Genomic DNA, 57671 nt, shown 5'->3' with positions numbered 1-57671 from the left:
CCGCCCGCAGCAGCCAGTCCCGCCACGCCGCCGCCTCGTCGACGTAACCCGTCGCGAGCAGCGCGTCCAGCGTGAGCGTGGAGTCACGCAGCCAGCAGAACCGGTAGTCCCAATTCCGTACGCCGCCGAGGTCCTCCGGCAGGGAGGTGGTGGGCGCGGCGACGATGCCGCCCGTGGGGGCGTACGTCAGCGCCTTGAGGGTGATCAGCGAGCGCAGCACGGCCTCGCGGTGCGGCCCCTCGTACCGGCACTTCCCTGACCACTCCCGCCAGTCCTCCACGCTCTGCTCCAGCGCCCGGAACGGGTCGATGAGCTTCGGCCGCGGCTGGGTCGAGGGGTGCCAGGTGAGGACGAACGCCACCCTGTCGCCCTCGCCGACCGTGAACGACGAGCGCGTGCTGAGCTCCTGACCCCAGGTCTTGACCGGCACGGACTCCGCATGCTCGATGCGCAGCCATACGGAGTCGGGCCCGGCGACCGCCACCCGGTGCCCGTCGGCCCTGCGCACCCACGGCACGACCGCCCCGTAGTCGAAGCGCAGCCGCAGTGTCGCGAGCATCTCGACGCTGCCGCCGACGCCCTCCACGATCCGTACGACATCGGGGGCGACGTCGCGCTGCGGCATGAAGTCGATGACCTTGACCGTGCCGGTTCTGGTCTCCCAGACGGACTCGAGGACGAGCGTGCCCGGCACGTAGCCGCGGCTGGTGCAGTTGCCGGCGCCCTTCGGAGCGAGCCGCCAGTGGCCGTTGTTCTCGTCGCCGAGCAGCGCGGCGAAGCAGGCCCCCGAATCGAAGCGCGGCAGACAGAGCCAGTCGAGGGAACCGTCCCTGCCGACCAGGCCCGCCGTCTGCAGATCGCCGATAAGGGCGTAGTCCTCGATGCGTTGGGTCACGGTGTGGCGCCTTCCCGCGGTACCGCTTCCCTAAGCAGGAGCGAGGTCGGAGCGCGCAGCGCCCGCGCCCTCCGGCCGGGGCCCCTGTACGAGCGCAAGCCGACGCACTCCCTCGCCCTCACTCAGCGGTGGACCTTCCGCTTCACCTCTTCGCCGGCGTTGTTGTAGGTGATCCACTCGCCGGTCTTCCTGCCGTGGTCGTACGTCCCTTCGTCCAACAGGTTGCCGTTGTCGCGCCACCGACGCCATGGCCCGTGCTGCTGACCGTCCGCGAAGGCTCCCTGCTGCAGGAGGCCGCCGCCCTGGCGGCGCCAGATCCGCTCACCGTCGAGCTGCCCTGCCTTGTATGCGCCCTGTGCCTTCACCGTGCCGTTCTTGAAGTAGAACGTCCACGGTCCGTGCCGCTCGCCGTCCCGGTAATCGCCCTCCCCCGAAAGCGATCCGTCCTTGAAGTGCTCTTGTGCCATGGGAACAGCTTAGGAACGACCAGCCCGACAACCCGTCTGCTCATCCACGTCCTGCGAGGCCGTATCCAAACTCGCGGGGACAGCCCCGCCGGACGTCGTCCCGGTGAGGTACTACCTCCATTCCGCTTGCGGTGGCGATGCGGCAACTCGCCGCCGCAGCTGGTATACCGCGAGGCCGAGAGCGGCCGCGGTGTGGCCGCAGAGCACGGCAAACCCTGCCCACCCCGGCAACGGGAAGTAGCCCGCGGAGGGCACGTAGTGGGCGACCACCTGCGGATACTCCCGGACGGTCTGCAGGATCGCGAATCCCGCGGCCGGGGAGAGCCGCAACAGCCACTCCGCGACGCCGTCCGGCAACAGCGGCAGGCCCCCCAGCAGATACGGGAGGACCACTGCTCCCAGGGCGACGAGGAGTGCGGCCCAAGTGCGCCGCAGCAGTGCGCCGAGCGCGAGCGCGAAGACGGCCGCCGTCGCGACCAGTGCGGCGGCGCCGACGACGACCCGCAGCTCGGTGAGCGTACTCACCGGAAGGACGGTCATGCCGTTGGCACGCACGATCGCCGTACCGACCGGCAGGACGACCCCCGCGGCGAGCAAGCCGGCCACGAGCGTGACCGCACCGACCACGATGGCCTTCGCCGCCAGGACCCGGCCGCTGAACGCCGCATCAGCGACCCGGCCGGGGCGGTACTCGGCGGTCGCGAACCGGACCGCCACCACGATCAGCACGATCAGCCCGGCAACCAGGCCGACGAGGGTGTCCTCCACGTCCCGGCCGCCCTCCGTACCGATCGGCCCGATGTCTCCGGATCCGGTGACGGTGAGCGTGCCGTCGGCCTCGACGAGCCCGGCGGCCCGGTGGTACTTCTCCCAGTCGGTATGGCCCAGCTCCCCCACGGCATCGCGGCTCCACCCACCGGCCGAGGCGCCCCCCACGCTGACGTGGTCGAACACTCCGGTGGCCTGGGTGAAGCGCGATTCGCCGATGCTCGCGCCGAGGCCGGTGGGCCGCAGGGTCAGATCCCCCGGGGAGGTGGCGAAGAGCCCGACCTGCGCGGTGGCGGGAAGCCCGGCGAGGCGGGCCGTTGCCACCTTCGTCCACTGCTCGCCGTCGGTCGACTCGTAGCCCGTGACGGTGGCGCCCGAGCGCGTCAGGCGCAGCCACCGTGGCGACCGGGCGGAGACGCCGCCCGCCCGGCCGGCGGTGTCGTGGGTGTAGTTGTCCTGCATCCGCACACCGTGGCTGCCCGTCATCATCAGCGCCGCGTAGGCGGAGCCGCGTCCGATGCCGTCCTTGACAATGATCCCGGCCTTCGCCCAGGGCACGAGCCCCGGGACGATCTTGTCGTGGTTCGGCGGCGGGTAGGTGACGATGCCCGTCATCGAGGTCATACGGACGGTGATGCTGCCGTTCTCGCCCAACGTCCGGTGCGCGAAGAAGAACTGGTCGCTCACCACCCGGCCGTCCGGTCCCACGGGGTCGACGGGGCAGGCGACCTCGACCGAGCCCTGGCTGCAGGAGGCGTGGTTGCTGATCGCTGAGAGCAGCCCGAGCAGGATGGTGACCAGCGTCGCGGCCGTCAGGGCCAGTATCCGGCCGCGGCTCCCGCGGAACTTCTTCCACTCCGCCCTCAACTGCGCGGTCATGCCACCGGTCGTGGCTTCGTTGATCGTATGCATGCCCTGGTTCTACGGATCCGGACATAACGGGGCCCGAACCGCTGCTGTCATCTCCTTGTTAGGTCCGATGCCGCATCCTGGGGGATCGTCACGGCACGGGCAGAGGGATCGGAGAGCACCGGATGGGGAAGCTGCAACGCCTGGCGCTGCCGGGCAGCACGGTGGGACTGCGGTTCACCCTCCTGTACGCCGCGGTGTTCGTGGCGTCCGGGACTGCTCTGCTGGCGCTGACCAACCTGCTGGCCGCAGGCAAGGTCACCCAGGTCGCACCCGGCCAGAACCCGTCCGCCCGGCAGCCCACCCCCGCCGCCGCTCAAGAACACATCCGGGCACTGGAGGCCCAACTGGCCGACGTGGAGGCGGCCCAGTCTCGCCGGCTCCTGATGGGCTCGCTGATCGCGCTGGCGGTGATGGCGGCGGTCTCGGTGCTGCTCGGCAAGATCATCGCCCGGCGGGTGCTCCGTCCGCTGCGGACGATCACCGCGGCGACCCGGCGCATCTCCGCCGAGAACCTGCACGAACGGCTGCGCGTGCCCGGCCCCGCCGACGAGGTGAAACACCTCGCGGACACCATCGACGACCTGCTGGAGCGCCTGGAGGTCGCCTTCGCCGCACAGCGCCGGTTCGTCGCCAACGCCTCGCACGAGCTGCGTACTCCGCTCACGACGATGCGGGCGTCGCTCGACGTCGCCATGGCCAAGCCGGGTCCGGTACCGCGGCAGACGGCTGCGCTGGCCGACCGGCTCCAGCCCGAACTGGACCGGATCGACGGCCTGTTGGAGGGCTTTCTCGTCCTCGCCCGCGCGCAGCACGGCGCGATCGCCGGCCGTGCTCCGGTTTCGCTCGGCCGCCTTGCCGGCGAGGCCCTGACCGCGCGCGCCGCCGACATCGCGGCGAAGCACCTGACGCTCGACGACAGCGGAATCCAGGACACCGTCTGGACCCGCGGCAGCCCGGCGCTGCTGGCCCGCCTGGCACAGAACCTGATCGACAACGCCGTCGTCCACAACCACGACGGCGGCTGGATCCGGGCCTCGGCCACAGCCGACGACGCGGGGACGCGGCTGATCGTGGAGTCGGGTGGACACGTTCTCGACCACGAGCAGGTCGCCCGGCTCGCCCAGCCCTTCCAGCGGCTCGGCGCCGACCGGACCGGCTCCGACGACGGCTCGGGCCTCGGGCTGTCGATCGTCGCGGCCATCGCCTCCGCACACGGCGGCCGCCTCGACCTCCGGGCCCGCCCCGAAGGCGGCCTGTGCGTCATCGTCTCGCTGCCGCCGGCGGTCGCACCGGAAGGCATCGCGGCGTGAGGATCCTGGTCGTCGAAGACGCGCGCTCCCTCGCGACCGTCGTGGCCGAGGGCCTGCGGGATCAGGGCATGGCCGTCGACGTCGCGCACGACGGGCTGGCCGCCGCCGCGAAGCTCGACCTCAACGCCTACGACGTGGTCGTCCTCGACCGCGACCTGCCAGGCATCCACGGCGACACGCTCTGCACGATGATCACCGAGCGCGACGGCCGCCCCATGGTGCTCATGCTCACCGCGGCCCGCTCGCCCGGCGACCGGGTCAGCGGCCTGACCCTGGGCGCCGATGACTACCTCGCCAAACCCTTCCACTTCCCCGAACTGGTCCTGCGCGTCCGGGCCCTGGCCCGCCGCCGGCCCTCGGCACGCGCCCGCACGCTGCGTGCGGCCGGCATCGAGCTCGACCCGGCATCGCGCACGGCGAACCTCGAAGGCCGGCAACTCGACCTCTCGCTGAAGGAGTTCGCGCTCCTCGAAGCACTGCTTCGCGCCAGTCCTGCCTTCCTCAGCACCGAGGACCTGCTCGAGCAGGTCTGGGACGAGAACGCCGACCCGTTCACCAACACCGTCACCGTGACCATCGGGCGCCTGCGCCGCAAGCTGGGGCGCCCGTCGATCATCACCACCACGCCTGGGGTGGGTTACCGCATCACGGGTCCGGCCGACTAGTGCTTCGCCTGCGGCCGGTTGACGAGGGCCGTGCCCAGCCGGCGCAACCCTTCGGCGATCTCTTCCGGCGTCTGCGTCACAAAGCAGAGCCGGACGGTCGCCGGATCGGGGGTGCCCGCGTAGAAGGGTGCCCCGGGGACGTACGCCACGTCGTGGGCAACCGCTGCGGGCAGCAGCGCCGTGGTGTCGCAGCCGTCCGGCAGGCGGGCCCACAGGAACATGCCGCCTTCCGGCCTGTTCCAGGTGGAGCCCTCCGGCAGCGCGGCGGGCAGCCCTTCGAGCATGGCGTCGCGGCGCTCACGGTAGGCGGCGGCGACCCTCGTCACATGCGCGTCGAGGTCACGGTCGGCCAAGTAGCGTGCCGCGGCGAGCTGGTTGACGGTCGGCGTGTGCAGGTCCGCGGCCTGTTTGGCGACGGCGCAGGCCCTCAGCAGGGCGGCCGGTGCGCGCAGCCAGCCGAGGCGCATACCGGGGGCCATGATCTTGGAAAAGCTGCCGAGGAGGACAGCGCGGTCCGCGGCGCCGGGGTGGGCGGCGATCCAGGGCACCCGGGAACCTTCGAAGCGCAGCTCTCCGTACGGGTCGTCCTCGACGATCCACAGCCCACGCTGGGCGGCGACCTCGGCGACGGCCGCGCGGCGATCGGCGGGGAGGGTACGGCCGGTGGGGTTCTGGAAGGTCGCCACGGTGTACAGCAGCTTGGGCCGCTCCCGCGCCACCAGCTCGTCGAGGGCGGCCGGGTCGAGGCCGTCGGCGTCGCAGGGGACGGGCACGACGCGCGCACCGGCGAAGGCGAAGGCCTGAAGTGCCGCGAGGTAGCAGGGGTCCTCGACGAGCACGGTGTCGCCGGGCTCGATCAGCGCCGTGGCGAGCAGGGACAGGGCCTGCTGCGATCCCGTGGTGACGATCAGGCCGTCGGGGCCGGTGGCCAGTCCGCGCGCGGTGATGCGTCCGGCGATGGCGGTACGGAGGACGGGCTCGCCCTCCGTGGTGGAGTACTGCAAGGCCCGCTGGGCCTGGTCGCGGAGCACCGCGGCGTAGGCGTCGGCTATGCCCGCGGAGTCGAAGAGCTCGGGCGCGGGCAGCCCACCCGCGAAGTTGATCACCTCCGGGCGTGCGGTGACCGCGAGGATGTCGCGTACCGGCGAACCGCCGATCGCGGCGGCCCGCGCGGCGAGCGGGGGCGTGGGCGCGGCGGTGGCGGACACGGTGACGGTCACGAGGGGGGCTCCTTCGGCTGCGTACGGGACTGCGGAGAGGGCGTTCGGCTCCCTCCCGCACCCTAAGCAGCCACGTGCCGCCACCAACCGCCTTTCCGGCATCCGGACGGCCCGCCCGGCCCGGACCGGCCCGCACCTCCGCGGACATCCGCAACGGGTTCCGCCGGCTGCACGAGGTACAGGCGATGACCACTCACGCCTACGTCAGCTCCACCACCGCCCGCTTCGGCCAGGAACTCGGCTCGCCGTCCTCACCACCGCCGAATTCCCCAAGGCCCTGCCCGAGGCCGCGACCTGAGTGGGTTATGCGGGCGCGGGGATGCCCAGCAGGGCCGCCGCTTCCTGAAGCGGGGTGAGGACACGCGCGGGCGAGGCTTCGGGGACGGTACGGCACGTGAAGCCGAGACGGGTCATGGCTCGGGTGACTTCGCCTGCGGTGAAGTCGCGACGGTCCTGGCGGGTGATGACTTCGCCCACTTGCTTCACGGGGTACTGACGGCGGCCGATGATCACGGACTCACCGGTGACCGGCTCGGGCTTGACGCCCTTCATCGAAGCCAGCACTCCGCTCTTGGACAGGTCGAACGGGAAACGGGCGATGACGCAGCGCATGGTGCCTCGCAGGGGGGAGGGAGAAGGTCTGACCGGGGAAGGCGGAGGGCGGCAGGCGGAAGGCGGTTCAGCTCGAGAGGGTGAGAACGCCCACGGCACAGCCGTGCTCGTCGACGACGGGCACGGCCCCGAGCCGCCGGTACCGCATCGCGTGCTCCGCTTCGAGCATCGTGGTCGCGGGCGAGGTGAACAGGCCGGCGTCGCCGACGATGTCCCGCAGCCGGACCCGATCCGTGTAGGCGGAGCCGTCGCGGACGACGGTGAGCTGGGCCTCGGTGATCACACCCGTGCACCGCCCGTCCTCGTCACAGACGAGCAGGTGCCCGGAACGGGCACTGGCCATGACGGACAGGGCCACCTCTACGGTCATGTCGTCCCAGACCTGCGGTCCGGGCTTGTCCATGGCGTCGGCCACGGTCCTGGTGGCGGAATCCGCCGGGCGCGGCTGCGTCTGATGCGTCCGGTGCGTCTGATGCGTCTGATGCGTCTGAACCAGCGTCAAAAGTGCCTCCTGCAGAAGTGGGGTCGGCGTCCTGATCACAAAAGTTCTAGGCCGCCGAGGCGACGGCGGACTGCCCCTGAGCCGTGCGGCGCGCCGCCTGGCCGGGCCGGCGGTTCTTGGCGGTACGGCTGCGCCGACCGCGCGAGGCCGGGGCGCCGCGCTTGGCGCTCTGCGCCACCGGTGCCGTGATGACGACCGGGATGCCCGAAGGGGCTTGCGCGCCGGTGATGCGGCTCAGTTCGGCCTCGCCCGAGCGGACCTGGGTGTTCTGAGGGCTGATCCCGGCGTCCGACATGAGACGGACCATGTTGCGGCGCTGGTCGGGCGTGACCAGGGTGACGACGAGGCCGGACTCACCGGCGCGGGCCGTGCGGCCTCCCCGGTGGAGGTAGTCCTTGTGGTCGCTGGGCGGGTCCACGTTGACCACCAGGTCGAGGTTGTCGACGTGGATCCCGCGCGCCGCGACGTTGGTCGCCACCAGCACCGTCACATGCCCCGTCTTGAAGTGGGCCAGGGTCCGGGTGCGCTGCGGCTGCGACTTTCCGCCATGCAGTGCGGCGGCCCGTACACCGCTGTTCAGCAGGTGGCGGGTGAGCTGGTCGACGGCATGCTTCGTGTCCAGGAACATGATCACCCGGCCCTCGCGCGCCGCGATCTCGGTCGTCGCCCGGTGCTTGTCCGCGCCGTGCACATGGAGCACGTGGTGCTCCATCGTGGTGACCGCACCCGCGGACGGGTCGACGGAGTGGACCACGGGGTCGGTCAGGTACCGGCGGACCAGAAGGTCGACGTTGCGGTCCAGGGTGGCCGAGAACAGCATCCGCTGCCCGTCGGGACGCACCTGATCCAGCAGCGCCGTGACCTGCGGCATGAAGCCCATGTCGGCCATCTGGTCGGCCTCGTCCAGGACCGTGATGCCGACCTGGTCCAGACGGCAGTCACCCCGCTCGATGAGGTCCTTCAGCCGGCCCGGCGTCGCGACGACGACCTCCGCACCACCGCGCAGCGCACCGGCCTGCCTGCCGATCGACATCCCGCCCACCACTGTGGCCAGCCGCAGCTGCAGGGAGCGGGCGTACGGAGTGAGCGCATCGGTGACCTGCTGTGCCAGCTCCCGGGTGGGTACCAGCACCAGGGCCAGAGGCTGCCGGGGCTCGGCTCGCCGGCCGGCCGTGCGGGCCAGCAGCGCCAGGCCGAAGGCGAGGGTCTTGCCGGATCCGGTCCGCCCGCGGCCGAGTACGTCACGACCCGCGAGGGAGTTCGGCAGGGTCGCCGCCTGGATCGGGAACGGTACGGTCACTCCGTCGGCGACGAGCGCGGCCAGCAGCTGCGCGGGCATGTCGAGATCGGCGAACGCCTCGACTGCGGGAAGCCCGGGAGTGATCGTTTGCGGCACGGCGAACTCCCCCTGCGGTGCAGCGGGGCGGCGCCCGTAGCCACCGGAACGGCTCGGATTACCGGAGCGGTTGAAGCCCGCGGCGCCCGAGCGGCTGCCGCGCTGCCCCTGGCCGGAGCGGGAACTGCCGGTGCGGGTGCGGGTGAAACGGTCATTCGTACGTGTGCGGTTCATGCAGAACCTTCCTCGAAGCGGCACGTATCAAGGAATTCCCGCGGCAATGAGCAGCACAGAGAATCGCAAGAACGGACCAGAAAAATGCGAAAGCGGATCCGACCGGCGGATAATCTCACGGGTCGAGGCGCTGAAAATGGGTGGCGCGATCCGGGCCCGAGAGGCCCGGGCGTCCGGTGCGGGTAGCTCTGACGGCTTTTCGTCCGGAGCCCTGAGTGGAGCACCTGAGTGGGACATCCGCCACACGGTGGGATTGCGGAGCCGACGGAATCACACGGCCGGGCGAAATCGCCACGGCATGACGGTGGGGCCGCGCCCCGGAGTGCAACGAGCTGGGGCCCGCACCCCAAGGTGCGGGCCCCAGCTGCGAAGTACGCGCGCGAACTGCGCGGGTCAGTGTCAGGCGGGAACGATGTTCTCGGCCGTCGGGCCCTTCTGGCCCTGGGCGATGTCGAAGCTCACCTTCTGGCCTTCCTGCAGCTCGCGGAAGCCCTGGGCGGCAATGTTCGAGTAGTGGGCGAACACGTCAGCGCCGCCACCGTCCTGCTCGATGAAGCCGAAACCCTTTTCCGCGTTGAACCACTTCACGGTGCCAGTAGCCATGTGTCAAATCTCCTTCGGGGCAGTGCTCCGAACTCCGCACTGTGCGGGATTCGTATAGCCGCGATGATTGCCCCGACCGGAAATGATTGGGAACCACAACTGCAACTGGGTCCACCGTAGCACGGCGCGATCCGATGTGCACGGAAAATAGCCATGTTCCGCCTGCTGCCACAGAAAAATTCATCGCGCGTAGGGCTGATTTTCCGACTTCCCGACCACAGATTTCGGTAGGCCCGGACGCAGCGTCCGGGCGCTGGGGGCCGCGTCGGGGAAGCGATGCGGTCGGCGAGATCGCCAGGGCAGCCTGGGACAGCCGGACGACGGGAAACGCTCCCGGCCGGCGACTGCAGGACGAGTCCGCCACGTGGCCCTGTGCCACCACCCCGCAGGCGACGCCCCTCGGTGGACCCCCACAAAGCGCGCATGTTGGACGTTGAGCCCCGGGCGGCATGGCACGTCCCGCCCTCGGAGCATGCCGAACCATGCATGCGAGACTATGGTCACACTCGCTAAATCATTGAAATTGGTAAATCACCTAGTACATTCAAGCTCACAGACGCCTCGGCGTCGGTCGCCGGGGAGAAAGCCCGGCGACCGCCAGGCAGGCGTGCGACGGAACGGAAAGCCGCGGGCCGCGCACCGGGGAGGTGCCGGTACGGCCGGGCTCACGGACACCTGCACCGAGTCAGGGGCTGACGGTGCAGGGGGCCGCACACAACGGCGTGGTCGCGGCCACCGGATACGGCCGTCGCCGTGTCCGACGGGGCGGTATCCCCCGGCGCCATGGGGAGCGCAGGGAGCGGATACCGCCCCCAATCCGCGCCCATGCCGCCCTGACCTCGATACACGCGGCAACCTGGTCCTGGTCCCCGGCGCACAGCGCGACCTGCCGCGCGTGCCCGCATCAGTCGATCACGGCAACCCGTGCCCGCGCCTCCCGCACGGCAGCCTTGAGCCCGACGATGTCGTAGGCGCCGTGGTACCTGCGGCCGTTGACGAAAAACGTCGGCGTCCCGGACACCCCGCTGAGGTCCGCCGACTCGACGTCCTCCGCGACACGCGCGGCGGCCCGGTGATCGCGCAGGTCCCGACGGAACCGTCCGGTGTCCAGGTCGAGTTCCGCCGCGTATCGGAGGAGGTCGGAGGTCCGCAGGGCGCCCTGGTGGTCGAGCAGGAGGTCGTGCATCTCCCAGAAGCGGTTCTGCGCGGCAGCCGCCTCGGCGGCCTCCGCGGCGAACTGCGCATGGGGGTGGACATCGGTGAGCGGCAGATGACGCCATACGTAGCGGAGGTCCCCGTCGCCGGCGAGCAGCTCGCGGACGACCGGCTCGGCCTTCCCGCAATAGGGACATTCGAAGTCGCCGTACTCGACGACGGTGACCGGGGCGTCCCGGGGTCCTCGCACATGGTCGCGCTCCGGATCGACGGGCGCCGCGAGATCGATGATGGTCTCGGCACGGCCCAGGAGCGCCCTCAGACGCAGTTGCCGCGGAAGGGCCGTGATGAGCAGGGTCAGCAGCCGGCTGAGCACGAACGAGCAGACGATCGCACTGAGCACGCCGATCTTCGCCTCGGCCAGCCGCGGACCGTCGAAGGCGAGCGCCGCGATCAGCAGGGACACCGTGAAGGCCGCACCTCCGACCGTGCCCCCGACTGCAACGGCGCCCCAGCCCACGGGCGGCCGCAGCCGTCCCCCGCTGAGCAACGTCATCAACGACGACGCTGCCAGGATGCCTACGGGCTTGCCGAGCACGAAGCCGACCAGAATCCCGAGTGTGACCGGGGAGGTGGACGCCCGTGAGAGCTGGTCACCACTGAGTTCGATGCCGGCATTGGCGAACGCGAACAGTGGCGCGACCACAAAGCTGGTCCAGGGGTGGTACAGCCGCTGCAGACGTTCGTTGGCGGAGATCGCCGACGCAAGTCGGCGCCGTACGTGCCGCTCGAGATCGGGCGTGGGCTGCTCACGGAAGAAGCGGAACAGGTCGCTCACCCGCTCGAGTTCGCTGCGTGGCGCCGGGTACGCGCTGGTGATCAGCCCCAAGGCGAGCCCGGTGACGACCGGGTCGATTCCCGATTCCAGCAAGGCGATCCAGAGCGCCAGCGCGAGCAGCGCGTACACCGCTCCCTGCCGTACTCCGGCCGCGCGCACCAGCAGGACCACGGCGAACACGGCGGCTGCGCAGAGCAGGGCGGGCACCGAGAGGTGACTGCTGTACACGAAGGCGACGACGGCCAGGGCCACGAAGTCGTCGACGACGGACAGGGTCAGGGTGAACACGCGCAGGCCCGGCGGCATGCGTCTACCGATCAAGGCGAGCATGCCGAGCGCGATCGCGGTGTCGGTGGACATGGCGGCCCCCCAGCCGTGCGCCGAGGGCTCTCCCGCGTTGACGGCGAGGTAGAGGGCGACGGGCACGAGCATGCCGCTGAGCCCGGCGAGCAACGGCAGCGTTACGCGTTTGAGCTCGCGAAGCTCACCCATGTCGAACTCACGGCGCGCCTCGAGTCCGACCACGAAGAAGAACAGTGCCATCAGGCCGCTGTTGATCCACTCCCGCAGCCCGAGGGCGACGACGTACCCCCCGACCCGCACGGACAGCTCCGTGCGCCACAGCGCTTCGTACGCCGCGGGTGCCGCGTTCGCCCAGACGAGCGCGGCCAGCGCCGCGGCCATGAGCACAGCGACGCTGCCGGTCTCCGTACGCAGGAAGTCCCGCAGCGGTGACCGCGAGTCGCCGCTCCTCACGGTCCGGCCGGAGAAGCCCTGGGGCGTCGAGCCTTCGCTCACCACGCCATCGTCCTGAATCCCCTGCGATTCGGCCTCCCCACGCCTGTGTGCCGCGGGAGTCCAACGGCTGTGGCCAGGGACTCCGGCAGCAGATCCATGAGCCGCACCAGGGCGGCGAATGCGATCACCACTGCGGCGGGGGACGCTGTTCTCGGATCGCGCGTCCCGCGGCCCGTCCCTGCTCATGCGCATCCGCGCGCACCAGCGCGGTACGGGACGGTCCGGTCCGGCACGCATTCCTGAGCGTCCCTCACGGTCAGCAGCCATCGCGAAATTCCAAGGAGATCGCCATGACCGTCCAGTCCGCCGGCAGCCTCGTCCTGGAGCCTGCCTCGCAGCAGATCGCCGAGGCCACCTCGAAGCCGCCGTTCCTGTACGAACTGGGTCCGGAGAAGGCCCGTAAGGTGCTCGACGACATCCAGGCGGAGCCGATCGACAAGCTTGCCGTCGACTCGGAGTGGATCACGTTCGCGCAGAGGTCGGTGACGTCCGCGTCCGCATCGTCCGGCCGCAGGGTGCCGCATCACCCCTCCCGGTCGTGCTCTACATGCACGGGGGCGGCTGGGTTCTCGGCAACGCCGACACCCACGACCGGCTGGTGCGTGAACTGGCGGACGGGACTCAGGCGGCGGTTGTGTTCGTCGAGTACGCCCGCTCGCCCGAGGCGCACTACCCCGTGGCGATCGAGCAGGGCTACGCCACTGCCCGCTGGATCATGAGCGAAGGGGCGGCGAACGGCCTCGATCCGGACCGTATGGCGGTGGCGGGCGATTCGGTCGGCGGGAACATGGCGGCTGCTCTGGCCCTGATGGCCAAGGAGCGAGGCGACGTCCGCTTCGTCCAGCAGTCCCTGTACTACCCGGTCACCGACGCCGGCATGGACACCAAGTCCTATGCCGACTTCGCCACCGGCTACTTCCTCACCGCCAAGTCCATGGAGTGGTTCTGGGAGGCCTACTTGCCGGACCATTCACGCCGCAACGAGATCACCGCCTCTCCCCTGAAGGCCGAGCTCGACCAGCTCGCCGACCTGCCGCCGGCCTTCGTCATCGTCGACGAGGCCGACGTGCTGCGCGACGAGGGCGAGGCCTACGCGGCCAAGCTCCGCGCCGCGGGCGTCGGCGTGACCACGGTCCGCTACGACGGGATCACGCACGACTTCATGATGCTCAACCCGCTCAGCGACACGCACGCCACCCGTGCGGCCGTCGCCCAGGCCATCGCGGTGCTGAGCGAGGCCTTGGGGACGAACGCGGAAACGGCGAAGCAGGCGAAGTAGACGCGAAGCCGAAACCGGCGGCCGGGAGACGGGTTGCCCGGCCGCCGGAGCCGCGCCCAGCCGCCGCCATCCAGGTCATTCGCGCCGACTGCCGGCACCCGCGGACGGCCGATGCGACACCCCACGGACAGCCAACCTCATCGAGGCGGTCATCGTGGAAGACATGCGTGACGGGCTACGAGCCGTCCGCGTTCATTACTCGGAGCAGGCGGACTCGCCAGGAGACGTGCGAACCCGGGCCAGGAGAGTGCGCAGCGCCGCAATCTCCTCGGGAGCCAGGTCGGCGAACAGTTCCTGCTCCACATCGGACACGGCCTCCTGAGTCTTGGCCAGGATGCTGCTGCCCTCGTCCGTGATGGCGACGATGTGGCGACGCCGGTCGGACGGGTCGCGGCGACGTTCCACGAGATGAGCGGATTCCAGCTCGTTCAGAATCCCGACCATGATGCTGGGGTCCACCTCGAGCGCCGCCGCGAGGGCCTGCTGGGCCATGTGTCCGGACTTGCCCAGGAGCATCAGCGTCGTGCCCTGCCTGGGCCCCAGTCCGCAGGACACGAAGGCGTGATGGACGCGGTTGTTCGCGATGGCCCCATGCCGGGCCAGCAGGAATCCCAGCCGGTCCAAGGGGTCGCTCTCCACGACACCGGCCACGCTCTCATCAGCTACCACGGCCGCATGGTATCAGGGAGATAACCATCACCCGACGATGATCCTTGAGTAGTACGCATGGTCCACTGCGCTCAACCGCTATGCGGCTCCCGGCGCCGTGGACGACGTAGTAACGGCGCGTGGCACCACGCGAGGACGAGATCGAGATCCATCCCACCACCAGGGGAGCGCGGTTCAGGAGGTCAGTTCCGTTTGGGCAGCCGCCGTGGAGACGGGGTCGTGGCGGATGTACCACTCAGTGGACAACAGTCTCTCCTGGTCGGTCGGCGGGAGGCCGGCAATCCGGCCCGGTAGGGCTCCCCGCTCCACTTCGGTGCGGTGGGCCAGCACAGCGCCGACCTTCTTCTCGAGCCATGGGGCGACATCCACAGTCGCGGTGATCCACTCGTCCGGGACGCTGTACATCGCGCTGCCTTCCCGGACCAGGAGTCCGCCCAGTACCCGAGCAGCCGATTCCGGATGCGTGGCCAGGTAGAGGGAGCTCGGCTGCCAGGGGGCGCCGGCATCCGGGTAGAGCTGGTCCAACCCGGCGGCCTGGACTGCGAGCATGGTCACCCTGTGGGCGTGGACATGGTCCGGATGGCCGGTCAGCCCGCCGTAGGCGTCATGGGTGACGACGATGTCCGGGCGGAACTCCCGGATGTGCATGACCAGCCGCCCCACCGACTCATCGAGCGACGCATCGCAGAACCGGACACTGCCCGGGGCCGACTGTGGTGCACGAGCATCGGCGTAGCCGAGCATCCGCGGCTTGCCGGCGCCGAGGATGTGGAGCGCCTCGGCCAGCTCTGCCGCGCGCTGACTGTCCTCTGCCCATGTCGCCGTGACGACCGCGGTTCGAGCTCCTGCGGCCGCGTGGCGTGCGAGTACCCCGCCCGCCGACAGGGACTCGTCGTCCGGGTGTGCGAAAACCGCGAGGAGGCTCGGTAGGGGCATTGCCGGGTCACCTTCCAGTGCAGGGAAGCCGGATCATGGGCCGGTGCAGGCTACTCCTCGTCATCGACGCCCTCGGAGCGCCCGGGTCGCAACCGGGACTCCCTGTACCTCACCTACTCACACCCGTTGACAGGCCATGGCAGTCCCCGCACGCTCGGAGCCCTGAAATTCCCCACCCCCTGCTCGTGGTTTCCCGAGACTCGCTCACCACCACGCGCCGCCCCGGGGCTACCGCACAGCGAAGCCCACCACTGGCGCAGTGGCGGGGTCCCGGGCCACGGCTCACCTGGCGGGTGTCAGGCCTCGCTTGGCGGCGGAGGCTACGTGGTGGCGGGTCACCCGGGCGCACTCATGCCAGAACGGTATGGCCGTCAGGTACGCGCCGAGTGCGGAGAGGATGCCGAGGGAGACATCCACGCTGAGGCGCCCTTGCTTGGCCCAGTAGACGTCTTGCAGATCGAGGAGCAGGGCGAATTCGTCGGCGATGAGGGCGGTTCCTGCGCCGTAGGCGGTGGCGACGCCGGGGTGGCCGACGGCGCGTTCGTCGCCGCGTACGGCGATGAGCCCGATGCCGGCGAGGGTGCCGATACCGATGTTGTAGTGGTGCAGGTGCTTGCCGCCGGCGGAGATGTTCCCCCAGGGCAGCCATCCACCGCGAATGCCGTGGGTGATGATCCGCACGGTTCCCCACGTGACGCCGAAGGCGATCCACGTCACGATCAGTGATCTTTTCGTGGGGGTGAGGTGCTGGTCCGCCGACTCCCGCAAGCGTGCGATGAGGCGCGACCGGGGCCGCTTCACCTGCTGGAAGGTGTCACTCACCATGGGAATGACCACCCGGGTTCGGCGCCACGATGTCAGTGTTCTGCTCCACGGCCCCGCCGATCGGAGTGAGTGAATCCGTTGCGGCCGGAGAAGGGTGAACGGCCTTGGCGAGGGCGTCCATGCAGCCGCGGCAGTAGTCCTCGCGATCGCACGAACCGTCTGGGGCCGGCGCTGCCTTGTCGCTCAGTATCCGAGCGCACAAGGCGTTGCCGTCGCGGTCAAGGGCATGCCACAGGAGTCCGCTGCCGGCCTCCGTCGCTACGTGTTCGGCGCACATGTTGTACATCGGCCACCTCCACTCGAACGCCGTTACGGTCCAGCTCAAAGCGAAGCCCACGTCGTTCAAGACGGCCACTCAAACGCTCCGAACGGGTGATTTACGAGGCCGAGGAGGTCCGGGCCTCCTACTGCGAGGCGACTTCACCCCAGCGGTGGCCCAGTCGTCACCCTCACGGCGGATGGTGCGGTGTGTCCTGTGACCACGAGTCCTGGTTCCTGGTCCTCCAGCGAAGCGCAGCCGATTCCTCGAACGGGCACCGGCCCGCACGACTGCGCAGGCCGCCTCCGCGCCCGGCGTATCGACGCCTGGTCTGCCGCCTCCGGTACCGAGCCCCGGACATGGCACGGCGTTCCCAAGTCTCCACTGGGACCAGTCGTCACGTTCGGCATGACGGCGGGTGTGCCGGGCGCCGGTTCGACGACCGGACCTAGGTCCGGTCCTAGGCCTTCAGCCTGTTACGCCGCCGTGGCGCCTCGCCTACCGTCCTCGCCATGGATACGACGGGCATTCTCGACGAGGCGCTCCAGCGACTGCACAGTTCAGGCCCGGAGCGGCTTGGACGGCTCACCAATCACGCACCGATGGCCGTCGAGGCCCTCGCCGCGCGTGGTCAGGCCAACTCGGTGCACCGGTGGCTCGACCGGTATGCACGCAAGCTCGAGGAGTTCCCGTCCGGGGTGGAGCCGGTCACGGAGGCCAACTGGCGTTTCGCTCTTGGCGATTCGCGCCGCGCTGCGGACTGGATCGGCTACTTCGGCCGCGAGATCGCCGAGCGCCCCTGGCGCGACGTGCTCACCGAGTGGTGGCCCCGTCTCCTGCCCGGCATGTACGGCGGCTCGACGCACCCGGTGATCCGGGTGGGCCACGCCGTGCGCACTCTTCTGGTCAGCGAGAGCACCGAGCCGCGTCTGGACGAACTCGCCCACGGCCTCGGCTACTGGGCCGCCCGCTACCACCCCGTCACGGACCTCGCGCCGCTGCCCGGCGCCGACAGCGCAGCCGCCGCCCTCGACGCGGTGACGCCGATCCCCGAACGGGACGGCGGCTTCGCCGCCCGGCTCGGCCGCGTCACGGGCCTGCCGGTGTGGGCCGACGCGATCACGGACCCCGACGAGGCGCACCACTGCCTCACCGAACTGGTGCGGGCCGCCACCCACCGATACGCCACTCACGGCCACGGCGAGGAGACGATGCTGGTCCACGCGGCCACGGCCCCCAATGCCGTGCTGCGCACCCTGCCCGCGCTTCCGCATGCCCTGTGGGTACCGAGCCTGCGGGCCGCCTGGACGGCATCTGCGGCGGTGACCGCGATGTACGCACCCGACGCCCTGGTGACGTACACCCCACCGGGAACCTTCACCCCCGAAGAGGTCTTCGAACGGGCCCTGGCGCATGGCGACGAACACGTCATCAAGCTGACCGACACGGCCCTCGACATCGGCGACGAACGTGCACTGGCGGCGGCTCTGCGCTCCGTCGAGCTGAGCGAACCGCTGTTCTAGCCACGGGCATGCAATGTCACGCCCGCGACTTGTGGCGATGCGAGGGTGACGGCTGCCTGGTAGAAGACGGCGGTCTTCTCACTCGCACGATTCATGGCGGCATATCACCCAACCACGTTGAGGGAGGCGAGCGCGGTGGCGGCCGCGTCGAGCCCCTCGAGGGCGAGGTTCACCCAGCCGGCGTCGTAGTCCGACAGCGCGTCCCCGACCACGAGGAGCCGCTCGTCCGGCTGCCACAGCCCCAGGTGCCCGGGCATGTGCCCGGGCGTGCGGACGACCTCCCACTCGGCGTCCCCGAGCCGGAGGACCTGCCCGTCGTCGAGCGGCGTGTCGACCGTGTACGGGGCGGCCGGCTGATCCAGGTTCTCGGCCGCGCAGCTGCCGGGGTCCCGGCGGATGATGGCCTCGGCTTCCGGGGCTCCGGCCGCGACGGCAGCGCCGCTCCCCTGGAGGATGGCGTTGCCGCCGACGTGGTCGGAGTGCCAGTGGGTGTTCACGACCAGCCCGATCTCACCGGCGTGCGCGCGGGCCCAGGCGGACGTCTCCTCGGTGTGGCCGACGAACCCGCTGTCGACCGGGGCCGCCGACGGCCGTGCAACAGGAGCGAGTTGGCGTCCGGGAAGGGCCGCTGCCACCATGTCGTCCAGGACGGCAGCGACGGCGCATGGGGCTGCGGGCTCACTGCTCGGGCCGGTTCACTCGGATCAGCGTCTGCTGCCCGTTGGCGACGAGCTTCCGATCGCCGTCGTCCTGGACGCCGAACACCTCCAGCTGGCACACGGTCAACGTGCGGCTGGACTTCAGAACGGTCCCGACCGCCGCGATGTGGTCACCAGTGGCCGGCGCGAGGAGGTTGATCTTGTACTCGACGGTAAGCACATCTGCACCCTCGGGGAACAGCGTGTAGGCGGCGTAGCCGCCGGCGCTGTCCGCGATGGCGCTGGTGGCGCCGGCGTGGAAGTAGCCGTGCTGCTGGGTCACTTCGGGCCGGCTCGGGAGCACGATGTGCACGCGGCCGGGCCCGATGTGGGTTATCCGTGCACCGAGGTGGGCCATCAGCCCCTGGCGGTCGAAGCTCGCCTGGATGCGCTTCTGAACCTCGGGGCTCGCCTGCTCCTGCTGCGTGTGGTCTTCCACGTGCTCTCCTTCGACGGACATCACGGTCTGTGAACGGGGTGGGGCGGATTCGTCAGCCGGCCAGGCGTTCCACCAGCAGGAACCCGCCGATGACGATCATCATGGCACCGGAGACGCGGGGGACGGCCCGGGCCGCCGAGGGCCGGGTCTTCAGGACGGTGCGGGCGAGAACGCCGACGGCGAGGTAGACGAGGGCGCAGGCCGTCATGTGGAGCGTGCCGAGCAGCCCGGTCTGCGCGGCATCGGGCCGGCCGCCCGCGGGATCGATGAACTGCGGGAACAGCGAGATACACAGCCAGACCGTTTCATGCCCCACGAAGAAGATCGAGCCCGGACCGAAGCTGCCCCCGCGCTTGACGAAAGACATAGAGGCCCCCCGCCAACCGGCTGATCTCCCGGCGGGTCGAGGAGTCGTCCTCCGGGCCGCTGGGACGATGCCTCTATGACACGCAGGTCAGGCTCTCCTGAGGGTTCGGCATCGGCGCGACTCGTCCTGCCGACACTCGCAGCCGGGCAGTTCCTGATGGCGCTCGACAGCTCGGTCATGAACGTCTCGATCGCAACGGTCGCCGACGACGTGGGCACATCGGTGACGGGGATCCAGGGCGCGATCACGGCATACACCCTCGTGATGGCGATGTTCATGATCCCTGGCGGCAAGGTCGGCGCGATGATCGGCCGCAAGCGCGCGTTCATGATCGGCTGTGGCATCTACGGCTGCGGATCCCTGACGACTGCGCTCGCCCCGAACCTGCCTGTGCTCCTGCTCGGCTGGTCGTTCCTCGAGGGGATCGGGGCGGCGCTCATCCTGCCCGCGATCGTGTCGCTCGTCGCCGGCAACTTCGCCACGGAACGCCGTCCTGCCGCGTACGGACTCGTTGCGGCCGCAGGGGCCGTGGCGATCGCGGTCGGGCCGCTCGTCGGGGGTATCGCGACGACGTACTTCTCCTGGCGCTGGGTGTTCGCCGGTGAGGTCGTGATCGTGCTCGGCATTCTGGTGCTGGCTCGGCGCGTCGCCGGTGCGCCGAGCCACGAACGCCCGCGCATCGACCTCCTCGGCGCCGTGCTCTCCGCCCTCGGACTCGGGATCTTCGTCTACGGCGTACTGCGCTCGGACGAATGGGGCTGGTTCCATCCGAAGCCCGAAGCACCCTCCTGGCTCGGGATCTCCCTGGTCGTCTGGCTGATGCTGGCGGGGCTGCTCCTGATCTGGCTCTTCCTCCGCTGGGAGGCCCGACTCGTGGAGCAGCGCAGGGAACCGCTCGTGGACCCGGCGATGCTGCAGAACAAGCAGCTCACCGGCGGCCTGACGATGTTCTTCTTCCAGTACCTCGTGCAGATGGGCGTGTTCTTCGTCGTACCGCTGTACCTGTCGGTCGCCCTCGGTCTGTCGGCGCTCGCGACCGGTGCCCGCCTCCTGCCGCTCTCGCTGACACTGCTGGCGGCCGCGATCCTGATCCCGCGGTTCTTCCCGGACGTCTCGCCGCGGCGTGTGGTGCGGCTGGGGGTCCTGGCGTTGCTCGCGGGCGCGGTGGCCCTGATGGCCGCGCTCGATGCAGGTGCGGGCGCGGAAATCGTCACCGTCCCCCTCCTGCTGATCGGCCTCGGCATGGGCGCGCTGGCGTCCCAGCTCGGGTCGGTCACCGTGTCGGCGGTGGCGGAAGAACAGAGCGCGGAAGTCGGCGGCGTCCAGAACGCCGTCACCAACCTCGGCGCCTCGATCGGAACGGCACTCGCCGGTTCGATCCTGATCGCCGCACTCACGTCGTCGTTCCTGACCAGCGTCGAGGAGAACCCGGCGATCCCGGCCACCGTCAAGAGCCAGGCGACCGTCCAACTCCAGAGCGGCGTGCCCTTCCTGTCGGACGCGCAGCTCACGTCGGCTCTCGACGAAGCGGGCACGAGCACGGAGGTGACTCGGGCCGCGCTCGACGCGAACGCCGAAGCACGGCTCGACGGCCTGCGCGCCTCACTCGCGATCCTCGCTCTCACCGCGCTTCTCGCGATGTTCTTCACCCATCGGATCCCGACGGTCCAGCCCAGCTCGACGAAGTCCTAGCGGCGGACGGCTTTGCTGTCGGGCGGCGGATCCGATACGGATCACACCCGCATCGCCGCACCGGGGAGCAGCCAGGAGTGCCGGCGATGCCCTTACGACCGTGGAGTGGGTGCGGGGCACCTCGGCGACAGGACAAGGGACGTGGTGGATCACTCGCCTGCGTCACCGGGCCCAGGCGGTGTCCGACGGTGGCGAGGCGGCCGACGGCAACAAGCCCTGCCCGGGCCGGGGCCACCGGCGGGCGATGGGCGGGCGGCCCCCTGCTGCACGCGATCGAGGCACGCAGAGCGCTGTTGATCCAGGCGCGGCCCGTCAGCGCCGCGCCGTCCCTCGGTCCTGGGCGTGCTGTGGAGAAGGTCAGTGCAGGAGATGGAGCGTCAGAACGCCGCCTGACTGAGCAATGCGGCCGATGTGAGCGTAGCCGCGGACAGTGGCGTACGCACCGGTGCCTCCGGTGATGGCGACGTCGAAGTCGCTGGGCGGGGTGCCAACAGCAGTGGTCTTCAGGTGCTGCCAGGTCAGCTGCCCTCGGGGAAGGCTGAACGTGCCCGTGCAATGGGTGGTTTGTGCCGCCACGCGGGTGCACACCGCACCCTCGGTTCCATAGCTGGCTCCCCTGCGAGCGAGGTTCGCCGTGACGATGATCTGATCGCCGATCCCGACTCCGGGCGTCCCATTGTCGACCAATGTGGTTCCCGTGCCCGTCGACGTCAGTCGAACGACTTCGGTGCGCTCTCTGATCTCGTCCCAGTCCAGGGAGTACGAGTCATGGGAGGCAGAGGCAGAGCCCGCGAGAGCTGCCAGCGAGGCCACCGTAGCTGCCACCACACCCCACTTTGAAACGGAAAGCATGTTTCCTCACCTAATAACGATGGTTTCTCAGGGTGCGCGCCAGAATTATCAACATGTGACGCTATGTCAAACATCCCACGCATCAAAACCTTCCGCATTCATCCATCCGGCAGCCTCTCGCCCCCGGGATCGCGGTTCGCCGCCGCGCGTGCAGTCGGTCTCGAAGGGCGCCTGGGCCTCTGCGACCGCCGCTTCCAGCCGGTCGGCCGCCCTGGCCGGTAGACACACCGTGACCGTCATCCCCACCTTGGGGCCATCGCATCACTCGCGCCATCACCAACGAGGGCGTTTCCCGCTCCAGCACTTCGCCCCGGAAGTACGCCGGGCTGGGCGCGGCATCCTCGGCTCAGCGGCTCTCGCGCAACTCGCCTAGCACCTGAGCGGCCGCCTCGGTCGCCTGCTTCGTGACCTGGGCGGCTGCACGGGCAGCTCGCCCCGTCACCCGCCAGGCGAGCATGCGCAGGGCCGTGGCCGGGGCCGGGGGAAAGACGCCGAGCTGGCCGAGCATGGTGATGTCGTCACGGACCGCCTCGTGTCCCACCACCTTGCCGTCACGCAGATCGAGGACGTGGATCTGTTCGAAGTCGATCTCACGCCCGGTGGGGGGTATGGCCTGGTCAAGTGCGCCATTGCGGAACCGGACGAAGGGGCCGGTATGGCGGCCTTGCATGCGCAGCCGCACCCAGACCTGGTCGTCGTTGCGGGCGATACCGAGGATGGGAAAGCGCAGGTCGACGAAGGCAGACCGCATCCATGCACCCGAGGCGAGGACCCCTGCCGGGCCCGGGGTGGCACAGGCCGTGGGCGATACGGCCGCTTCGCGGTTATGGAAGTCCTCGGCCACCACCGCGCTGGCCAGTTCCGGATCCCCGGTCTCGAGGATCCGGAAGAGCCCGTGGGCCAGGTCCGTGGTGTCCATTCCCATGGCGTCCGCGCCTTTCGCCTGCTGTGTCATCTGTGCTGTGACGTCGGTCGGTCCACTGGCCGAGGGCATCCTGCGTCCCGGGCCGGGCATGTCCGCCGCCCAAAAATTGAGGTTATAGGCAACCTAACGAATAGAGCAATGGTGTGATCGTGTTGCTTAGAATGGGGCCATGCCGTCCAAGCGCCCCTACGTCTCTCCGCTGCGCGAACAGGCCGCCGCGCAGACGCGCGCGCTGATCCTCGAGCGGGCCACCGAACTGTTCGCCGAGCGCGGCTACGGGCGGGTGACCGTCGCGGACATCGCCTCGGCCGCCGGTGTCGCCTCGAAGACTGTCTTCGCCAGCGTCGGGAGCAAGGGCGACATCCTGGACCGGATCGTCGACCAGGGCGTCGTCGACTCCGGCTCCGAGAAGGCCATGCGGCACATACTCTCCCTGCACACACCCCAGGCGGTCCTCGAAGCGCTGGCTCACGGCACGCGAATCGGCAACGAGGGGCAGTTCACGGTGCACGAGGCGATCCGCAAGGCACTGCCCGTCCACGAGAACGGCGAGGCGCTGTGGGAGCGCGCCACCACGGCCTACCGGGACGCACTCCACGCCGCGGCCCGCCATCTGCACACCCTGACTCCACGCCCTCCGTACACCGTCGAGGAGACGGCCGACCTGCTGTGGTTCTGGTTCGGCCCAACCGGCTGGCGCACCCTCGTGGTGGAGAACGGCTGGCCGTGGGACCGCGCCGAGGATCTCCTCCAACGGACGGCAGTCGCCACACTCTGCTGACGTCGGCCGCCACATCGCAGCCGTCGAAGGGGCCCAGCAGGGCACTGGGGCGAGATCCTCGCCCTCGGCCAGGCCGACGTCAGGGTCACCGCCGAGCAGCGTGCCCCGTGCCCCGGCCGGGAAGCCTCATCATCTGCGGGTCGCACGGGCGACATGCCTTCCAGGCTTCGCATCCTGCGTACGGGATGCCTGGCGGAGCAGACCACGGATGCCGACCGCCGGCGTCCACACCAGAATGGGAAACGCCGCGACCCGCTCCATGCCGCCCATGCCGAGCCCGAAGTAGCGCTGGGAAGCCGTGAGCGCCGTGACTCCCAGCAGGCTGGTCACCCAGCGCAGCGGGCCCGGAAACTCGTCCGCCAGGCCGACCCCCGCCGGCAGAAGGCCGATGTTGCCGGTTCCCATGATGAGCAGGGCGCCCAGGACGTGCTGATTCTCGTGGACGTCCGCGGGCGCCGGCCCGGCCGGCACGAATCCCACACCGGCACCCGCGAGCAGACACCGGGTCACGGTCGCGGCCGCGCCTCTGCGCCACGCGGCACCGGTCAGGGCGGTGCCGACGACGAGCAGCGCTCCCAGGTCGACGAACGAGGCGTTCATGAGGTGGTGTTCGGGCGAGCAGATGTACCGCGGCTCGGGTTCCAACTGCATGGCGCAGGCCTCAGGCACTCCGGCCATCCCCCGGAACGGGATGGGGCGGACCTTGCCTACGGCCGCGCCTCAGGACCCACGGAATTGCCGGCAGAGCCAGATCCAGGGAGCACCATCAGTGGAGCTCCGGCCGGGCTCTGTCGGCCGCGCTGAGGCCGTGAATTACCGCCCAGGAGGCGGGCCATGACGACCGCAGGGGGGCCGGGACGCGGTGCCGGTCAGTTCGCCACCGACGCCGCTACCGTCTGCGCACCGGCGCGCCTCCCGCCGACGTCACCGTGCGGGGAGCAGGCAAGGTCTTCGGCCCCACCCAGAACAGCGGGCGACGCGCCGGCAGCGAGGCGCAGCTCGATCGTGGCGCGGACAGCAGGCCACTCGTCGTCCAGGATCGAGTAGAACGCGGTACTGCGGACGGCGCCGTCCAGCCCGCGTGAGTGGGCCCGGCGGATGCCCTCGCAGGTGGCGCCGAGCCGCTCGATGGCAGCGCGCGAGCGCAGATTGCGGGCGTCGGCGCGGAAGGAGATCCGGCGCACGCCCCAGGTCTCGAAAGCGTGGCGCAGCATCAGCAGTTTCGCCTCGGTGTTCACCCCGGTGCCCTGGGCGCTGCGGGCGAGCCAGGTGTTGCCGATCTCGGCGGCGTCGGGCACGACGGTGGCCGGATCGCCGTACGGGACGCCCGGGACGGCGGGCCACACCAGTGGGCCCTGCCAGTAGTCCAGCTCCAGGAACCGTGTGGAGCCGACCACCCGGCCGTCCGCGGCGCCGACCACCGCGAAGGGCAGTGATCGACCCGCCGCCTGCTCGGCGAGGGCGGAATCGACATAGCTCAGGGCCGCTTCCAGGCCGTGGGGGACGAGCGTGAACGCGGCGGTCGCGCGGTCCTCGGCCCCGGCCTCGGCCAAAGCCTCGGCGTGGTGAACGGTGAGCGGCTCCAGCCGCGTCTTGCGGCCGGCGAGAACGACGGGTGTGGGCACGGGGCTTTCGGTCCTTCGTGAATCGGGTGCTGCCCGCCACCGCGTCCCGGCGCGTTGGCGGTGATACAGCATGCGGCCGAGACATGGCTCGACGAGGAACAGAAAGGCAAACGAAAGCAGACAGATCAGGGAACCGAACTGATACGCCAGGCCACGTCGACGGGCACGAGGCGGCCGCGACGTCTGCCGCCCGGCCCCGGCACCGCCTCGGGTGTCACCTGGCATGCGGTGAGGCGTGTCCAGCAGCGGACGTGATCCTCGGAGCGGAGCTGCTCGATGCCGAACTCGCCCCATGCAGCGACTGGAGCAACCGCGCTCAGCCGCCCGAGGAACTCAATCGGTACACGCTCGTCTGGTGGGCACTCAGCTCGATGCGGCGACGGGCGGAGTTGCACCGCTGAGCGGTACTTGGCACACCGGTTATGGGTTCGGTAAAGAACATCAGTACGGCCTGTTCCGCGCTGCCCTGCCCGCGAAAGGATCCCCCGGTACAACTCCACAACATCAGGGGGAGGTTCTACGTGAGACGCACAGCAGTGCTCGGCTCGGCCGGCACTCTGGTCGCGGGCACCCTCATAGCGGGTGCCATGGCGGCTCCGGCGGCCAATGCCGAAAGCCGCAGCCACGGGTGGTCCGAAGCACACGGTGTCCAGGTCGCGGCGGAACGGGCGGCCGAAAAGGGCATCGACTGGACGGACTGCCCGGAGGACTGGGGGCTCGCCAAGCCCATCCAGTGCGGCTTCGTGAGCGTTCCGCTGGACTACGCGCGGCCGAACGGCAAGCAGATCAAGATCGCTGTGGACCGTATCGGCAACACCGGGACCAAGGAGGAGCGTCAGGGCGCCCTGATCTACAACCCGGGCGGCCCCGGCGCTTCCGGACTGCGCTTCCCGGCCCGGGTCACCAACAAGAACCCGCTGTGGGCCAAGACCGCGAAGGCGTACGACTTCGTGGGCTTCGACCCACGCGGCGTCGGCCACTCGACCCCCATCTCCTGCATAGACCCGCAGGAGTTCGTCAAGGCGCCGAAGCTCGACCCGGTGCCCGGCAGCGAGGCCGACAAGCTGGCGCAGCGCAAGCTCGCCGCCGAGTACGCGGACGGGTGCGCCGAGCGCAGCGGCTGGATGCTGCCGCACATGACCACGCCGAACTCCGCGCGCGACCTGGACGTCATCCGGGCCGCCCTCGGCGAGAAGAAGCTCAACTTCCTGGGCGTCTCCTACGGCACCTACCTCGGTGCGGTCTATGCGACCCTCTTCCCCGGCCATGTCCGGCGCATGATCGTCGACAGCGTGGTCAACCCCTCGCGCGAGAAGATCTGGTACCAGGCGAACCTCGACCAGGACGTCGCGTTCCAGATGCGCTGGGACGACTGGAAGGCGTGGGTCGCCAAGAACGACGCCACCTTCCACATCGGCGACACCCCGGAGAGGGTCGAGCAGCAATGGGACAAGCTGCGGGCCACCGCGAAGACGAACCCGCTCGGCGGGGTCGTCGGCCCGGCCGAGCTCATCGGCTTCTTCCAGAGCGCCCCGTACTACGACTCCGCCTGGGTGCCCGTCGCCCAGACCTGGAGCAAGTACCTCGCCGGTGACACGCAGGCACTCGTCGACGCCGCCGCGCCCGACCTGTCCGACACCGCGGGCAACATCTCCGCGGAGAACGGCAACGCCGTCTACACGGCCGTCGAGTGCGCCGACGCCAAGTGGCCCACCAGCTGGAAGAAGTGGGACCGGGACAACACCCGGCTGCACAAGGACCACCCGTTCATGACCTGGGCCAACGCCTGGATGAACCTGCCGTGTGCGACCTGGTCCTCGAAGCAGCACACCCCGGTGGAGGTGCGGACCGGCAAGGGTCTGCCGCCTGTGCTCATCGTGCAGTCCACCCGTGACGCCGCCACTCCCTTCGAGGGCGCCGTCGAGCTGCACCAGCGGCTCAAGGGCTCGCGGCTGATCACCGAGAAGGACGCCGGCTCGCACGGTGTGACCGGACTGGTCAACCCGTGCATCAACGAGCGGGTGGATTCCTACCTGCTCAGCGGCACGCTGGACAGCCGCGATGTGACGTGCGCCCCGCACGCCACGCCCAAGCCGTAAGGAACACAGGGCTGAGTGAGGGGCGGTCGGCTGCGGCCGCCCCTTCTTCATGCCCGCAGCCCGCACATGCGCACCGATGTACCGGCGTTTCGTACCGGCCTTCGTGCCGCCACATGCCACATGTCGCATAGCGCATGCCGCATGCCGCGGATAGGGCGGATGCGGTGCATTACGGCCCCGTACGCCACCGTCACCCCGGCGGCGGCCCCGTCGTCCCGCGCACCACCAGCCGCGGTTCCAGCACCAGTTCGCGCGGCGACGCCGACGCGTCCTCCAGTCGCTCCACCGCGAAGCGCACCGCCTGCGCGGCCTGGGCGGCGGCGTCCTGGCGGACCGTGGTCAGGTCGATGTGCGACAGATGGGAGAGGTGGCTGTCGTCGAAGCCCGCGACCGAGATGTCCCCCGGCACCTCCAGCCCCGCGCCGGCGAGGCTGTGCAGCAGGCCGACGGCGCAGCGGTCGTTGGCCGCGAGGACCGCGGTGGGTCGGACCTCCTCCTTGGCCAGCAGCCGCCCGGCGGCGATGCCCGCCTCCTCGGTGTGCGCGCCGGGGATGACCCGGATCTCGTCGGCCAGGCCGTGCCGGCGCATCGCGGCGCGGTACGCGCGGCGGCGCTCCGCGGAGCCGGCGCCCCGGCCGCCGTCGATGTGGGCGATACGGCGATGGCCGAGGGCGACGAAGTGGTCGATGACCTGGCGTACGCCCTTGCCCTCCGCCGTACGGACACTGTCCGCGCCGCTGCCCGGCGCGTCGGCGCCCACCACGACCAGGGCGGAGCTGCGCCGCGCCAGTTCGCCGAGGAAGGCGGCGTCCGACTCGGGCCCGAGCAGGATCAGCGCCTCGCAGCGGTGGCTGAGCAGCGCCTCGGCCGCCGTGCGCTCGTCGCGCCCGGGGGCGCGGGCCGACAGCAGCACGTCGTAGTCCAGGCGCTCCGCCTCCGGGTAGATCGCCTCGACCAGGTCGGCGTGGAAGGGGTGGTGCAGGGTCAGCAGCACGCCTATGGTGCGGCTGCGGCCGCGGGCCAGCAGCCGGGCGGCGCTGTCCGGCTGGTAGCCCAGCTCGTCGGCCGCCCGCAGGACGCGCTGCCGGGTCTGCTCGCTGGCGCCCGGCCGGTTGCGGAAGACCAGGGAGACCAGGGCGCGCGAGACGCCCGCCCGGGCAGCCACGTCCGCCATGGTGGGGCGCTTCTGGTCGCTTCCTGCCAACGCTCCGCTCCTGTCCTGTCTCGCTCCGCCCGTCGTCCTGCCGCACGGTCCCCGCGTCTGCTCCCGCGCGGGGGCGCGCTCCCCCCGTCCGGCCGCCGCCCGAACTCTTGACATCCCGGCGCGACGGGATCATGGTACTCGCATCTAGCGCGCTCTAGTAGCGCGCGACAGGAGGGATTCATGGCACTGGATGTGCTGACAATGGGGCGGTGCGGGCTTCTTCCGCCGACGGGTCCGGCACGTCGGCCGTCCGCAGCCCGAGCCCGACGCGCTGGGGCGGGCGGTGACGCTGCTCCGCCGGGCGCGGCGGCCGCTGATCGTCGCCGGAGGTGGTGCGGTGTACGCCGAGGCCTGGCCGCAGCTGCGGGAGTTCGCGTCGGCGACGGGTATTCCGGTGGCCGACACGCACGCCGGCAAGGGCGCGATTCCCTGGGACCATGAGTGCGCGGTGGGCGGGCTCGGCGTCACCGGCTCCAGCGCCGCCAACGCGCTGGCGGCCGAGGCGGATGTGGTGCTCGGCATCGGCACCCGCTACAGCGACTTCACCACCGCGAGCCGTACGGTCTTCGCCGATCCGCAGGTGCGGTTCATCAACCTCAACGTGGCGCGGCTGGACGCCGTGAAGCACTCGGCCGAGCCGCTGGTCGCCGACGCCCGGGCGAGGGCCTCCGACCGGACGACCGTCGTGCATGTCACCACCGACCACCTCAGCCCCGGCCCGCCGAGCTCCGCCTGGTGGGACGTGCCGGTGGCCGAGGTCGCGGAGCTCGACTCCACCCGGCAGGCGTACGCGTCCTACGAGGCCGCCGAGCGGCCGCCGCGGCCGTATCTGTGAACTCACCACGAGCGAACCGACCACCGGCGGACCCGCCGCGTTCACCCTTCCCCTTTCCCACCGCGCGCTGAGAGCCCCGAGAGCCGTGACATCCCCTGAGTCCGAGAGGCCGCACACCATGACAACGACACCCACCGCCCGTCTCTCCGCCGGCAACCTCTGCCTCGGGTCCGCCCCCGACTCCTGGGGAGTGTGGTTCGCCGAGGACGAGCGGCAGGTGCCGTACAGCCGCTTCCTCGACGAGTTGGCCGAGGCCGGCTACCGCTGGCTGGAACTCGGCCCGTTCGGCTACCTCCCGGTCGAGCCGGAGCGCCTGGCCGACGAGCTCGCCGCACGCGGCCTGCAGGTCTCCGGTGGCACCGTCTTCGGCGCCCTCCACCGGCCCGAGCAGTGGGACGACATGCTCGCCCACGTCCGCCGGGTGGCCGCGCTGACCGCCGCCGCCGGGGCGCACCACCTGGTCTTCATCCCGCCGCTGTACCGGGACGAGAAGACCGGCGCCTTCACCGAGCCGCCGGAGCTGGACGCCGCGCAGTGGGCCGCGGTGGGGAAGGCCGCGAACCGGCTCGGCCGGATCCTGCTCGACGAGTACGACGTACGTCTGGTCGTCCACCCGCACGCGGACAGCCATGTCCAGACCCAGCCGGAGATCGAGCGCTTCCTGAACGCCACCGACTCCCGCTACGCCAACCTGTGCCTCGACACCGGCCATGTCGCCTACGGCGGCGGCGACAACGTCGACCTGATCCACCGCTTCGGCGAGCGCATCGGCTACGTCCACATCAAGCAGATGGACCCGGCGATTCTGGCCCAGGTCGCCGCCGAGGGCCTGTCCTTCGGCGAGGCGGTCGAGCGCGGCGTCTGCGTCGAGCCACCGGCGGGGGTGCCGGACCCCGCGGACATCGTGGAGGCGCTGTCCGGGCTGGAGGCGGAGCTGTTCGTGATCGTGGAGCAGGATCTCTATCCCTGTGCGCCCGAGGTGCCGCTGCCCATCGCGGTGCGGACGCGCGAGTACCTGAACGGCGTCGGTCTGAGCGGCATTCGCCGCCCCGGGCACTGACCTCACCCACCAGCCGTACAAGGAGGACGCGCCCCACATGACGGTACGTATCGGAGTCATCGGCACCGGCGCCATCGGCCGGGAGCACATCGAGCGCATCACCGGGACCATCAGCGGCGCCGAGATCAGCGTCGTCACCGACATCGACGCCGCCCTCGCGGAGAAGGCAGCTGCCGAGGCCGGCGGCGCCCGCGTGGCCGCCGACGGGGCCGAGCTGATCGGCGCCGACGACGTGGACGCGGTCCTGGTCACCTCCTGGGGCCCCACCCACGCCGAGCACGTGCTGGGCGCCATCGCCGTCGGCAAGCCGGTGTTCTGCGAGAAGCCCCTGGCCACCACCACGGAGGACTGCCTGCGCATCATGGCCGCCGAACAGGCCCACGGCCGGCGGCTGGTGCAGGTCGGCTTCATGCGCCGCTACGACGCGGGCTACCGCGAGCTCAAGCGCATCATCGACGACGGCGGCATCGGCCACCCGCTGTTGATGCACTGCGCCCACCGCAACCGGGCAGTCCCGGAGGCGTACACCACGGACATGGCCGTCCTGGACTCCGGCGTTCACGAGATCGACGCGGCCCGCTGGCTGCTGTCCGACGAGATCGTCTCCACGCAGGTGGTGCTGCCCCGGTCCACCAGCCGACGCCATCCGCACCTGAACGACCCGCAGTTCTTCCTCTTCGAGACGGCCGGCGGGGTGCGGATCGACCTGGAGGTGTTCGTCAACTGCCAGTACGGCTACGACATCCAGTGCGAGACTGTGGGCGAGACGGGCCTGATCCGCCTCCCCGACCCGGCGCGCGTCCAGCTGCGCGGCAGCGCCCGCATCGGCACCGCGATCGACCAGGAGTGGGGCGACCGGTTCTCTGCCGCGTTCGACACGGAGATCCAGGCCTGGGTGGGCTCCGTCACCGCCGGCACGGCCACGGGCCCATCTGCCTGGGACGGCTACGCGGCCACGGCGGTGGCGACGGCGACGGTCGAGGCACAGCGCACGGGGGCGTTGGTGCCGGTGGAGATGGTGGAGAAGCCGGCGTTCTACGCGTGAGGGGAACGTGGTCGCGGCCCGCGATCAGCCCGGGACGCTTGGCTGCCCGTTCTCGATGTGCCCCATCAGCCGCCGGTGAAAGGCGGTATCGCCTTCGACCGTCACCACCAGGTCGTACCACCCGGCCGCGGCGGCCGCCGGATGGACGGCCTCCAGGCTCGCCCCCGGCGCCACCCGGAACCGCTGCACCGGGTCGTCCGCGTAGCCCTGCGGGCGGATGGTGAAGGTGAGCGCCTCCGGGGAGGAGTTGGTGAGCGTCAGCCCCACCTCGCGGGTGCCGGGGTCGACCGACGAGGAGACCTGTGCGCCGCCCTCCGCCGTACCGGCGAACTCGCGGCGGAAGCCGTTCGGACCGGTGACGGTGAAGCGGTAGCGGTCACCGACGGCGAACGTCCACCGGCCGGCCGCCTCGATGTCCTGATGCTGCGGAACGGCGAACTCACCGGCGTACGGATAGAGCGCGAAATGCACACTGCGCGATCCGGAGTTGCCCAGCACCACCTCCGCCCGCCCGTCCGCAACGACCGCGCACGCCTCCGGCCGGTACGGCAGTGGGCGCGCCTGACGCGTGCCGGGCGGTGCGTCCGGCGCCGCGGAGCCGACGGAGCCGACGGAACCGAAGTCGAACGCCGACGTGAGGTCCCCGGTCACCCGGCGGCGCCAGGCGGTGACGTTGGGGTCCTCGACGCCCGTCCACCGTTCCAGGAAGCGGTTGACCGACGTATGGTCGAAGAGCTCCGAGCACACATGGCCGCCCGCCGACCACGGCGAGACCACCAGCATCGGCACCCGCATCCCCAGACCGGTGGGCTGCCCCTGCCACCACTCGTCCTGCCCGTCGGGAGCCGGCACCGGCGGCGGGACGTGGTCGAAGAGGCCGTCGTTCTCGTCGTAGGTGAGGAGGAGGACCGTGTGCCGCCAGACCTCCGGGTGGGAGGCGAGGGCGTCCAGCAGCTCGTACACCGCCTGCGCCCCGGCCTGCGGGGAGGAGACGTTGGGGTGCTCGGACTTGTCCGCCGGGAACACGACGTACGACACCTCGGGAAGCCGGCCGTCGGCCACATCCGCCGCGAAGACCTCGGTCAGTGTCCCGGTCGGCAGCCGCCGCAGCCCCCGCTCGAAGAGGCTGTGCTCGCCCGGGTCCAGTGCGGCGACGCCCTCCTCCAGCAGGCCGAGCAGCCGCTGTCGCTCGGCCGGGCCCGCGGCCTGCCGTAGGGCGGCGTAGAAGGACTCCATGTACGTATGACCGCCGGTCTTGATCAGCGCCTTGCGGGCGACGGCCTTGAACGGGGCGAAGAACTCCACCTGGTTGTCGGTGTAGTTCTCCCACTCGGAGTACGTCCGCCAGCTGCGGCCCGCCCGCTGAAGCAGCTCCGCGTACGACGGCCACGCGTACCCGGGGTGGACGTCCTCGTCGTACGCGTCGTTGTCGACGGCGCGCCGGCCGTCCGGCTCGTGGGCGGAGACGCTGCTCCAGAGGTAGTTGCGGTTGGGGCTGGTGGAGCTGTGGATGGAGGCGTGGTACGCGTCGCAGACGGTGAAGGCGTCGGCGAGCGCGAAGTGCAGCGGGATGTCGGCGCGGTCGAGATACGCCATCGTGGCCGGGGTCTTCGCCGGGACCCAGCGGTCCATCCAGCCGCCGTGCCAGGCCTCCTGGGCGGTCTGCCAGCCGTGGTCCAGGTCGTGGAAGGTGTCCAGGTCCGCGGAGCCCGCGGCGGCCCGCGCGAGGAACGGACGTATGATCCGCTCCCCAGCGGGCTGCGCGAACACCGGGGCGCCGGACGGCAGCTCGATCGCGTTGCGGTCCGCGAAGCCGCGCACGCCCGGCAGGGTGCCGAAGTAGTGGTCGAAGGAACGGTTCTCCTGCATCAGGATCACCACGTGCTTCACCGCGTCCAGCCCGCCCGGCGCAGGCTCCTGCCTCAGCACCCTGCGCAGGGACGGCGGCAGCGGATCTCGGGCGTTCAAGGGGAGGTCCTCCTTCGGCTCTTCGGGCTGCAGGTGTTACGGTCGCCTGCCACGACGCCCGGTCCGCCCTTCAGGCTCACGCACCGCCCACAGCGTTGTCCGGATGTGGACCGCCCGCGGCGTTGTTGTGGTTCCGGGCGCCGTACGCGGGGCGGGCGCCGCGTGCCTCAGAAGCGCCCGGCGCCCCGGTACAGGTCCAGCTCACCGTCCAGTTCGACGGCGAGCACGGTCGCGTGCTCATCGAGGTCCGCGGCCGCAGGGGCCTCGATCCACAGCACGCCGGGGACCTCGTGGAGGCCGCCGATCACCCGGTGGCCGAGCTCGGTGCCGGTGCCGAGCACGCTGACCCGGCGGACCGGGGTGCGCAGACCCCGTACGCCGATCGGGCCGCGGGGGATGTCGAACACCGTCAGATAGAGGGTGCGGCGGTCGGCGGAAAGGGTGCTGGGACCGTAGTGGTGGCCTGCGGGCAGGCCCCGGGACGTGCCGTGGACGGCATCGGCGTGCCGGGAGATCCAGGCGCCCATGCCCTCCAGTCGCTCGACCTGTTCCGCCGGGATGGTGCCGTCCTCCTTCGGCCCCACGGACAGCAGGAGGTTCCCGCCGCCGCCGATGGTCTCCGCGAAGTGGCGGATCAACTGTCCCGTCGACTTGTAGTTGTGGTCGTGGTGCTGGTAGCCCCATGAGTCGTTGAAGGTCAGGCACAGCTCCCACGGCCCGGCCGGCGGCTCGATCGGCACACCCTGCTCGGGGGTGGCGTAGTCGCCCTCGCTCAGCATCCGCGCGTTGAGTACGCACCGCGGGACCTCGGACCGGATCAGCTCGGCGAGCTCAGGGATCCGCCACTGCTGCTCGGTGCGCTCCCACTCGCCGTCGAACCACAGCAGGTCGGGCCGGAAGCGGGTGACCAGCTCGCGCACCTGCCCGTCCCGGTAGGCGAGATAGCGCGCCCAGGCCGCCAGGTCCTCCTCTTCCTTCGGCACCTCGGCGTAGGGGTTGTTCTCCCGCTCGGGCGGCCGGCCCTCGTAGCGGGTGGAGGCATAGTCGGGATGGTTCCAGTCGTTGTGCGCGTAGTAGAGGCCGACCTTGAGCCCGCGCTCCCGGATCGCGTCCACGTACGGGCCGACCAGGTCGCGGCCGGCCGGGGTGTGCCGGACGACGTTCAGGTCGCCCTCGGCGGTGTCCCAGAGGGAGACGCCGTCGTGGTGGCGCGAGGTGAGCACCGCGTAGCGGGCGCCGGCCCGGGCGAAGAGGTCCGCCCACGCCCGCGGGTCGTAGTGCTTCGCGGTGAAGCCGTCGAGCTGTGCCATGTACTGCTCGTGGGGCACGTCGCCCTCGAAGAACGACCAGGACTCCTGGACGCCGTCGACGGCGTAGATGCCCCAGTGGATGAAGATGCCGAACTTGGCGTCGGGGAACCAGGGCTGCATGGCCATGGCGTGGCGCTCCGGTGTCTAGTGGGCGGAAAGCGTCAGGGACCAGCGGTACGTGCCCGCGCCGACGCGGTACCGCGGCAGGGTGTCGGGCCCGCAGGAGGCGGTGCCGACGCCGCGGTGCGCGGCGTCGATGTGCACCACGCAGGTGTCGCGCGGGACCAGCTCGTCGTGGTGCGTGGCGGCGGCCAGGTCCGCGGCGCGGTACCGGCTGACGGAGACCTGGCGCGGGGTGTCGAGGCTGACGCGCAGCCGGCCGTCGAGGCCGAAGCGGCGCACCCCGTGCCGTCCGCCGCTCTCCTGCGGGCGCAGATACGGGGTGAACAGCTCGTCCACGGCCGCCTGGTGGTGCCCCACCGGCCCGCCCGCGCACCGGTCGGGGTAGGTCTCCCAGGGCCCCTGCCCGAACCAGTCGAGCCGGTCATGGCGGGCGGCCGTCTCGAAGACCGTGCCGACGCGCGGCACATCGTCCAGCCCCGCCGGCAGCTCGGCGGTCTCCTCGACGAGGATCCCGTCCCGCACCGGACGCAGCACCTGCAGGTGCCGCACCGGCCCCACGGGCGTGTCGTACTCCGCGCGTACGGTCACCCGGCCGGCGCCGTCCCGCTCGACCGACACCGGCCTGCGCACCAGTGTGTCGAGCCCCCAGGCCCGCCACCGTTCGCCGAGGCCGCCCAGCTCGTCGTTGTCGGTCGGCGCCCGCCACAGGGAGAGCACCGGCGGCGCGGACAGTGCCGGGTGGATGAGCAGCCCGCTGTCGTCGACCTCGATGGCGTGGGCCGGCAGCCCGCTGTCGTCGGCCTCCACGCCCCGGACCAGCAGCCCGCTGTCGTCGACCTCCACGCCCCGGACCAGCAGCCCGCCCACCGACCGCCCCTCGCCGCCGCCGGACCCGGCGAGCGGGCCCGCCCCACCGGCCCCGCGCAGCTGGACCCCCGGGGTGCAGATCTCGAAACCGGCCGGCGCCCACGCCTCTTCCGCCGCCGTGGTGACCCGCAGTGTCAGCCACGCCTCCCCCGAGGCGGAGCCCGGGCCGGAGCCGGACGGCAGCCCGGCGAGCAGCTCCGGCGGCAGCTGCAGGGGCGCACTGGCGCCCGGCGCGAGGTGCGGCAGCCGCAGCGGCACCGGCGCGAAGTTCTCGCCGATGCCGTCGACGGACAGCACCCACTCCGCCGCCAGCCAGGAAAGGTCACGGAAGTGCTGGCGGTTGTGGATCCGCAGGCCCTGCTCGTCGTACGTCAGCCGCACCGGGGCGGCGAGCTCCCGGTGCTCGTACATGACGGGCTTCGGTGTGCGGTCCGGGAAGACGACGCCGTCGGCGATGAAGGCGCCGTCGTTCGGCTTGTCGCCGAAGTCGCCGCCGTATGCCCACCGGTGCCCGGGCCCGGCGATCCCCCCGCCGTACATCCCGGCGCCCGCTGTCCCGGCCGGGCGGCCGGCTGCGGCTCCATCGATTCGCTGCAGGATGCCGTGGTCCCAGAACTCCCAGAGGAAACCGCCCTGCAGGCCCGGAGTGGACTCGATCGCCGCCCAGTAGTCGGCGAGGGTGCCATTGCTGTTGCCCATGGCGTGCGAGTACTCGCACAGGATGAGCGGCTTGGTCTGCTCGCCCGAGTTCGCATGCGCGGTGATCTCGTCGATGGAGGCGTACATCGGGCAGACGATGTCCGTGACGATTCCCTGCCGGGTCCAGCCGCGGTGCAGCGCACCCTCGTACTGGACGGGCCGGGTCGGGTCGTGGCGGCGCACCCAGCCGGCCGCGGCGTCGTGGTTGGCACCGTAGTCGGACTCGTTGCCCAGTGACCAGACGATGACCGACGGGTGGTTCTTGTCGCGCAGCACCATCCGCGAGACGCGGTCGGTGAACGCGGCGAGATAGCGCGGGTCGTCGGCGATCTCATGGGCGTGGTCGTGCGCCTCGATGTCGGCCTCGTCGACGACGTACAGGCCGAGCTCGTCGCACAGGTCGAGGAAGGCGGGGTCGTTCGGGTAGTGCGAGGTGCGCACCGCGTTGAACCCGAAGCGCTTCATGGTCACCAGATCGGCGCGCATGTCGTCGTCCGTCACCACCCGGCCGGTGAGCGGGTGGAAGTCGTGCCGGTTGACGCCGCGGATGTACACCCGCTCGCCGTTGACGAGCAGATCCCGGCCGCGGATCACCACATCGCGGAAGCCCACGCGGTGGTGGGAGGTGTCCACCACCGAGCCGTCCGCGCGGTGCAGCCGGACCGTGAAGCCGTACAGCTGCGGGGTCTCCGCGGACCACGGCCGTACATCCGGCACCACCGCGTGCAGCCGGGCCTCGCCGAGGAAGCCGGAGACACGGTGCTCGGCCGCGCACCAGGCGGCGTACTCCTCGTCCTGCCGCAGCTCACCGACGCCCTCCAGCGACCCGGTGACGTACCACCCCTCGGGCAGCGCGCCGGCCGCCGACCGCACCTGCACCTCGGCGCGCAGCCGCCCGTCCGTCGGCGCGGTGATCTTCACGTCCGCCACGTACAGCGGATCAGTCGCACAGAGGTACACGGATCGCGTGATCCCCCCGTGCCACCACTGATCCTGGTCCTCGATGTGCGAGGCGTCGGACCACTTGACCACCGTCAGCCGTACGGTCGTCCGCTCTCCCGGCCGTACGGCGTCGGTGATGTCGAACTCGCTCGCCAGATGCGAGTCCTTGCCCATGCCCACCGCCCGGCCTCCGGCCTCCGCGAGCAGCACGCTCTCGAAGGCCCCGACGTGCAGCACGATGCGCTTGCCCGCCCACTCCGCGGGGATCTCGGCCTCCCGCTCGTACACCCCGGTCGGATTGTCGGCCGGTGATGCCGGGGGGAAGTGCGGCCACGGCATCGTGAAGTTGGTGTAGTGCGGCAGGTCGTCGGTGCCCTGCATGGTCCAGCAGCCGGGCACCCGGGCCGTGCCCCACTGGTCGGCGAGCGGCTCGTCCGGTGCCGTCAGCAGCTGGAACCGCCAGTCGCCGTCGAGCGGGAGCCGGCCGGTGTCCGCGGCGGTACGGACTACCGCGTGCATCGGCAGCCGGCGCCAGGAAGTGAGCTCCGGCGACTCCCAGGGGCGGGCGGGCATGGGCGGGCGGCGCATCAGCGGATGGCTCCCTTGGCCAGGTCGGCGATGAAGTGGCGGGCCGCGAAGGCGAACACGATGAGCAGCGGGATCAGGGCCAGGAGGGCGCCGGCCATGACCATGCCGTAGTCCGTCATGCTGTGCACGCCGTTGAGCTGGGACAGCGCCACCTGGAGGGTGACGTTGTCCGGGTTGGTGAGGGCGATCAGGGGCCACGCGTAGTCGTTCCACTGACCCATGAAGGTGAAGATGCCGAGGAACGCCAGGCCCGGGCGGACCACGGGCAGCGCCACATGCCAGTACTGGCGGAGGAAGCTGCAGCCGTCGAGGCGGGAGGCGTCCATCAGCTCGTCGTGGATGGCGCCCTTCATGTACTGGCGCATCCAGAAGATGCCGAACGCGTTGGCCGCCGCGGGGACGATCAGCGCGGTGAGCGAGCCGATCCAGCCCAGCTTCGCCATGATCACGAACTGCGGGATGGCGGCCAGCTGGGCGGGCAGCATGAAGATGGCCATCATCAGCCCGAACAGCACCTTGCGCCCCGGGAAGTCGAACTTGGCGAAGACGAACGCCGCGAGCGAGTCGAAGAACAGCACCAGCACCGTGACGCTGACCGCGACGATCAGCGAGTTCAGCATCGAACCGAAGAAGTCGACGTTGGCGAAGAGGTTCTTGACGTTCTCCGCGAAGTGCGAGCCCGGCAGCAGCTTCGGAGGGTACGAGAAGATCTCGCTGGTCGTCCGGGTGGCCATGACGACGGCCAGGTAGAACGGGAACACCGACAGCACTACGCCCGCGATGAGCGCCGTGTGCAGGGAGACGCCGCGGGCCAGGGCGCCCTTGGTCTTGGGTATGAAGGTCTTGGGCACTGCGGCCACCTAGTCCCTTTCCCGGCGCTGGACCAGGCGCCAGTTGATGATGGCGAAGACGGCCACGATCAGGAAGATCGCCCAGGCGATGGCCGCTCCGTAGCCGAAGTCGTTGTTGTCGAAGGTCTGCTGGAAGAAGTAGAGGACCACCGTCTGGCCGGCGTGCTCCGGGCCGCCGGAGAACGTCGAGCCGCCGTTGTTGGCGCCGAGCAGCACCTGGGACTCGGAGAAGGACTGCAGACCGGTGATCGTGGACACCACCACCGTGAACAGGATGACCGGGCGCATCATCGGCACGGTGACCTTGAAGAAGGTCTTGACCGGCCCGGCTCCGTCGACCCGCGCGGCCTCGTACAGCTCGCCGGGGATGGTCTGCAGACCGGCGAGATAGATGATCGCGTTGTAGCCGGTCCACTGCCAGGTCATCAGCGCCGCGACGGCGACCTTGATCCCACACGGCTCGTTCAGCCAGGCGATCTCGCCGACCCCGATGACCTTGAGCGCGGCATTCATCAGGCCGAAGCTGGTGGAGAAGATGGAGCCGAAGATGATCGCGACGGCGACCACCGAGGTGACGGACGGCACGAAGTAGGCGAACCGGTAGACGCCCTTCAGCCGCACCGCCGAGTTCAGCATCACGGCACTGACCAGGGCGATGAAGAGCATCGGGAAGGTGCCCATGGCCCAGATCACCAGGGTGTTGCCCACCGCGTCCCAGAACTGGGTGTCGGTGAGCAGATAGCGGAACTGCGACAGTCCCGCGTACTCCATGTCGCCCACGCCGTCCCAGCGCTGGAAGGCCAGGAACAGCGAGAAGCCGACCGGGACCAGTCCGAAGCAGACGAAGAGGAGATAGAACGGCGAGATCGCGGCGTACAGCCGCCAGTGGCGCCGGATGCCGCCCTCCGGGCGGGACTTGGCAGCGGCGGCCGGCCGGGGCGCGGCCACGGCCGCTGCGGCCGGTGCGGTCTTCAGATCGGCCATGGCTCAGCTCACCCCCAGGTGATCTGCGATTCGTCGGCACTGGGCCATGGCGTCCCGCCAGGCCTTCTTGCGGTTCTTGCCCGAGATGTAGACGGAGGTCAGCTCGTCCTTGATGGGCTGGCTGAGGGCCACGTCGTACGGGCTGTTGTAGGCAACCGGGACCCGCTGCGCGGCCGGGCCGAAGACGTCCATGGTGATCTGGCCGCCGAAGAACTCGTCCGGCGTGCGCAGGTCCGGCGACTGGAAGGAGGCCGGGGTGGAGGGGAAGAGGGAGGCCTCCAGGAAACCGCGGGACTGGTTCTCCGGGCCGAGCAGCCAGGTGATGATCTCGAAGGCGAGCTCGGGCTCACGGCAGTACCCGGTGATGCCGAGGAAGGAGCCGCCGTCGTTGGCCGGACGCTCGGGCATCGCGGCGACCCGCCACTTGCCCTTGGACTTCGTCAGCTGCGACTTGAAGTCGCCGGCAACCCAGGAGGCGCCGATCTGGCTCGGCAGTTTGCCGTCCTCCAGCGCCGCGTTGATGTCGACGGTGCCGGACTTGAAGGGGGAGTCGATGCCCCGGTGCATGCATTCCAGAGCGAGGTCCCAGGCGCGGGTGATGTGCTCCTGGTCGCCGATGAAGTGCCGGTCCTTGTCGACGTAGCGTTTCGTCGACTGGCCCACTGCCATGCCGAAGACGGCCAGCGGGTCGCTCACCATGTAGGAGCCCTTGGCCTTCTTCACCAGCTGCTCACCGGCGGTGAAGTAGTCGTCCCAGGTGCTCATCCGGGCGGCCACGTCCTCGGGCTCCGTGGGCAGGCCCGCCTTCTCGAAGATGTCGGGGCGGTAGTAGTGGACGCAGGGGCCGGTGTCGATCGGGAAGCCGATCTGGCGGCCGTCGTCGGCCGTGCCCTGGCTCCACTTCCAGTCCAGGTACTGGCTCTTCAGCTTGTCCGCGCCGAGGGTGTTGAGGTCGATGAACTGGTCGGCGTTGGGCAGCAGCGAGGCTATGTCCTCGCCCTTGAGGCCGGTGATGTCGGGCGCGTGGGCGCGGGCGGTCAGGGTCGTCAGCAGCTTCGAGCGGAAGTAGCCGCCGATCTGGGTGGCCCTGAGGTCGACCTGGGTGAAGCGCTTGACGGCGTCCTCCACCAGCTTGTCGCTCAGTCCACCGCCCCAGTACCAGAGCGTCATGTCGCGCCCGGTGGATCCGGCCGGGACCGAGCAGCCGGCGGCCGTGCCGCCCAGCAGGACGGCCGAGGTGGTTGCCAGGCCCGCGCGAAGCAGTCCTCTGCGCGAGAGATGCACTGCTCCCACCGCCTTTCGATTTCTCGTCGTTGAGGTGTCAGGGGGTGTTACGGAGGGGTCTTACCGAGGGGGTGTTAGGGATGAGGGCTTACGGAGAGGGTCTTCCGGATGGAGGTCTTACAGAGGAGTGACCGGTGCCCCTGGTGGGGGCGGACCGGGGTCGGTGGGGATCCGGTCGGCGAGGAAGCCGAACGCGCGGCGCAGCGCCTCGGCGCCGGGAGCGGCGGCGACACCGCGCCACCACTCGGCGACGCCGCCCCAGCCGGGCGCCGCCAGCGCCCCGCCGTGCCGGCGTACGGACAGCCCCGCGGCGAGCACCGCGAAGCGCAGCCGTTCGGCGAGCGGCCAGCCGGCCAGGGACGCGGCGACAAAACTCGCCCCGAAGACATCCCCGGCACCCGTCGCATCCAGGACATCGATGTCAAGCGCGCCGGCCTCGGCGAACTCACCCGTGCTCTGGTCCACGGCGATCGCCCCGTCCCGCCCCCGGGTGACCACCGCGACCGGCACCAGGTCGGACAGCGCGTGCAGCGCCGCCGTCGGGGTGTCGGTGCGGGTGTACGCCATGGCCTCGCCCTCGTTGGGCAGGAATGCGTGGCACAGGGAGAGCTGGTCGAGCACGCCGGACGACCACTGCTGGGAGGGGTCCCAGCCGACGTCGGCGAAGATCTTGGTGCCCGAAGCGGCGGCCTTGGCGAGCCACTGCTGCGGCTCGGCGCCGATGTGCACCAGCGCGGAGCGGGCGGCCGGCGGGTCGGGGATGAGCTCGTCCTGGCTGTACGGCGGCTCGTGACCGTTGGTGACCAGCGCCCGGTCCTCCCCCAGCGCGAGGGAGACGGTGACGGGCGTGTGCCAGCCGGCGGGGGCCGTACGGGACAGGGAGAGATCGACACCCTCCTGCCCGGCAAGCACCTCGCGGCAGTAGCGGCCGTAGAAGTCGTCACCGAACACGGTGGCCAGCGAGGTGCGCAGGCCGAAGCGGGCGGCGGCGACCGCGAGGTTCGCTATGCCGCCGGGACCGCTGCCCATCCCCCGGGTCCAGATCTCCTCACCCGGCACGGGCGGCTGCCCGAGACCGGTGAAGACCAGATCGTAGAAGAGCAGACCGGTTAGCAGGAGGTCGGGCGCATCATCGCCCGGCTGCCCGTCCGGGGCTGGGAGCGGCTCGCTCACGAGCGCGTCCTCTCGTCAAGAGTATGCAAGTTCGACCAGCGCATCGTGGGTCAAGTGAGCAACCTTTTCAAGACTTCTTCAATAGCAATCATGGATTTGATTGAAATTGAAGAGTAGTGTGCATCGCATGCTGGCAGAGCGACGACATCAACTCATCCTGCGTGCGCTGCGCTCCGGGGGTCCCGCGTCTGTGGCCGATCTGTCCTCCGAGCTGGACGTGAGCGCCGCCACCGTCCGCCGCGACCTGATCAAGCTGGAGGAGGACGGTCTGCTCACCCGCGTCCACGGCGGCGCGGTGGTGGAGGAGGGCGATCAGCCCTTCGCGGAGGTCGCCGAGGTCCGGGTCTCCGACAAGGACGTCCTGGCGGAGCGCGCCGCGGCGATGATCAAGGATGGGCAGACGGTGCTACTGGACATCGGCACCACCGCCTACCGTCTGGCCCGGCAGCTGCACGGCCGCCGGCTCACCGTGATCACCAGCAATCTCGTGGTGTATGAGGAGCTGGCCGAGGACACCGGCATCGAGCTGGTGCTGCCGGGCGGTGTGGTGCGCCGCGAGTACCGCTCGCTGGTGGGCTTCCTCACCGAGGACAGCCTGCGCCAGCTGCACGCCGACTGGCTGTTCCTGGGCACGAGCGGCGTCCGGCCCGGCGGCCAGGTGATGGACACCACCGTGGTCGAGGTGCCGGTGAAGCGGGCCATGATGGCCGCCGCCGACAGGGTGGTGCTGCTCGCCGACGCCGGGAAGTTCCCCGGCCACGGCATGGCCAAGGTGTGCGGTCCGGCGGACCTCGACGTAGTAGTGACCAACGCGTCCGCGGACCCGGCGACCCTCGCCGCGCTCGCGGAGGCCGGCGTAGAGGTGATCAAAGCGTGAAACTGACCATTCTGGGCGGCGGGGGATTCCGGGTGCCGCTGGTGTACGGGGCGCTGCTCGGCGACCGTGCGGAGGGCCGGGTCACCGGCGTGACCCTGCACGACCTCGACGCCGGCCGGCTCTCCGCGATCGCCCGGGTGCTGGCCGAGCAGGCCGCCGGGCACCCCGACGCCCCGGCGGTGACCGTCACCACGGATCTGGACGAGGCGCTGAGGGGCGCCGACTTCGTCTTCTCCGCGATCCGCGTCGGCGGCCTGGAGGGCCGGGCGGCGGACGAGCGGGTGGCGCTCGCCGAGGGCGTCCTGGGCCAGGAGACGGTCGGCGCTGGCGGCATCGCGTACGGGCTGCGCACGCTGCCGGTCGTGGATCACATCGCCCGGCGGGTGGCTGCGCTGGCCCCGGACGCCTGGTTCATCAACTTCACCAACCCTGCGGGCCTGGTCACCGAGGCCATGTCCCGGCATCTGGGCGACCGCGTGATCGGCATCTGCGACTCCCCGGTGGGCCTGGGCCGCCGGGTGGCCCGCGCACTGGGCGCCGCACGCCCGCAGGAAGCCTGGATCGACTACGTCGGGCTGAACCATCTGGGCTGGCTGCGCGGCCTGCACATCGACGGCCGCGACCAGCTGCCGCGGCTGCTCGCGGACCGGGAGCTGCTGGGCAGCTTCGAGGAGGGCAAGCTCTTCGGCCCGGAGTGGATCCAGTCGCTGGGCGCCGTACCGAACGAGTATCTGCACTACTACTACTTCAACCGGGAAGCGGTGAAGGCGTACCGGGAGGCACGGCAGACCCGTGGCGCCTTCCTGCGCGACCAGCAGGCCCGCTTCTACGACTGCATGCGCGACCCGGCCGCGCCCGCGCTGCGTACCTGGGACGACACCCGGGCCGAGCGCGAGGCGACGTACATGTCGGAGAACCGCGAGGCGGCCGGCGCCGGCGAGCGGGACGAGGCGTCGCTCACCGAGTCCGGCGGCTACGAGAAGGTCGCCCTCGCCCTGATGCGGGCCATCGCCCGCGACGAGCGCACCACGCTGATCCTCAACGTGCGCAACCGGACAACGCTGTCAGTCCTCGACGAGGACGCCGTCATCGAGGTCCCGTGCCTGGTCGACGGCAACGGTGCCCACCCGGTGACCGTCTCCCCGCTGCCTGGGCATGCCACCGGGCTGGTCTGCGCGGTCAAGGCCGTGGAGCGCGAGGTGCTGGCCGCGGCCGCCCAAGGCTCCCGGACCACCGCCGTCAAGGCCTTCGCGCTGCATCCGCTCATCGACTCCGTGGAGGTGGCGCGGCGGCTGGTCGACGAGTACCGCGCAGTGCATCCCGGCCTCGCGTACCTGAAGTAACGCCGCACCCTCCACTGCCGAAAAGCTCCGAAGAGCTTCCCAAGAGCTTCTGAAAAGAGACCCCATGCACGACGAACGCCGCCGGATCGAGGAGCGCGTCGAGCGCATCCACGACCAGCGCATCAAGCCGGCCGTCTACTCCGCCTCCGTCCCCCTGACGGTCGAGGCATGGCAGGCGCCCGGCGAGCCGGTGCCCTTCGCCGAGGCCGCGGGTGCCGCGTACGAGCCCTTCGCGATGGGTACGCCGTGGGGCCCGCCGTGGGGCACCACCTGGTTCCGGATGCGCGGCCGGGTGCCCGCCGAGTGGGCCGGCAGGCGTGTCGAGACGGTCATCGACCTGGGCTTCGTCGGCGACTGGCCGGGCAACCAGGCCGAGGCACTGGTGCAGCTGCCGGACGGCCGCCCGCTGAAGGCCGTCAACCCGCAGAACCAGTACGTCCCGGTCGCCAACCCCGCCGTCGGCGACGAGGAGATCCACTACCTGGTGGAGGCCGCCTCCAACCCGGACATCCTCGCCAACGACTTCATCGGCCCCACCCCGCTCGGCGACCGGCTCACCGCCGGCGACAAGCCGCTCTACACCTTCAAGCGCGCCGATCTCGCCGTACTCGACGAGAACGTCTGGCACCTGTCGCTCGACATACAAGTGCTGCGCGAACTGATGCTGGAGCTGGACGCGCACGACCCGCGCCGGCACGAGATCATGCACTGCCTGGACCGCGCCCTGGACGCGCTGGACCTGGACGACATCTCCGGCACCGCCGCCGACGCCCGCGCGGTACTGAAGACCGCGCTGGACAAGCCCGCGCACGCCAGCGCGCACCGGATGTCGGCCGTCGGGCACGCGCACATCGACTCCGCGTGGCTGTGGCCGATCCGCGAGACCAAGCGCAAGACCTCCCGTACCTTCTCCAATGTCACCGCGCTGGCCGAGGAGTACGACGAGTTCGTCTTCGCCTGCTCACAGGCTCAGCAGTACGAGTGGGTGCGTGACAACTACCCGCAGGTGTGGGCCCGGATCCAGCAGGCCGTGAAGAACGGGCAGTGGGCGCCGGTCGGCGGGATGTGGGTGGAGTCGGACGGCAATCTGCCCGGCGGCGAGGCCATCGCCCGCCAGCTGATCCACGGCAAGCGCTTCTTCATCGAGCACTTCGGCATCGAGACCAAGGGCGTCTGGCTGCCGGACTCCTTCGGGTACAACGCGGCCTATCCGCAGCTGGCGAAACTGGCCGGGAACGAGTGGTTCCTCACCCAGAAGCTGTCGTGGAACCAGACCAACAAGCTGCCCCACCACTCGATGTGGTGGGAGGGCATCGACGGCACCCGGATCTTCACGCACTTCCCGCCGGTCGACACCTACAACGCCGAGTTCTCCGGCAAGGAGATGGCGCACGCGGTGCGCAACTACCAGGACAAGGGCGTCGGCACCCGCTCGCTGGCCCCCTTCGGCCACGGCGACGGCGGTGGCGGCCCCACCCGGGAGATGATGGAGCGCGCCCGCCGGCTCGCCGATCTGGAGGGCTCGGCAAAGGTCAGGGTGGAGCACCCGGACGCCTTCTTCGCCGAGGCGAGCAAGGAGGTACCGAAGGACCAGGTCTGGTCGGGTGAGCTCTATCTGGAGCTGCACCGTGCCACGTACACCTCACAGGCCCGCACCAAGCAGGGCAACCGGCGCAGCGAGCACCTGATGCGCGAGGCGGAGCTGTGGGCGACGACGGCAGCGCTGCACGCACCGGGCTACCGCTATCCGCACGAGAAGCTGGACCGGCTGTGGAAGACGGTGCTGCTGCACCAGTTCCACGACATCCTGCCGGGCTCCTCGATCGCCTGGGTGCACCGGGAGGCGGAGGCGGAGTACGCGCGGGTCGCGGCCGAGGTGCGGGAGCTGACGGCCGAGGCGCTGGCGGCGCTTTCCGATGGTGAAGGCCTTTCGGTGTTCAACACCAGCCCGCGCGACCGCGCCGAGGTCGTCACGGTGCCGGCGGGCACAGCGGCCGACGGCCAGCGGCTGGCCGACGGCTCGGTGGCCGTGTACACCGAGGTCCCGGCGAGCGGCATCGCGCCGCTCGGCTCGTCCGGGGCCGCCCCGCAGCCGGTGACCGTCGAGGGCCGGGTGCTGGACAACGGCCTGGTGCGGGTGGAACTCGCCGCGGACGGCACCATCGCCTCCGTCCGCGACCTGATGGCCGGCCGCGAGGTGCTGGCGCCGGACGCCGCCGGCAACCTGCTGCGCCTGCACAGCGACCTGCCCAACTACTGGGACGCCTGGGACATCGACAAGCACTACAGGAACCGCTACACGGACCTCACCGGGGCCGAGTCGGTCACCGTGTCCGAGGAGGGTCCGCTGCTCGGCGCGCTGCGGGTGGAGCGCTCCTTCGGCAAGGGCTCGCGGATCGTCCAGACGATCGTGGTACGGGCGGGCAGCCGCCGGATCGACATCGAGACGGAGATCGACTGGCACGAGGCGGAGAAGATGCTCAAGGCCGCCTTCCCGGTCGACGTCCGGGCCGACCACTCCCGCGCCGAGATCCAGTTCGGCCATGTGCAGCGCCCCACGCACACCAACACCAGTTGGGAGGCGGCCCGGTTCGAGGTCTACGGCCACCGCTGGGTGCACATCGGGGAGCCGGGGTACGGCGTCGCGGTGATCAACGACTCGACGTACGGCCACGACGTCTCGCGCACGACGCGCGAGTCGGACGGCGGCACGACCACCACGGTGCGGTTGAGCCTCGTACGCGCCCCGCGGGTCCCCGACCCCGAGGCGGACCAGGGCCGGCACCGCTTCACGTACGCCCTGCTCCCGGGCGCGACGGTGGAGGACGCCATCGCCGAGGGGTACGCGCTGAACCTGCCCCTGCGGGTCGCTGCCGCCGCCTCGGCGAACCCGGTGGTCACCAGCGACAACCCGGCCGTCACCGTCGAGGCGGTCAAGCTGGCCGACGACGGCTCGGGCGATGTGGTGGTGCGGCTCTACGAGTCGCTGGGCGGCCGGGCGCAGGCGGTCCTGCGACCGGGCTTCCCGCTGGGCGCAGTGCAGGTCACGGACCTGCTGGAGCGCCCGCTCGCGGAACGGTCCGCGGAGGTATCGGCCGCAGGTGAGGGCGAGGTGGCCCTGGCACTACGGCCGTTCCAGATCCTCACCGTGCGGCTGACACCCGCGGGCTGATGGTGCGGGGCCCTGCCCGGTCTTCCCGTAGACCGGGCAGGGCCCTCATGCCGGTTGCTTCCGGCGGCGCTTGCTTCGCCGCGTCTCCTCAGCGGTCCCGCCCGTCGGAGGCGGCGGCTCGAACGGGATCGGAGCGAGCGGGCCCGTTACGGCGCCATCTCGTACGCCCCGGACAGTGCCTCGACGCGCTGCCAGACGCGCGCCGAGCGAGCCTCGTCGACGACGGGACGCCGGACCGCGCCCAGCGCCCAGCGCTGCTGTTCCTCGGTGGCGGAGTCCTTGCCGTGCAGCTCGACGGCGTGCGCGGAGAAGTCGCGTACGAGGACCGAGAACAGCTCGTCGAGCACGTCCTCGTCCACGTCCTGCAGGCGGGCCTGCTCAAGGATCAGCTGGCCGTGCACCACCAGCGCGAACAACTGGCCGACGGCGAGCAGAAGATCGAGATCGCGGCTCTGCTCGTCGTCGGGGGCTGCGGTGGCGACGAACTCGCACAGGGCGTCGGCCTGCTCGCGGAAGCGGACGACGTTGGGCACCGCGGCATACGCGTCGTAGGCGGTGCGCCAGTCGTGGAAGCGTACGGACCCCAGCCCGCGGGCCGGTCCCTGCCGGAAGAGGAACGCGTCGTCGGCCGCGTCGAGGCGGCTCGGCACGGCCGCGTACTCGGCCGGGTGCAGCAGGTGGTTGCGCATGAACTTGAGGATCAGCGCGAGGTTGACGTGGACCGTGCCCTCGAGCTTGGGCAGCCCCCGGATCTCGACGGCGGCCTGGGCGAAGTAGGTGTCCTTCTCGAAGCCCTTGGCCGCGATGACGTCCCACATCAGGTCGATGACCTTCTCGCCCTCCGTGGTCACCTTCATCTTCGTCATCGGGTTGAACAGCAGGTAGCGGCGGTCGTCGGGGCCGGCGGAGCGGAAGTAGTCGACGGCGCGGTCGCTGAACAGCTTCATGCCGACCAGGCGTACGTACGCGTCGGCCAGCTCGCGGCGCACGTGCGGGAAGGCGGTGACGGGGCGGCCGTAGAGGATGCGGTTGTGCGCATGGGTCACGGCCTCGTACATCGCGTGCTCGCAGATGCCGATCGAGGCGGTGCAGAGGTTGAACTTGCCGACGTTGACGGTGTTGAGCGCGGCGTCGAATGCGGCGCGGCCGGTGTGCAGGACGTCGTCGGGCCCGACCGGGTAGTCGTCGAGGCGGAACTCGCTGACGTACTTCGAGGAGTCGACGACGTTCTTCACGAGGCGGTACGCCGGGTGGCGGCTGTCGGCGGCGAAGAAGACGTAGCCGTCCGGGCCCTCGATGTCGGTGCGGCGGCCGAAGACGCAGACGAGCCCCGCGGTATTGCCGTTGCCGATGTAGTACTTGGAGCCGCCGGCCCGGAAGCCACCGTTGCCGTCGGGTTCCAGCAGCATGTCGGTGGAGTAGATGTCGGCGCCGTGGGTCTTCTCGGACAGGCCGAAGGCGAACACCTCGCCCTGAGCGAGGAGTTCCGCCGCGCGGGTACGAGCAGCGGCGTTGTCGCTCTGCCAGACCGGGCCGAGCCCGAGGATGGTCACCTGCCACGCGTACCAGTAGTCGAGGCCGTAGAACCCGAAGATCTCGTTGAGCGCCGCGATCCGGGCGGTGTCCCAGCGCTGGTCCTCCCGTCCGGCGGCGGCGGACGGGGTGAGGAAGGTGGCGAACAGCCCTTCCTTGGCGGCGAACGCGAGGAAGTCCGCCAGCCAGGCACGGGAGCGGTAGTCCTCGATCAGCCTGCGCTTGCCGCGGTCCTCGAACCAGTCGACCGTGGCACGCAGCAGCCTGCGGGTCTCGGGGTCGAAGTGTGCCGGGTCGTAGGTCCGCGGGTTGAACAGCAGGGTGTCGGCCATGGAGGTTCGCCTTCCGAGGAGTTGAAGGTTGAGGGTTGCCGGATGCGGGGGGAGAGGGACGGGGCGGTTCAGGAGTGCGGCTGCGACGCGCCGAGCCGGTGGAGGGTGGCGAGTACGTCGTCGAGCCAGGCGATCGTCATCCGCTCGTACGCGATGCCGCCGCGCAGCACGACGTGCTGAAGTTCCTGACCGGTGTCGAGCGGTGCGGGGGCTTCTGGCCCGGTGAAGTCACGCAGTTGCCCGGCGAGATAGTGCGCGAGCCGGTCGCTGTGCACCAGGCGGTGCCGCTCGACCTCGCGGAGCAGCGCGCCCGGGTCGTCGAAGGCCGCACCGCGGATCTTCACGGCGAGGTCGTGCCGGAGGCTCTCGGGTTCGATCGGCTCGTGCAGCCACTGGGAGAGGGCGGCGCGGCCGAGGCCGGCGACGGAGTACTCCTTCTTGTCCGGCCGGCCCTGCTGCGGCACCTCGCGGACGTCGAGCAGGCCGTCGCCCTCCATGCGCTTGAGGACGCGGTAGATCTGCTGATGGGTGGCGGTCCAGAAGTATCCGATGGACCGCTCGAACCGCCGGGCCAGCTCATAGCCGGAGCCCGGCTTCTCCAGCAGAGAGACGAGGATCGCGTGTTCGAGCGCCATACCCCGATCCTTCTATGCAACTCGTTGCATAGACAAGTGGCGGCGCCCGGGTGAGACACGGCTCACCCGGGGGGAACGACTCGCTCGCCATGTCGCGCTCGACGGCGCCGATGCCACGGCAGGACCGGTGGGCGGAGTTCCGGCTCCGGGGCCGTCCACGCCCGTCGCACCCAATGTCAGATTTTGCGGCATTCCACACGGGTAAACCGTTTATAAGAAATTGCGAAGTAGCCGCCTCGGGCACGGCCCAGAGAGGGGGCGGCTGCCCGGTATCGACGACCGAGGCTGCATCGTCCAGCCATTCGCGCACCCGCACCCGTGAGGAGGGGCACGCAATGGATCCATGGCTGATCTGGTTGATCACCGCAGCGGTGTTGGCTGTGGCGGAGATCTTCACCCTCACTGCTGCGCTCGGAATGCTGGCCGGGGCCGCGTTGGTCACGGCGGGATTCGCCGCAGTCGGGCTTCCGCCGCTCTTCCAATTCCTGGTGTTCACCATCGTCGCTACGGTCAGCGTGCTGTTCGTCCGCCCCGTCGTGCGGCGCCACGTGCTCCAGCCCCAGACGGAGCGATTCGGCGTGGACGCACTGGTCGGCAGGACCGCCTATGTCGTCTCAGAGGTGACAGGCCTGGGCGGCAGGGTCCGCATCGGCGGCGAGGAATGGACGGCCCGCGCCTATGACGAGACGCTCGTGATTCCTCCCGGAGCAACCGTCGACGTCATAGAGATCAGCGGCGCCACCGCACTCGTCCATCCCCGGGAGTGAACCATGGAAGCCTCGGCGTTCCTCATCGCCGGACTGATCGTCGCGCTCTTCGCGGTCTTCACCGTGTTGCGGGCGGTGCGCATCGTGCCCCAGGCACGCGCTCGCAACGTCGAACGACTCGGCCGCTACCACCGCACACTGAAGCCCGGCCTCAACGTCGTCATCCCCTACATCGACCGCGTCTATCCGGTGATCGACCTGCGGGAACAGGTCGTCTCCTTCAAACCGCAACCGGTCATCACCGAGGACAATCTGGTCGTCGAGATCGACACCGTCCTGTACTTCCAGGTCACCGACCCACGAGCAGCCGCCTATGAGATCGCGAATTACCTCCAGGCAGTCGAGCAGCTCACCGTCACCACCTTGCGCAACGTCGTTGGATCCATGGACCTGGAGAAGGCTCTCACTTCACGCGACACCATCAACAACCAGCTCCGTGGTGTGCTGGACGAGGCCACCGGCAAGTGGGGGCTGAGAGTCAACCGGGTGGAGATCAAGGCCATCGACCCCCCGCAGTCCATCAAGGACGCGATGGAGAAGCAGATGCGGGCCGAGCGGGACAAGCGGGCCGCAATCCTCGGAGCCGAAGGACAGCGACAATCCCAAATACTCACCGCCGAAGGTGACAAGCAGGCTGCTGTCCTTCGCGCGGAGGGCAACCGTACCGCTGAGATCCTCAAGGCCGAGGGCCAGTCCCGGGCCATCGACGAGGTGTTTCAGGCCGTGCACCGCAACGATCCCGACCCCAAGCTGCTGGCCTATCAGTACCTCCAGGCGCTGCCGCAACTCGCGCAGGGCCCGGGCAGCACGTTCTGGGTGATCCCCAGTGAGGTCACCTCCGCACTCCAGAGTGTGTCCCGCGCCTTCAGCGAGGCGCTGCCCCAGTCACCGGCCACCCGCGAGAAGTCCTCGGACGACATGGCCGCCCAGGCAGCCGATGATGCGGCGCAGGCGGCAGAAGCCGCCGCCGAGGCCCTCGCCGACGCGGCCAAGGCCGACGGCGCCGCTTCCGGCATTCTCCCGGCCGGCCCCCTCACCGACGGTGGATGAGAAGCAACTGACCGTGCCTCGTCCGTGGCAGTGCCGACGCATTCGAGACTCGTCACTGAGCGTTGCATCCTCATCCTGGGTTGCGGCGTCAGCGCCGACGCCGGTCGCGACACGGTGAGCCCGTGACCGCGTCGGAGTCAGTAGCCGAGGCCGGTGCGGCAGGTCACTGCTGGGGCACCGTCCGCACCGGATGCTTGCTCATGATCGAGACCCGATTGAACGCGTTGATGGTGATCGCCACCCAGATCACCGCGGAGACCTGGTCGTCCGTGAGTACCTGGCGGGCAGCGTCGTAGGCGGATTCCTGCGCGGCGACGTCCGAGGGGTCGGTGACCGTCTCGGCCAGCGCGAGTGCCGCCCGTTCCCGGGGGGTGAACAGTTCGGTGTCCCGCCAGGCCGCCAGTACCCCCAGCCGCCGTGTGGTCTCTCCGCCCCGGAGGGCAGCCCTGGTGTGTACGTCGAGACAGTAGCCGCATCCGTTGATCTGCGAGACGCGAAGATTGATCAGCTCCACGACGGCACGGTCGAGCCCTGCGTCGGCAGCGGTTGCACGGACCGCCTCGGCCGTCTGTATCAGTGCGTGATAGGCCTTGGGACTCTGTTTGTCGATGAAGATCCGCCGGACCGAGGGCCCTGCCGTTTCGCTGCTCAACCTGGGACTCCTTCCGCGATCCCGACCCCTTCTTTCGTCGTGCACGAGGTCGGGTTGTCGTTCGCCCTATGATCAGGGCATGATTGTTGAAAATCAAACCATTGTGGGGTGGAGGGCGGTGCATGGTGAGCAACGTCGATTCGGAAGCCATTGAGCTGCGCTGCGGAGCGCCGGCAGACGGCGGGCGTGGGACGGAGGTACCGCAGGTCGACGTGCTCTCTCCGCGCAATGTGCCGCTTGGCGGCCCGCGGGCGATGACCGTGCGGCGCACGCTGCCGCAGCGTTCCCGGTCACTGATCGGAGCCTGGTGCTTCGCCGATCACTACGGCCCCGACGACATCGCCGAAACGGGCGGCATGGAGGTCGCTCCCCACCCGCACACCGGCCTGCAGACCGTGAGCTGGCTGTTCAGCGGGGAGATCGAACACCGCGACAGCCTGGGCAGTCACGCCTTCGTACGGCCGGGCGAGCTGAACCTCATGACGGGTGGGCACGGCATCAGCCATTCGGAAGTCTCGACACCGCGGACCACGGTCCTGCACGGCGTCCAGCTGTGGGTGGCGCTGCCGGGAGAACACCGGCATGCGGAACGCGACTTCCAGCACTACGTACCTGAGCCCGTACGCATCGACGGGGCCGAGGTCAGGGTTTTCCTGGGCTCCCTCGCCGGTGCGGAATCCCCGGTGCGGACCTTCACACCCCTGCTCGGCGCCGAGATCGTCCTCGAGCCGGGCGCCACGATCAGTCTCGCCCTGGACCCCGCCTTCGAGCACGGCCTGCTCGTCGACCACGGGAACGTCCGCATGGCCGACACCCTTCTGGGCCCAGCGGAGTTGGGCTTCGTCCACGCCGGAATCGACGCGGCGACGTTGACGAACACGTCCGATGACGCGGCACGGACGGTCCTGCTCGGCGGAACCCCGTTCGAGGAAGAGATCGTCATGTGGTGGAACTTCATCGGTCGCAGCCACGAAGACATCGTCCGGGCTCGGGAGGACTGGCAGAACTCCACCGATCGGTTCGGCACCGTCGAGGGATACGCGGGGGACCGCCTTCCCGCGCCTGCCCTGCCCAACGCCACCATCACGCCGCGCAAGAACCCACCACGTCGCTGACAGAGACCTGAAAGGGCACCCGATGAGCCAGACTTCCGCCGCTCCGGTCGTCGAGCGGAACGACGCCAAGCACCGTTATGAAATCCTGGTCGACGGCAAGCGCGCGGGCCTGACTGCGTACCGCGACCGCGGCACGCAGCGCGTCTTCTACCACACCGCAGTCGACGACGCCTTCGCCGGACAGGGCCTCGCCTCGCACCTGGTCCACCAGGCGCTCACCGACGTGCGCGACTCCGGGAAGCGGATCGTGCCCGCCTGCCCCTACGTGGCCAAGTACCTCGAGAAGCATGACGAGTTCGCCGACATCACCGACCCCGTCACGCCCGACGTCCTGCGCTGGCTGGAAACAGAACTGGGCTGACCGCCCCCGTCCTGACGCGACCTCGCTCCCGCCGGGATCCCCTTCCCGCTTCCCGCATGAGGTGGCGATACAGGGGCTCCACGCTCCCTTGGTACCGGCGGGGAACTCGGCTTACGGCGGTCTGCTGACCGGCCTTGGTCGTCGCCGTGACGCTGCAGCCGGGTCGACGCACCGATGTGCACCTGTGAGCACCGGCTGGTGCTGCCATCGGCACCCGACCGGGCGTTCACCGTATGCCGGAACCCTCGGTGACACCGGTCGGGGCACCCACACGATCAACCACATGTCGATCGGTTCGCGGCTCGTTGACGCCACCTACTTCCTGGGCCGGGTTCCCGCCCCATCGTGCACGAGAGGGAACTTCCTCACCCTTCATGAGGAAGGAGTCGGCGGCGAGCTGTGCTTCGTCGTTGATCAAGGTGCCGTAGTGGACGAACGCCCCAACGCCGAGGGTCACGCCCTGCCCGATCGTGATGCGGTCGGACTTGAAGGCACCGTCCTCCTGCGAGTGGCACTGGATGACGGTCCCGGCGTTGAGGGTGCAGCGGTCCCCGATGCTGACAAGGGTCCGCTCGACCAGCGAGCAGCCGTCGTCGAAGACCCGGCGGCCGATCCTGACGCCCAGCAGCCGCCAGACCATGGTCTTGAACGGAGTGCCGTTGAAGACCTGCATGTACCGGTGTGTCGTCAGCTTCCAGAAGCGTTCGTGTCCCCAGAACGACGGCTCGTAGATCGAGCAGTACAACGGCCTCAGCGGGTGGAATCCCGTGACGACTCGTTCCACCAGCGCGAAGAAGACGACGGTGAACGACAGGGTGAGCAGGCCGGCCGCGGCAAACACCACCGGGCCGAGGAAGGGGTAGAGGTCGACGGCGGCCGTGGCGATGAGGGCGAGCACGAAGAAGTGGAACCACTGCATCTGCAGGAACAGGCCGGCCGTGAATGCGTTGTGCCTGTTCTTGGCGGCGAGGCGGCGGCGCAGTTCGTCGCCACGGGCCAGGTGGTCGAACTTGCTGTCGCGGAGCACTGTTCGCGGGATCTCGAAGCTGGGCGAGCCCAGCAGCCCCACGCCCTCGCGCACCGGCCCGTCGATGGGGACCATGACCTTCGTCGCGAGCAGGCAGTTGTCGCCGGTCCGGGCGCGTGAGGGATAGGCGATGTTGTTGCCGAGGAAGCTGCTCGCCCCGATCGATGCCCTGGTGAAGCGGAAGGACGTGCTGGAGAAGTCGGCATTGATGATCGACAGGCCGTCGGCAACCATCGTCCCGGTGCCCACCCGGCTCAGGTAGGGGGTGTCGTGCTTGACCAGCGAGCCGAAGTTCGACCCCGTCTGCTGCACACGGCACAGGTCGTACCCGAGGGACCGCAGGTAGTGCACGATCGCGGAGCTGTCACCGAACAGGAGGACGAGGAACCTGAGGTTGGTCATCCGCGCGACCGCCCGCTGAATGCCGTAGTGGAAGCCGTAGAGGTGGTAGATCCTGCCCGGCTCGATCACCAGGCTGAGCAGCCGTGGGAGCGTGTTCATGATCAGCAGTGCGGCGAGCAGGCCGCCGAAGAAGGCCACCAGGGACGCGATCAGCGCCTCGAGGAAGAACGCCGGGCTCGTGAAGGCCGGCGGGCCCGACGTCACCACCGCGTTCAGCTGCGGCACGGCGGTGAGCACGATGCTCACGCCGCCCACCGTCAGCGGCAGGTAGAGCAGCAGGATGGCCGTCAGCTCCCACAGACTGTAGAGGGCCCTGCGCAGGGTGCCGCAGGCCGCGGGCTCGACGGCCCGGTAGTCGGTTTTCGCCGGCTGAGCCGGTGTGCCGTGCCACGACTCACCAGCAGGCACGGTCTGTCCTGGATGCAGGGAGGAGGCGTGGCCCAACTGGGCGCCGTCGCCCATCGACGTCTCGATGTCGATGACGGTCTGCTCGCTGACGGTCACCTCTGCGCCGAGGGTGAGCGGGCCCGTCTCGATCCAGCCGGCGTGCGCCCGGTAGCCGGACAGGAACACGTCCTTGCGCACGACCGTGCCGTCACCGATGGAGAGCAGGTCGGTGCAGACCGGAATGTTGCGCGTGAGGATGGTGACGCCTTTTCCGATGTGTGCGCCGAGGGCTCTGAGGTACAGCACGTACAGGGGTGAGCCGGTGAGCAGTCGCACCGGGCTGGTGCGGATGAGGGTCTTGACGCACCAGAAGCGCAGGTAGGCGAGGCTCCACACGGGGATTCTGCCGGGGGTGAAGCGGCCGATGAGTATCCACTTGGCCACGAGGGGAAGGGCGCACAGTCCGAAGAAGACCGCCGCGCCGAACAGGACCGCCCGCAGATAGACGTCGGCCGTCCCGGAGCCTTCCTGGATCCATTCGTAGCCGTGGACGGCGGCGAGGGCCCCGGCACAGGAGAAGCCGAGGAACACCAGCAACTGGGCTGCCCCGCACAGCACGTACGGCCATGTGCCGGACGGCGACGCGGCCGATGCGCCGGACGGCGTGCCGGTCCGAGCCGGGGCGGGGGAAGAGGCCGGTTCAGGCTCCCGCGAAGGGATCGGGGAGGCCGCCTCGGTGTCCGTGAGCGCGGCGGCCAGGCTCCGGATCGTGGAGTGCCGGTAGATGTCCTTCATCGACACGGCCGGCACGTCGTCCCGCTTGCGGACCCGGGCACAGAACTGCGCCATCACCATGGAATCGGCCCCGAGATCGGTGAAGAAGTGGCCGTCGACCGGCACCCGCTCCGTACGCAGCACACCCGCCAGCACCTCGGCGAACAGTGCTTCTGTGCCGGTTGACGACCCGGCCGGCGACTCCGCCACCACTGCGGACGGCGCGCCGGCCTGCGCCGGAGAGGGCATGGCCTCCGCGAGCGCGGCGGCCAGGCTCCGGATCGTGGAGTGCCGGTAGATGTCCTTCATCGACACGGCCGGCACGTCGTCCCGCTTGCGCACTCGGGCGCAGAACTGCGCCATCACCATGGAATCGGCCCCGAGATCGGTGAAGAAGTTGCTGTCGGGCGGCACGTGGTCGGTACGCAGGACGCCCGCCAGCACCTCGGCCAGATGCATCTCGGTACTTGCCGCTGCCTCACGGGAGTCCGTGGCCGTGGTGTCCTCTACGGACGCGGATCCGGCCGGAGTGGCCGTGGGGTCCTCAAAGCTATTGCCGATCACGACAGTTCCCCAGGACGTTCCTGTCGGCACCTGCCCCTGTGACCTGCGCCCGGCGGCCCCGTACTGGAACAGCAGCGGGGGCACGCCACCCGAAGGTCAGAAGGTCATGGGCTCTGGTCTTGTCACAAGAACTCGAAAACATGTGTCGTTCACCTGCAGTCAGTGCAATCCGCTATCGGCTTCGGGTCGGAATCGTCCGCTCGGCCGCGTATGTCTGTCAGGTGGAACGGCCTCCGGCCCGGCCCTTCGAGTACCGCCGCATACGCGCCAGGCCAAGCCACAGCGAGCGACCGCCCGGTGCGGATGCAGCCACCGGCAGACGTTGCAAACGGTCGGCGCGGACGGCACGGCCGGAGCTGAGCCCTGTCCCACGGTCACCACACTTCAGGGGTGCTGCTGATTTCAACCATCCGCCAGGTGTCCGAACCACCCCCGCCGACTGGCGGGGTGCCTCCTGCCAGTC

Annotated in this window: 47 protein-coding genes and 2 pseudogenes (1 of these 49 running past the window's edge); 18 read left to right on the top strand and 31 right to left on the bottom strand. The window is 70.1% G+C overall.

Going from position 1 to position 57671, the window contains the following annotated elements; all coding sequences use genetic code 11:
• From ACFV9O_RS10275 to ACFV9O_RS10265, 3 genes are all read right to left on the bottom strand, one after another.
• Nucleotides 1–895, bottom strand: partial view of a glycoside hydrolase family 15 protein gene (locus ACFV9O_RS10275; protein WP_385414905.1) — the beginning only. It extends 944 nt beyond the left edge of the window; only the first 895 of its 1839 coding nucleotides appear in the window; its start codon is at nucleotides 893–895; its stop codon lies off the left edge, out of view.
• Between the two features lie 122 nt (nucleotides 896–1017).
• Nucleotides 1018–1362, bottom strand: a complete 345-nt coding sequence (locus ACFV9O_RS10270; protein WP_385414902.1) for a toxin-antitoxin system YwqK family antitoxin — start codon at nucleotides 1360–1362, stop codon at nucleotides 1018–1020.
• Between the two features lie 111 nt (nucleotides 1363–1473).
• Nucleotides 1474–3042 carry a hypothetical protein gene (locus tag ACFV9O_RS10265; protein WP_385414900.1) on the bottom strand — a complete coding sequence of 523 codons (1569 nt, stop codon included), beginning with the start codon at nucleotides 3040–3042 and terminating at the stop codon, nucleotides 1474–1476.
• A 122-nt stretch (nucleotides 3043–3164) separates the two neighbouring features.
• Between ACFV9O_RS10265 and ACFV9O_RS10260 the strand changes: the two genes are divergently transcribed.
• Nucleotides 3165–4352, top strand: a complete 1188-nt coding sequence (locus tag ACFV9O_RS10260) for a sensor histidine kinase (RefSeq protein WP_385414897.1) — start codon at nucleotides 3165–3167, stop codon at nucleotides 4350–4352.
• Entirely contained in the window at nucleotides 4349–5017 is a 669-nt protein-coding gene (locus ACFV9O_RS10255) for a response regulator transcription factor (protein ID WP_385414894.1), read from the top strand. The genes ACFV9O_RS10260 and ACFV9O_RS10255 overlap by 4 nt, the downstream gene beginning before the upstream one ends.
• On the opposite strand, the gene ACFV9O_RS10250 is transcribed toward ACFV9O_RS10255, so the two are convergent.
• The 6 genes from ACFV9O_RS10250 to nhaA form a co-directional block, all read right to left on the bottom strand.
• Entirely contained in the window at nucleotides 5014–6237 is a 1224-nt protein-coding gene (locus ACFV9O_RS10250; protein ID WP_385414891.1) for a PLP-dependent aminotransferase family protein, read from the bottom strand. The two genes, ACFV9O_RS10255 and ACFV9O_RS10250, sit on opposite strands and share 4 nt — an antisense overlap.
• A 303-nt stretch (nucleotides 6238–6540) precedes the next feature.
• A complete protein-coding gene (locus ACFV9O_RS10245; RefSeq protein ID WP_385414889.1) occupies nucleotides 6541–6849 on the bottom strand; it encodes an SCO5918 family protein in 309 nt (102 codons plus the stop codon).
• Between the two features lie 67 nt (nucleotides 6850–6916).
• On the bottom strand, nucleotides 6917–7351 hold the full coding sequence (locus ACFV9O_RS10240; protein ID WP_385414886.1) for a CBS domain-containing protein: 435 nt from the start codon (nucleotides 7349–7351) through the stop codon (nucleotides 6917–6919).
• A gap of 46 nt (nucleotides 7352–7397) precedes the next feature.
• Nucleotides 7398–8921, bottom strand: coding sequence for a DEAD/DEAH box helicase (locus tag ACFV9O_RS10235; protein WP_385414883.1), 1524 nt, complete (start codon nucleotides 8919–8921; stop codon nucleotides 7398–7400).
• 399 nt (nucleotides 8922–9320) lie between these two features.
• Nucleotides 9321–9524, bottom strand: coding sequence for a cold-shock protein (locus tag ACFV9O_RS10230; RefSeq protein ID WP_030224351.1), 204 nt, complete (start codon nucleotides 9522–9524; stop codon nucleotides 9321–9323).
• Between the two features lie 904 nt (nucleotides 9525–10428).
• Nucleotides 10429–12315, bottom strand: a complete 1887-nt coding sequence (gene nhaA, locus ACFV9O_RS10225; protein ID WP_385414880.1) for a Na+/H+ antiporter NhaA — start codon at nucleotides 12313–12315, stop codon at nucleotides 10429–10431.
• 290 nt (nucleotides 12316–12605) lie between these two features.
• Here nhaA and ACFV9O_RS10220 point away from each other — a divergent pair.
• Nucleotides 12606–13594: pseudogene (locus tag ACFV9O_RS10220) on the top strand (alpha/beta hydrolase).
• A gap of 195 nt (nucleotides 13595–13789) precedes the next feature.
• Here the strand turns inward: ACFV9O_RS10220 and ACFV9O_RS10215 are convergent.
• The 3 genes from ACFV9O_RS10215 to ACFV9O_RS10205 all read right to left on the bottom strand — a co-directional run bounded on the left by ACFV9O_RS10215 (nucleotide 13790) and on the right by ACFV9O_RS10205 (nucleotide 16024).
• On the bottom strand, nucleotides 13790–14263 hold the full coding sequence (locus ACFV9O_RS10215; RefSeq protein ID WP_385414878.1) for a MarR family winged helix-turn-helix transcriptional regulator: 474 nt from the start codon (nucleotides 14261–14263) through the stop codon (nucleotides 13790–13792).
• Nucleotides 14264–14437: 174 nt separating this feature from the next.
• Entirely contained in the window at nucleotides 14438–15199 is a 762-nt protein-coding gene (locus tag ACFV9O_RS10210; RefSeq protein ID WP_385414876.1) for a PIG-L family deacetylase, read from the bottom strand.
• A 282-nt stretch (nucleotides 15200–15481) separates the two neighbouring features.
• The gene (locus ACFV9O_RS10205; RefSeq protein WP_385414873.1) at nucleotides 15482–16024 is read right to left on the bottom strand and encodes a hypothetical protein; all 543 of its coding nucleotides are present in this window, start codon (nucleotides 16022–16024) and stop codon (nucleotides 15482–15484) included.
• A gap of 771 nt (nucleotides 16025–16795) precedes the next feature.
• On the opposite strand from ACFV9O_RS10205, the gene ACFV9O_RS10200 reads away from it, so the two are divergent.
• A complete protein-coding gene (locus ACFV9O_RS10200) occupies nucleotides 16796–17806 on the top strand; it encodes a questin oxidase family protein (RefSeq protein WP_385414871.1) in 1011 nt (336 codons plus the stop codon).
• A gap of 104 nt (nucleotides 17807–17910) precedes the next feature.
• On the opposite strand, the gene ACFV9O_RS10195 is transcribed toward ACFV9O_RS10200, so the two are convergent.
• The 3 genes from ACFV9O_RS10195 to ACFV9O_RS10185 are packed head-to-tail and all read right to left on the bottom strand — an operon-like array spanning nucleotide 17911 to nucleotide 19310.
• Nucleotides 17911–18444 (bottom strand): MBL fold metallo-hydrolase, encoded by a 534-nt coding sequence (locus ACFV9O_RS10195; protein WP_385414869.1) that lies wholly within the window; start codon nucleotides 18442–18444, stop codon nucleotides 17911–17913.
• A gap of 40 nt (nucleotides 18445–18484) precedes the next feature.
• Nucleotides 18485–18964 (bottom strand): PaaI family thioesterase, encoded by a 480-nt coding sequence (locus tag ACFV9O_RS10190; protein ID WP_385414866.1) that lies wholly within the window; start codon nucleotides 18962–18964, stop codon nucleotides 18485–18487.
• 31 nt (nucleotides 18965–18995) lie between these two features.
• The gene (locus ACFV9O_RS10185) at nucleotides 18996–19310 is read right to left on the bottom strand and encodes a LysE family transporter (RefSeq protein ID WP_385414864.1); all 315 of its coding nucleotides are present in this window, start codon (nucleotides 19308–19310) and stop codon (nucleotides 18996–18998) included.
• 75 nt (nucleotides 19311–19385) lie between these two features.
• Here ACFV9O_RS10185 and ACFV9O_RS10180 point away from each other — a divergent pair, with 75 nt between their 5' ends.
• The gene (locus ACFV9O_RS10180) at nucleotides 19386–21002 is read left to right on the top strand and encodes an MFS transporter (protein WP_385414862.1); all 1617 of its coding nucleotides are present in this window, start codon (nucleotides 19386–19388) and stop codon (nucleotides 21000–21002) included.
• A 357-nt stretch (nucleotides 21003–21359) separates the two neighbouring features.
• Here the strand turns inward: ACFV9O_RS10180 and ACFV9O_RS10175 are convergent, their stop codons facing one another.
• Both ACFV9O_RS10175 and ACFV9O_RS10170 read right to left on the bottom strand, forming a co-directional pair.
• Nucleotides 21360–21815, bottom strand: a complete 456-nt coding sequence (locus ACFV9O_RS10175) for a hypothetical protein (protein WP_385414861.1) — start codon at nucleotides 21813–21815, stop codon at nucleotides 21360–21362.
• Nucleotides 21816–22200: 385 nt separating this feature from the next.
• A complete protein-coding gene (locus tag ACFV9O_RS10170) occupies nucleotides 22201–22779 on the bottom strand; it encodes an ester cyclase (RefSeq protein ID WP_385414859.1) in 579 nt (192 codons plus the stop codon).
• A 169-nt stretch (nucleotides 22780–22948) separates the two neighbouring features.
• On the opposite strand from ACFV9O_RS10170, the gene ACFV9O_RS10165 reads away from it, so the two are divergent.
• On the top strand, nucleotides 22949–23560 hold the full coding sequence (locus ACFV9O_RS10165; protein WP_385414857.1) for a TetR/AcrR family transcriptional regulator: 612 nt from the start codon (nucleotides 22949–22951) through the stop codon (nucleotides 23558–23560).
• 129 nt (nucleotides 23561–23689) lie between these two features.
• On the opposite strand, the gene ACFV9O_RS10160 is transcribed toward ACFV9O_RS10165, so the two are convergent.
• Together ACFV9O_RS10160 and ACFV9O_RS10155 are read right to left on the bottom strand one after the other, a co-directional pair.
• Nucleotides 23690–24238 (bottom strand): hypothetical protein, encoded by a 549-nt coding sequence (locus ACFV9O_RS10160; protein ID WP_385414854.1) that lies wholly within the window; start codon nucleotides 24236–24238, stop codon nucleotides 23690–23692.
• Between the two features lie 191 nt (nucleotides 24239–24429).
• A complete protein-coding gene (locus tag ACFV9O_RS10155) occupies nucleotides 24430–25185 on the bottom strand; it encodes a GNAT family N-acetyltransferase (protein ID WP_385414851.1) in 756 nt (251 codons plus the stop codon).
• A 251-nt stretch (nucleotides 25186–25436) separates the two neighbouring features.
• On the opposite strand from ACFV9O_RS10155, the gene ACFV9O_RS10150 reads away from it, so the two are divergent.
• The gene (locus tag ACFV9O_RS10150) at nucleotides 25437–25586 is read left to right on the top strand and encodes a hypothetical protein (RefSeq protein ID WP_385414849.1); all 150 of its coding nucleotides are present in this window, start codon (nucleotides 25437–25439) and stop codon (nucleotides 25584–25586) included.
• A gap of 120 nt (nucleotides 25587–25706) precedes the next feature.
• On the top strand, nucleotides 25707–27284 hold the full coding sequence (locus ACFV9O_RS10145) for an alpha/beta hydrolase (protein WP_385414846.1): 1578 nt from the start codon (nucleotides 25707–25709) through the stop codon (nucleotides 27282–27284).
• A 190-nt stretch (nucleotides 27285–27474) separates the two neighbouring features.
• Here ACFV9O_RS10145 and ACFV9O_RS10140 read toward each other — a convergent pair whose 3' ends face one another.
• Complete coding sequence (locus tag ACFV9O_RS10140) at nucleotides 27475–28458, bottom strand: LacI family DNA-binding transcriptional regulator (protein ID WP_385414995.1); 984 nt, start codon at nucleotides 28456–28458, stop codon at nucleotides 27475–27477.
• A 247-nt stretch (nucleotides 28459–28705) separates the two neighbouring features.
• On the opposite strand from ACFV9O_RS10140, the pseudogene ACFV9O_RS10135 reads away from it, so the two are divergent.
• From ACFV9O_RS10135 to ACFV9O_RS10125, 3 genes and pseudogenes are all read left to right on the top strand, one after another.
• A pseudogene (locus ACFV9O_RS10135) lies at nucleotides 28706–29146 on the top strand (3D-(3,5/4)-trihydroxycyclohexane-1,2-dione acylhydrolase (decyclizing)); the annotation flags it as partial.
• A 295-nt stretch (nucleotides 29147–29441) separates the two neighbouring features.
• Entirely contained in the window at nucleotides 29442–30383 is a 942-nt protein-coding gene (locus ACFV9O_RS10130) for a TIM barrel protein (RefSeq protein ID WP_385414843.1), read from the top strand.
• Nucleotides 30384–30420: 37 nt separating this feature from the next.
• Nucleotides 30421–31428, top strand: a complete 1008-nt coding sequence (locus ACFV9O_RS10125) for a Gfo/Idh/MocA family oxidoreductase (RefSeq protein WP_385414840.1) — start codon at nucleotides 30421–30423, stop codon at nucleotides 31426–31428.
• A gap of 24 nt (nucleotides 31429–31452) precedes the next feature.
• Here ACFV9O_RS10125 and ACFV9O_RS10120 read toward each other — a convergent pair whose 3' ends face one another.
• From ACFV9O_RS10120 to ACFV9O_RS10090, 7 genes are all read right to left on the bottom strand, one after another.
• Nucleotides 31453–33396, bottom strand: a complete 1944-nt coding sequence (locus ACFV9O_RS10120) for an alkaline phosphatase family protein (RefSeq protein WP_385414837.1) — start codon at nucleotides 33394–33396, stop codon at nucleotides 31453–31455.
• Between the two features lie 167 nt (nucleotides 33397–33563).
• Nucleotides 33564–34832, bottom strand: coding sequence for an alpha-L-fucosidase (locus ACFV9O_RS10115; protein WP_385414835.1), 1269 nt, complete (start codon nucleotides 34830–34832; stop codon nucleotides 33564–33566).
• An 18-nt stretch (nucleotides 34833–34850) separates the two neighbouring features.
• Nucleotides 34851–37925, bottom strand: a complete 3075-nt coding sequence (locus tag ACFV9O_RS10110) for a glycoside hydrolase family 2 TIM barrel-domain containing protein (protein WP_385414832.1) — start codon at nucleotides 37923–37925, stop codon at nucleotides 34851–34853.
• The gene (locus ACFV9O_RS10105) at nucleotides 37925–38776 is read right to left on the bottom strand and encodes a carbohydrate ABC transporter permease (protein ID WP_385414830.1); all 852 of its coding nucleotides are present in this window, start codon (nucleotides 38774–38776) and stop codon (nucleotides 37925–37927) included. The genes ACFV9O_RS10110 and ACFV9O_RS10105 overlap by 1 nt, the downstream gene beginning before the upstream one ends.
• A 9-nt stretch (nucleotides 38777–38785) precedes the next feature.
• On the bottom strand, nucleotides 38786–39760 hold the full coding sequence (locus tag ACFV9O_RS10100) for a carbohydrate ABC transporter permease (protein WP_385414827.1): 975 nt from the start codon (nucleotides 39758–39760) through the stop codon (nucleotides 38786–38788).
• Between the two features lie 3 nt (nucleotides 39761–39763).
• A complete protein-coding gene (locus tag ACFV9O_RS10095; protein ID WP_385414825.1) occupies nucleotides 39764–41044 on the bottom strand; it encodes an ABC transporter substrate-binding protein in 1281 nt (426 codons plus the stop codon).
• Between the two features lie 117 nt (nucleotides 41045–41161).
• Nucleotides 41162–42217, bottom strand: coding sequence for a carbohydrate kinase family protein (locus tag ACFV9O_RS10090; protein WP_385414822.1), 1056 nt, complete (start codon nucleotides 42215–42217; stop codon nucleotides 41162–41164).
• A gap of 127 nt (nucleotides 42218–42344) precedes the next feature.
• On the opposite strand from ACFV9O_RS10090, the gene ACFV9O_RS10085 reads away from it, so the two are divergent.
• The 3 genes from ACFV9O_RS10085 (at nucleotide 42345) to ACFV9O_RS10075 (ending at nucleotide 47609) form a co-directional block, all read left to right on the top strand.
• Nucleotides 42345–43094, top strand: coding sequence for a DeoR/GlpR family DNA-binding transcription regulator (locus ACFV9O_RS10085; protein ID WP_385414820.1), 750 nt, complete (start codon nucleotides 42345–42347; stop codon nucleotides 43092–43094).
• Nucleotides 43091–44437, top strand: coding sequence for a 6-phospho-beta-glucosidase (locus tag ACFV9O_RS10080; protein ID WP_385414817.1), 1347 nt, complete (start codon nucleotides 43091–43093; stop codon nucleotides 44435–44437). Before ACFV9O_RS10085 ends, ACFV9O_RS10080 begins: the two co-directional genes overlap by 4 nt.
• Before the next feature lie 64 nt (nucleotides 44438–44501).
• Nucleotides 44502–47609 carry an alpha-mannosidase gene (locus ACFV9O_RS10075; protein ID WP_385414815.1) on the top strand — a complete coding sequence of 1036 codons (3108 nt, stop codon included), beginning with the start codon at nucleotides 44502–44504 and terminating at the stop codon, nucleotides 47607–47609.
• A 146-nt stretch (nucleotides 47610–47755) separates the two neighbouring features.
• Here ACFV9O_RS10075 and ACFV9O_RS10070 read toward each other — a convergent pair whose 3' ends face one another.
• Both ACFV9O_RS10070 and ACFV9O_RS10065 read right to left on the bottom strand, forming a co-directional pair.
• Nucleotides 47756–49474, bottom strand: coding sequence for an acyl-CoA dehydrogenase family protein (locus ACFV9O_RS10070; protein WP_385414812.1), 1719 nt, complete (start codon nucleotides 49472–49474; stop codon nucleotides 47756–47758).
• A 68-nt stretch (nucleotides 49475–49542) separates the two neighbouring features.
• A complete protein-coding gene (locus ACFV9O_RS10065) occupies nucleotides 49543–50109 on the bottom strand; it encodes a PadR family transcriptional regulator (protein ID WP_385414809.1) in 567 nt (188 codons plus the stop codon).
• Nucleotides 50110–50444: 335 nt separating this feature from the next.
• Here ACFV9O_RS10065 and ACFV9O_RS10060 point away from each other — a divergent pair, with 335 nt between their 5' ends.
• Together ACFV9O_RS10060 and ACFV9O_RS10055 are read left to right on the top strand one after the other, a co-directional pair.
• Nucleotides 50445–50876 carry an NfeD family protein gene (locus tag ACFV9O_RS10060; RefSeq protein WP_385414807.1) on the top strand — a complete coding sequence of 144 codons (432 nt, stop codon included), beginning with the start codon at nucleotides 50445–50447 and terminating at the stop codon, nucleotides 50874–50876.
• A gap of 3 nt (nucleotides 50877–50879) precedes the next feature.
• Entirely contained in the window at nucleotides 50880–51926 is a 1047-nt protein-coding gene (locus ACFV9O_RS10055) for an SPFH domain-containing protein (protein ID WP_385414804.1), read from the top strand.
• A 163-nt stretch (nucleotides 51927–52089) separates the two neighbouring features.
• Here ACFV9O_RS10055 and ACFV9O_RS10050 read toward each other — a convergent pair whose 3' ends face one another.
• Nucleotides 52090–52578 carry a carboxymuconolactone decarboxylase family protein gene (locus tag ACFV9O_RS10050; protein ID WP_385414801.1) on the bottom strand — a complete coding sequence of 163 codons (489 nt, stop codon included), beginning with the start codon at nucleotides 52576–52578 and terminating at the stop codon, nucleotides 52090–52092.
• Nucleotides 52579–52703: 125 nt separating this feature from the next.
• On the opposite strand from ACFV9O_RS10050, the gene ACFV9O_RS10045 reads away from it, so the two are divergent.
• A complete protein-coding gene (locus ACFV9O_RS10045; protein ID WP_385414992.1) occupies nucleotides 52704–53693 on the top strand; it encodes a pirin family protein in 990 nt (329 codons plus the stop codon).
• A 22-nt stretch (nucleotides 53694–53715) separates the two neighbouring features.
• Nucleotides 53716–54054, top strand: coding sequence for a GNAT family N-acetyltransferase (locus ACFV9O_RS10040; protein ID WP_385414799.1), 339 nt, complete (start codon nucleotides 53716–53718; stop codon nucleotides 54052–54054).
• Nucleotides 54055–54280: 226 nt separating this feature from the next.
• Here ACFV9O_RS10040 and ACFV9O_RS10035 read toward each other — a convergent pair whose 3' ends face one another.
• Nucleotides 54281–57103: a Pls/PosA family non-ribosomal peptide synthetase gene (locus ACFV9O_RS10035; RefSeq protein WP_385414989.1), complete on the bottom strand. Its 2823-nt coding sequence runs from the start codon at nucleotides 57101–57103 to the stop codon at nucleotides 54281–54283.
• Nucleotides 57104–57671: the final 568 nt, after the last annotated feature.

It is taken from the genome of Streptomyces sp. NPDC059909, from assembly GCF_042730885.1.
Classification (GTDB): domain Bacteria; phylum Actinomycetota; class Actinomycetes; order Streptomycetales; family Streptomycetaceae; genus Streptomyces.
Note: the sequence above shows the minus strand (reverse complement) of the source record. Positions and strands in the feature narration are given on the sequence as shown.

Coding starts and splice junctions, on each gene's coding strand:
- ACFV9O_RS10270 (WP_385414902.1), bottom strand. CDS start 1,362: ATGGCACAAGAGCACTTCAAGGACGGATCGCTTTCGGGGGAGGGCGAT.
- ACFV9O_RS10265 (WP_385414900.1), bottom strand. CDS start 3,042: ATGCATACGATCAACGAAGCCACGACCGGTGGCATGACCGCGCAGTTG.
- ACFV9O_RS10260 (WP_385414897.1), top strand. CDS start 3,165: ATGGGGAAGCTGCAACGCCTGGCGCTGCCGGGCAGCACGGTGGGACTG.
- ACFV9O_RS10245 (WP_385414889.1), bottom strand. CDS start 6,849: ATGCGCTGCGTCATCGCCCGTTTCCCGTTCGACCTGTCCAAGAGCGGA.
- ACFV9O_RS10235 (WP_385414883.1), bottom strand. CDS start 8,921: ATGAACCGCACACGTACGAATGACCGTTTCACCCGCACCCGCACCGGC.
- ACFV9O_RS10230 (WP_030224351.1), bottom strand. CDS start 9,524: ATGGCTACTGGCACCGTGAAGTGGTTCAACGCGGAAAAGGGTTTCGGC.
- ACFV9O_RS10210 (WP_385414876.1), bottom strand. CDS start 15,199: ATGCCCCTACCGAGCCTCCTCGCGGTTTTCGCACACCCGGACGACGAG.
- ACFV9O_RS10205 (WP_385414873.1), bottom strand. CDS start 16,024: ATGGTGAGTGACACCTTCCAGCAGGTGAAGCGGCCCCGGTCGCGCCTC.
- ACFV9O_RS10200 (WP_385414871.1), top strand. CDS start 16,796: ATGGATACGACGGGCATTCTCGACGAGGCGCTCCAGCGACTGCACAGT.
- ACFV9O_RS10195 (WP_385414869.1), bottom strand. CDS start 18,444: ATGGTGGCAGCGGCCCTTCCCGGACGCCAACTCGCTCCTGTTGCACGG.
- ACFV9O_RS10190 (WP_385414866.1), bottom strand. CDS start 18,964: ATGTCCGTCGAAGGAGAGCACGTGGAAGACCACACGCAGCAGGAGCAG.
- ACFV9O_RS10185 (WP_385414864.1), bottom strand. CDS start 19,310: ATGTCTTTCGTCAAGCGCGGGGGCAGCTTCGGTCCGGGCTCGATCTTC.
- ACFV9O_RS10180 (WP_385414862.1), top strand. CDS start 19,386: ATGACACGCAGGTCAGGCTCTCCTGAGGGTTCGGCATCGGCGCGACTC.
- ACFV9O_RS10170 (WP_385414859.1), bottom strand. CDS start 22,779: ATGGGAATGGACACCACGGACCTGGCCCACGGGCTCTTCCGGATCCTC.
- ACFV9O_RS10165 (WP_385414857.1), top strand. CDS start 22,949: ATGCCGTCCAAGCGCCCCTACGTCTCTCCGCTGCGCGAACAGGCCGCC.
- ACFV9O_RS10160 (WP_385414854.1), bottom strand. CDS start 24,238: ATGGCCGGAGTGCCTGAGGCCTGCGCCATGCAGTTGGAACCCGAGCCG.
- ACFV9O_RS10140 (WP_385414995.1), bottom strand. CDS start 28,458: ATGGCGGACGTGGCTGCCCGGGCGGGCGTCTCGCGCGCCCTGGTCTCC.
- ACFV9O_RS10130 (WP_385414843.1), top strand. CDS start 29,442: ATGACAACGACACCCACCGCCCGTCTCTCCGCCGGCAACCTCTGCCTC.
- ACFV9O_RS10125 (WP_385414840.1), top strand. CDS start 30,421: ATGACGGTACGTATCGGAGTCATCGGCACCGGCGCCATCGGCCGGGAG.
- ACFV9O_RS10115 (WP_385414835.1), bottom strand. CDS start 34,832: ATGGCCATGCAGCCCTGGTTCCCCGACGCCAAGTTCGGCATCTTCATC.
- ACFV9O_RS10110 (WP_385414832.1), bottom strand. CDS start 37,925: ATGCGCCGCCCGCCCATGCCCGCCCGCCCCTGGGAGTCGCCGGAGCTC.
- ACFV9O_RS10100 (WP_385414827.1), bottom strand. CDS start 39,760: ATGGCCGATCTGAAGACCGCACCGGCCGCAGCGGCCGTGGCCGCGCCC.
- ACFV9O_RS10085 (WP_385414820.1), top strand. CDS start 42,345: ATGCTGGCAGAGCGACGACATCAACTCATCCTGCGTGCGCTGCGCTCC.
- ACFV9O_RS10075 (WP_385414815.1), top strand. CDS start 44,502: ATGCACGACGAACGCCGCCGGATCGAGGAGCGCGTCGAGCGCATCCAC.
- ACFV9O_RS10070 (WP_385414812.1), bottom strand. CDS start 49,474: ATGGCCGACACCCTGCTGTTCAACCCGCGGACCTACGACCCGGCACAC.
- ACFV9O_RS10065 (WP_385414809.1), bottom strand. CDS start 50,109: ATGGCGCTCGAACACGCGATCCTCGTCTCTCTGCTGGAGAAGCCGGGC.
- ACFV9O_RS10060 (WP_385414807.1), top strand. CDS start 50,445: ATGGATCCATGGCTGATCTGGTTGATCACCGCAGCGGTGTTGGCTGTG.
- ACFV9O_RS10055 (WP_385414804.1), top strand. CDS start 50,880: ATGGAAGCCTCGGCGTTCCTCATCGCCGGACTGATCGTCGCGCTCTTC.
- ACFV9O_RS10040 (WP_385414799.1), top strand. CDS start 53,716: ATGAGCCAGACTTCCGCCGCTCCGGTCGTCGAGCGGAACGACGCCAAG.
- ACFV9O_RS10035 (WP_385414989.1), bottom strand. CDS start 57,103: ATGCATCTGGCCGAGGTGCTGGCGGGCGTCCTGCGTACCGACCACGTG.